Annotated in this window: 51 protein-coding genes (1 of these 51 only partly in view); 14 read left to right on the top strand and 37 right to left on the bottom strand. The window is 44.8% G+C overall.

Translation table 11 applies throughout. The features are described 5' to 3' along the window. Positions 1-560, bottom strand: partial view of an RNA repair transcriptional activator RtcR gene (gene rtcR, locus ACY3ZI_RS02540; protein WP_487375932.1) — the 5' end (the start) only. The gene continues 1,024 nt to the left of window position 1, outside the view; only the first 560 of its 1,584 coding nucleotides appear in the window; its start codon is at positions 558-560; its stop codon lies beyond the left edge, outside the window. 480 nt (positions 561-1,040) lie between these two features. Here rtcR and ACY3ZI_RS02535 point away from each other — a divergent pair, with 480 nt between their 5' ends. The 3 genes from ACY3ZI_RS02535 (at position 1,041) to ACY3ZI_RS02525 (ending at position 4,227) form a co-directional block, all read left to right on the top strand. Then, the gene (locus tag ACY3ZI_RS02535) at positions 1,041-2,159 is read left to right on the top strand and encodes a slipin family protein (protein ID WP_487375931.1); all 1,119 of its coding nucleotides are present in this window, start codon (positions 1,041-1,043) and stop codon (positions 2,157-2,159) included. Positions 2,160-2,161: 2 nt separating this feature from the next. Continuing rightward, positions 2,162-3,388 (top strand): RtcB family protein, encoded by a 1,227-nt coding sequence (locus ACY3ZI_RS02530; protein WP_211887858.1) that lies wholly within the window; start codon positions 2,162-2,164, stop codon positions 3,386-3,388. An 83-nt stretch (positions 3,389-3,471) separates the two neighbouring features. Further along, entirely contained in the window at positions 3,472-4,227 is a 756-nt protein-coding gene (locus ACY3ZI_RS02525; protein WP_487377433.1) for a nucleotidyltransferase domain-containing protein, read from the top strand. Between the two features lie 61 nt (positions 4,228-4,288). Here the strand turns inward: ACY3ZI_RS02525 and ACY3ZI_RS02520 are convergent, their stop codons facing one another. Beyond that, positions 4,289-4,711 (bottom strand): DoxX family protein, encoded by a 423-nt coding sequence (locus ACY3ZI_RS02520; RefSeq protein ID WP_036955165.1) that lies wholly within the window; start codon positions 4,709-4,711, stop codon positions 4,289-4,291. 647 nt (positions 4,712-5,358) lie between these two features. Here ACY3ZI_RS02520 and ACY3ZI_RS02515 point away from each other — a divergent pair. The 5 genes from ACY3ZI_RS02515 to ACY3ZI_RS02495 are packed head-to-tail and all read left to right on the top strand — an operon-like array spanning position 5,359 to position 11,018. Then, complete coding sequence (locus ACY3ZI_RS02515; protein ID WP_006663314.1) at positions 5,359-5,952, top strand: fimbrial protein; 594 nt, start codon at positions 5,359-5,361, stop codon at positions 5,950-5,952. A 52-nt stretch (positions 5,953-6,004) separates the two neighbouring features. After that, complete coding sequence (locus ACY3ZI_RS02510; RefSeq protein WP_487375930.1) at positions 6,005-6,697, top strand: fimbrial biogenesis chaperone; 693 nt, start codon at positions 6,005-6,007, stop codon at positions 6,695-6,697. Positions 6,698-6,711: 14 nt separating this feature from the next. Continuing rightward, positions 6,712-9,216 carry a fimbria/pilus outer membrane usher protein gene (locus ACY3ZI_RS02505; protein WP_487375929.1) on the top strand — a complete coding sequence of 835 codons (2,505 nt, stop codon included), beginning with the start codon at positions 6,712-6,714 and terminating at the stop codon, positions 9,214-9,216. Positions 9,217-9,227: 11 nt separating this feature from the next. Then, positions 9,228-10,304, top strand: a complete 1,077-nt coding sequence (locus ACY3ZI_RS02500; protein ID WP_132497129.1) for a fimbrial protein — start codon at positions 9,228-9,230, stop codon at positions 10,302-10,304. 12 nt (positions 10,305-10,316) lie between these two features. Next, on the top strand, positions 10,317-11,018 hold the full coding sequence (locus tag ACY3ZI_RS02495) for a fimbrial biogenesis chaperone (RefSeq protein ID WP_211887861.1): 702 nt from the start codon (positions 10,317-10,319) through the stop codon (positions 11,016-11,018). 33 nt (positions 11,019-11,051) lie between these two features. On the opposite strand, the gene ACY3ZI_RS02490 is transcribed toward ACY3ZI_RS02495, so the two are convergent. From ACY3ZI_RS02490 to ACY3ZI_RS02480, 3 genes are read right to left on the bottom strand one after another with little or no spacing between them, the layout of a single operon-like run. Continuing rightward, on the bottom strand, positions 11,052-11,927 hold the full coding sequence (locus ACY3ZI_RS02490) for a dimethyl sulfoxide reductase anchor subunit family protein (RefSeq protein ID WP_487375928.1): 876 nt from the start codon (positions 11,925-11,927) through the stop codon (positions 11,052-11,054). Then, positions 11,924-12,562 carry a DMSO/selenate family reductase complex B subunit gene (locus ACY3ZI_RS02485; RefSeq protein WP_036955182.1) on the bottom strand — a complete coding sequence of 213 codons (639 nt, stop codon included), beginning with the start codon at positions 12,560-12,562 and terminating at the stop codon, positions 11,924-11,926. The genes ACY3ZI_RS02490 and ACY3ZI_RS02485 overlap by 4 nt, the downstream gene beginning before the upstream one ends. Then, positions 12,559-14,970 carry a DMSO/selenate family reductase complex A subunit gene (locus ACY3ZI_RS02480; protein WP_487375927.1) on the bottom strand — a complete coding sequence of 804 codons (2,412 nt, stop codon included), beginning with the start codon at positions 14,968-14,970 and terminating at the stop codon, positions 12,559-12,561. The genes ACY3ZI_RS02485 and ACY3ZI_RS02480 overlap by 4 nt, the downstream gene beginning before the upstream one ends. Before the next feature lie 205 nt (positions 14,971-15,175). Here ACY3ZI_RS02480 and ACY3ZI_RS02475 point away from each other — a divergent pair, with 205 nt between their 5' ends. Further along, positions 15,176-15,949 (top strand): AraC family transcriptional regulator, encoded by a 774-nt coding sequence (locus tag ACY3ZI_RS02475; RefSeq protein WP_211887864.1) that lies wholly within the window; start codon positions 15,176-15,178, stop codon positions 15,947-15,949. Positions 15,950-15,951: 2 nt separating this feature from the next. Here ACY3ZI_RS02475 and ACY3ZI_RS02470 read toward each other — a convergent pair whose 3' ends face one another. The 9 genes from ACY3ZI_RS02470 to ACY3ZI_RS02430 form a co-directional block, all read right to left on the bottom strand. After that, positions 15,952-17,016: an MrpH family fimbial adhesin gene (locus tag ACY3ZI_RS02470; protein WP_211887865.1), complete on the bottom strand. Its 1,065-nt coding sequence runs from the start codon at positions 17,014-17,016 to the stop codon at positions 15,952-15,954. A 13-nt stretch (positions 17,017-17,029) separates the two neighbouring features. Beyond that, complete coding sequence (locus ACY3ZI_RS02465; protein WP_211887866.1) at positions 17,030-17,563, bottom strand: fimbrial protein; 534 nt, start codon at positions 17,561-17,563, stop codon at positions 17,030-17,032. Further along, positions 17,563-18,093, bottom strand: coding sequence for a fimbrial protein (locus ACY3ZI_RS02460; RefSeq protein ID WP_487375926.1), 531 nt, complete (start codon positions 18,091-18,093; stop codon positions 17,563-17,565). The genes ACY3ZI_RS02465 and ACY3ZI_RS02460 overlap by 1 nt, the downstream gene beginning before the upstream one ends. Beyond that, on the bottom strand, positions 18,086-18,478 hold the full coding sequence (locus tag ACY3ZI_RS02455; RefSeq protein ID WP_487375925.1) for a hypothetical protein: 393 nt from the start codon (positions 18,476-18,478) through the stop codon (positions 18,086-18,088). Before ACY3ZI_RS02455 ends, ACY3ZI_RS02460 begins: the two co-directional genes overlap by 8 nt. 31 nt (positions 18,479-18,509) lie before the next feature. Next, positions 18,510-19,199, bottom strand: coding sequence for a fimbria/pilus periplasmic chaperone (locus ACY3ZI_RS02450; RefSeq protein ID WP_442959118.1), 690 nt, complete (start codon positions 19,197-19,199; stop codon positions 18,510-18,512). A gap of 93 nt (positions 19,200-19,292) precedes the next feature. Then, positions 19,293-21,788, bottom strand: a complete 2,496-nt coding sequence (locus ACY3ZI_RS02445) for a fimbria/pilus outer membrane usher protein (protein WP_487375924.1) — start codon at positions 21,786-21,788, stop codon at positions 19,293-19,295. A gap of 88 nt (positions 21,789-21,876) precedes the next feature. Beyond that, positions 21,877-22,467: a fimbrial protein gene (locus ACY3ZI_RS02440; RefSeq protein ID WP_442959119.1), complete on the bottom strand. Its 591-nt coding sequence runs from the start codon at positions 22,465-22,467 to the stop codon at positions 21,877-21,879. 75 nt (positions 22,468-22,542) lie between these two features. Then, on the bottom strand, positions 22,543-23,094 hold the full coding sequence (locus ACY3ZI_RS02435) for a fimbrial protein (protein WP_132497119.1): 552 nt from the start codon (positions 23,092-23,094) through the stop codon (positions 22,543-22,545). Positions 23,095-23,225: 131 nt separating this feature from the next. After that, on the bottom strand, positions 23,226-23,570 hold the full coding sequence (locus ACY3ZI_RS02430; RefSeq protein ID WP_036955222.1) for a helix-turn-helix domain-containing protein: 345 nt from the start codon (positions 23,568-23,570) through the stop codon (positions 23,226-23,228). A 680-nt stretch (positions 23,571-24,250) separates the two neighbouring features. Between ACY3ZI_RS02430 and ACY3ZI_RS02425 the strand changes: the two genes are divergently transcribed. Further along, the gene (locus ACY3ZI_RS02425) at positions 24,251-24,871 is read left to right on the top strand and encodes a flavin reductase family protein (RefSeq protein ID WP_211887871.1); all 621 of its coding nucleotides are present in this window, start codon (positions 24,251-24,253) and stop codon (positions 24,869-24,871) included. Positions 24,872-24,917: 46 nt separating this feature from the next. Here ACY3ZI_RS02425 and ACY3ZI_RS02420 read toward each other — a convergent pair whose 3' ends face one another. The 13 genes from ACY3ZI_RS02420 to ACY3ZI_RS02360 all read right to left on the bottom strand — a co-directional run bounded on the left by ACY3ZI_RS02420 (position 24,918) and on the right by ACY3ZI_RS02360 (position 39,561). After that, positions 24,918-25,475: a class I SAM-dependent methyltransferase gene (locus ACY3ZI_RS02420; protein WP_211887872.1), complete on the bottom strand. Its 558-nt coding sequence runs from the start codon at positions 25,473-25,475 to the stop codon at positions 24,918-24,920. Between the two features lie 36 nt (positions 25,476-25,511). After that, complete coding sequence (locus ACY3ZI_RS02415; protein WP_211887873.1) at positions 25,512-25,781, bottom strand: zinc ribbon domain-containing protein; 270 nt, start codon at positions 25,779-25,781, stop codon at positions 25,512-25,514. A gap of 163 nt (positions 25,782-25,944) precedes the next feature. Further along, positions 25,945-26,361, bottom strand: coding sequence for a YybH family protein (locus ACY3ZI_RS02410; RefSeq protein WP_211887874.1), 417 nt, complete (start codon positions 26,359-26,361; stop codon positions 25,945-25,947). Positions 26,362-26,606: 245 nt separating this feature from the next. Further along, positions 26,607-28,253 (bottom strand): Na+/H+ antiporter, encoded by a 1,647-nt coding sequence (locus tag ACY3ZI_RS02405; protein WP_211887875.1) that lies wholly within the window; start codon positions 28,251-28,253, stop codon positions 26,607-26,609. A 274-nt stretch (positions 28,254-28,527) separates the two neighbouring features. Next, a complete protein-coding gene (locus ACY3ZI_RS02400) occupies positions 28,528-28,980 on the bottom strand; it encodes a MarR family winged helix-turn-helix transcriptional regulator (RefSeq protein WP_036955244.1) in 453 nt (150 codons plus the stop codon). Positions 28,981-29,065: 85 nt separating this feature from the next. After that, the gene (locus tag ACY3ZI_RS02395) at positions 29,066-29,821 is read right to left on the bottom strand and encodes a maleate cis-trans isomerase family protein (RefSeq protein WP_282560735.1); all 756 of its coding nucleotides are present in this window, start codon (positions 29,819-29,821) and stop codon (positions 29,066-29,068) included. Further along, positions 29,818-30,849, bottom strand: coding sequence for a carbon-nitrogen hydrolase family protein (locus tag ACY3ZI_RS02390; protein WP_487375923.1), 1,032 nt, complete (start codon positions 30,847-30,849; stop codon positions 29,818-29,820). Before ACY3ZI_RS02390 ends, ACY3ZI_RS02395 begins: the two co-directional genes overlap by 4 nt. Positions 30,850-30,867: 18 nt before the next feature. Beyond that, positions 30,868-31,779, bottom strand: coding sequence for a fumarylacetoacetate hydrolase family protein (locus ACY3ZI_RS02385; protein ID WP_211887877.1), 912 nt, complete (start codon positions 31,777-31,779; stop codon positions 30,868-30,870). 97 nt (positions 31,780-31,876) lie between these two features. After that, on the bottom strand, positions 31,877-33,004 hold the full coding sequence (locus ACY3ZI_RS02380) for a cupin domain-containing protein (protein ID WP_211887878.1): 1,128 nt from the start codon (positions 33,002-33,004) through the stop codon (positions 31,877-31,879). Between the two features lie 28 nt (positions 33,005-33,032). Beyond that, positions 33,033-35,348: a bifunctional salicylyl-CoA 5-hydroxylase/oxidoreductase gene (locus ACY3ZI_RS02375; protein WP_487375922.1), complete on the bottom strand. Its 2,316-nt coding sequence runs from the start codon at positions 35,346-35,348 to the stop codon at positions 33,033-33,035. A 28-nt stretch (positions 35,349-35,376) separates the two neighbouring features. After that, positions 35,377-35,799 carry an acyl-CoA thioesterase gene (locus tag ACY3ZI_RS02370; protein ID WP_132497110.1) on the bottom strand — a complete coding sequence of 141 codons (423 nt, stop codon included), beginning with the start codon at positions 35,797-35,799 and terminating at the stop codon, positions 35,377-35,379. 10 nt (positions 35,800-35,809) lie between these two features. After that, on the bottom strand, positions 35,810-37,354 hold the full coding sequence (locus ACY3ZI_RS02365) for an indolepyruvate oxidoreductase subunit beta family protein (protein WP_230083159.1): 1,545 nt from the start codon (positions 37,352-37,354) through the stop codon (positions 35,810-35,812). An 8-nt stretch (positions 37,355-37,362) separates the two neighbouring features. Next, entirely contained in the window at positions 37,363-39,561 is a 2,199-nt protein-coding gene (locus ACY3ZI_RS02360; protein ID WP_211887927.1) for a thiamine pyrophosphate-dependent enzyme, read from the bottom strand. Between the two features lie 716 nt (positions 39,562-40,277). Between ACY3ZI_RS02360 and ACY3ZI_RS02355 the strand changes: the two genes are divergently transcribed. Continuing rightward, positions 40,278-41,285 carry an AraC family transcriptional regulator gene (locus ACY3ZI_RS02355; RefSeq protein WP_036955273.1) on the top strand — a complete coding sequence of 336 codons (1,008 nt, stop codon included), beginning with the start codon at positions 40,278-40,280 and terminating at the stop codon, positions 41,283-41,285. A gap of 175 nt (positions 41,286-41,460) precedes the next feature. Here ACY3ZI_RS02355 and ACY3ZI_RS02350 read toward each other — a convergent pair whose 3' ends face one another. The 7 genes from ACY3ZI_RS02350 to soxR form a co-directional block, all read right to left on the bottom strand. Next, positions 41,461-42,357, bottom strand: a complete 897-nt coding sequence (locus tag ACY3ZI_RS02350; protein ID WP_487375921.1) for a SphA family protein — start codon at positions 42,355-42,357, stop codon at positions 41,461-41,463. Between the two features lie 110 nt (positions 42,358-42,467). Then, complete coding sequence (locus ACY3ZI_RS02345; protein ID WP_487375920.1) at positions 42,468-44,081, bottom strand: phytoene desaturase family protein; 1,614 nt, start codon at positions 44,079-44,081, stop codon at positions 42,468-42,470. Between the two features lie 3 nt (positions 44,082-44,084). Further along, entirely contained in the window at positions 44,085-44,867 is a 783-nt protein-coding gene (locus ACY3ZI_RS02340) for a cyclase family protein (protein ID WP_036955285.1), read from the bottom strand. 14 nt (positions 44,868-44,881) lie between these two features. Further along, on the bottom strand, positions 44,882-45,418 hold the full coding sequence (locus tag ACY3ZI_RS02335) for a flavin reductase family protein (protein WP_487375919.1): 537 nt from the start codon (positions 45,416-45,418) through the stop codon (positions 44,882-44,884). 11 nt (positions 45,419-45,429) lie between these two features. Then, complete coding sequence (locus ACY3ZI_RS02330; protein ID WP_108479303.1) at positions 45,430-46,677, bottom strand: styrene monooxygenase/indole monooxygenase family protein; 1,248 nt, start codon at positions 46,675-46,677, stop codon at positions 45,430-45,432. A gap of 35 nt (positions 46,678-46,712) precedes the next feature. Further along, positions 46,713-47,498, bottom strand: a complete 786-nt coding sequence (locus ACY3ZI_RS02325; protein WP_036955294.1) for an SDR family oxidoreductase — start codon at positions 47,496-47,498, stop codon at positions 46,713-46,715. A gap of 194 nt (positions 47,499-47,692) precedes the next feature. Further along, entirely contained in the window at positions 47,693-48,175 is a 483-nt protein-coding gene (gene soxR / locus ACY3ZI_RS02320) for a redox-sensitive transcriptional activator SoxR (RefSeq protein ID WP_187128693.1), read from the bottom strand. Between the two features lie 101 nt (positions 48,176-48,276). On the opposite strand from soxR, the gene ACY3ZI_RS02315 reads away from it, so the two are divergent. Genes ACY3ZI_RS02315 through ACY3ZI_RS02305 form a run of 3 tightly spaced genes read left to right on the top strand, consistent with a single transcriptional unit; the run spans position 48,277 to position 52,692 of the window. Continuing rightward, positions 48,277-49,374, top strand: coding sequence for an efflux RND transporter periplasmic adaptor subunit (locus ACY3ZI_RS02315; RefSeq protein ID WP_211887883.1), 1,098 nt, complete (start codon positions 48,277-48,279; stop codon positions 49,372-49,374). Between the two features lie 10 nt (positions 49,375-49,384). Next, positions 49,385-52,489: a MexW/MexI family multidrug efflux RND transporter permease subunit gene (locus tag ACY3ZI_RS02310; RefSeq protein WP_211887884.1), complete on the top strand. Its 3,105-nt coding sequence runs from the start codon at positions 49,385-49,387 to the stop codon at positions 52,487-52,489. Continuing rightward, positions 52,486-52,692 carry a hypothetical protein gene (locus tag ACY3ZI_RS02305; RefSeq protein ID WP_487375918.1) on the top strand — a complete coding sequence of 69 codons (207 nt, stop codon included), beginning with the start codon at positions 52,486-52,488 and terminating at the stop codon, positions 52,690-52,692. The genes ACY3ZI_RS02310 and ACY3ZI_RS02305 overlap by 4 nt, the downstream gene beginning before the upstream one ends. Before the next feature lie 100 nt (positions 52,693-52,792). Here the strand turns inward: ACY3ZI_RS02305 and arnT are convergent, their stop codons facing one another. From arnT to ACY3ZI_RS02290, 3 genes are all read right to left on the bottom strand, one after another. Then, a complete protein-coding gene (arnT, locus tag ACY3ZI_RS02300) occupies positions 52,793-54,439 on the bottom strand; it encodes a lipid IV(A) 4-amino-4-deoxy-L-arabinosyltransferase (RefSeq protein WP_036955307.1) in 1,647 nt (548 codons plus the stop codon). Between the two features lie 434 nt (positions 54,440-54,873). Continuing rightward, positions 54,874-56,148, bottom strand: coding sequence for a bifunctional O-acetylhomoserine aminocarboxypropyltransferase/cysteine synthase (locus tag ACY3ZI_RS02295; RefSeq protein WP_154599654.1), 1,275 nt, complete (start codon positions 56,146-56,148; stop codon positions 54,874-54,876). Positions 56,149-56,382: 234 nt separating this feature from the next. Continuing rightward, positions 56,383-57,642, bottom strand: a complete 1,260-nt coding sequence (locus tag ACY3ZI_RS02290; protein WP_036955312.1) for an aromatic amino acid transport family protein — start codon at positions 57,640-57,642, stop codon at positions 56,383-56,385. Between the last annotated feature and the right edge of the window lie 29 nt (positions 57,643-57,671).

Here is a 57,671-nt window from a genome sequence, read left to right as displayed (position 1 = left end):
CCCGCTTTTAAGAATGCCAACTGAGTTTGCTGCTGGCTATCAAAGCGGCTGGTGATTTGCGCATAACGGCTTAAATCAAGATCAATTTCCGCATACATACCCACAGGATCGGTTTCCCGTTCCCCGCGAATCGGTGAAGTTTGGATCAATTTTGCGGGCAAATAGTGTGCTTCCGTCAGTAAGAACCAACAGATTTGTACCACGTGGGTGCCTGTCGTGATATGCACCAAATACTCTTCGTTTTCTGTATCGAAAGGGTAGTTCGCAGAAAAATCCAGCAGTGAAGTGTAGACCTCTTCAAAGTCCCACGGGTCCGCAATATCCACTTCACGTAGCACCACCTCCGTTGTCGGCGATGCTTGCTCAATATCCTCTTTCACGCGGCACGCGAGCGAGTAGTCGTTCACCTGATGAATTAGCTCAAAACGGTGAATATCTAAATCTGCTTGCTGGCACAGTCCCACAGTAGGACGCCATTTTTTCCAGCGATTGACTTTTTTACCGCGTCTATCAAGCACAGTACCCAATACTCCAATAACCACTTTTCTTTTTTGATTCATATTTATAAATATTTATAAGTTACGATATAAAAATATATAAATAAGCATAAGTCATTCTGATAAACAATGGCACCGGAAAAATCAAAGAAATAATTAAATGTTAATTATCAATTAATTAAAAATATTTAATGGCATTTTTAGAAAGTTGGCACGCATCTGGCAATAGTCTGACTGTCCACTACCGGAATTTGTCAGAACTTCAGTTCTACCGGTGCAGACATGGTGGCTAACCCCACTTCATGGTCTGTATTCCGCCGTTGGTAAGACCTATCTGGTAATAGCATGCGCTATCGGGTTCGAGTCCCGACATTCAAAACCAAATGAATAAAACGTGGTTGCCGTTTCGCCACACAGTGTTATCCGAGTCATCGCACCGGGCATTGAGCAAAACAGTAGACAGCCGTATGGCGCTCGATTGTTTCCCTCCTCGCTTCGTCGATGATTTCGATAACATCTCAATAAATAAAAAGGAAAATAACAATGACAAAAATTAACGTGGCACAGGGATACATTGCACTGACTTCAAACAAAGGCGACTTCAAGCAACTGTTCGTGGCTGGCGAACATCGCCTCTATGATTTATTTAATAAACTGACAGTGACTCAATTTGAACTGAATAATGACCCAATTGAAGAGAAACTTGCTGAGCATTTACGCCAGTTTCACCCTGATTGGGTTGAAGAATACTGCGTAGATATCACTCTTGCAGATGATGAAATGGGCTTTGTGTATTTGCATAACAGCCTGACGGAAATTTTAGCACCCGCGACGCGCCGACTGTACTGGAAAACGGGCAATACGTTGCGAATCGAAACCCAATCGACGGATGATGTGGTTATCAACCCAACACTACTGACGCGTTTGGCGGGTAAAAAACGCATCAAAGGTACCGATCTGGCGTTAATCAGCCAAGTCCCTGCATGGCATGTAGGTATCTTCAAATTGGATGGTGAAATTCAATCCATTTTGCAACCCGGCACTTACGGCTACTGGAAGATTTTCCGTAAGCCTGAAGTGGACGTGATTGATACACGGTTACAGGCATTGGAAGTCAGCGGTCAGGAGATTTTGACCAAAGATAAAGTCACTTTGCGTGTTAACTTATCGGCAAACTGGCGCTATGCCGACATTTTGTTGGTGTTATCCAAATTAAGCCAACCTGTGGATTATTTATATCGCGAGCTGCAATTTGCCCTGCGTGAAATTATCGGCACACGCACCTTAGATGAACTTTTGGAAAACAAGCAGTTAATCGACCAGCTGATGATGGAGCATGTGGTACAAACCGCCCTCACCTTCGGTTTAGAAATCGATAGCATTGGCGTGAAAGATATTATTTTACCGGGAGACATGCGCACCATCTTGTCTCAGGTAGTAGAAGCCGAAAAATCAGCGCAAGCCAACGTGATCCGTCGCCGCGAAGAAACCGCCGCCACCCGTTCACTGTTGAATACCGCCAAAGTGATGGAAAACAACCCTATTGCCTTGCGTTTGAAAGAGCTCGAAACCTTAGAAAATATTGCACATCGAATCGACCAAATTTCCGTTTATGGTGGATTGGATCAAGTATTAAACGGATTGGTAAAAATTAAGGAATAACAATGAATAACAATAACTTTAACCAAATTATGCAGCCAAATAGTGCGCCAGTAAAAATGTGGACTCACGGAGTCCCTGTTGACCCTGCGGCAGTGACCCAATTGCAAAACACCGCAAAAATGCCGTTTATCTTTAAACACCTCGCAGTGATGCCGGATGTGCATGTGGGTAAAGGTTCCACTATCGGGAGCGTGATCCCAACCAAAGGGGCGATTATCCCTGCGGCGGTTGGAGTGGATATTGGGTGTGGAATGATTGCGGTGCGTACATCGCTAACCGCATCGGATTTGCCAGATAGCCTGCAAAATATTCGTTTTGCCATTGAAGCGGCAGTACCTCATGGACGAACCACTCATCGACACGGTCGAGATAAAGGTGCTTGGTATCGAGCCCCTGATATTGTGGATACCCACTGGGCGCAACTGGATGAAGAGTTCAAACGTATCTGCGATAAATACCCAAAACTGCGTGGAACGAATCACTATAAACACTTAGGAACGTTGGGAACGGGAAACCACTTTATTGAGCTGTGTTTGGATGAGCAAGACCGTGTTTGGGTGATGCTACACAGCGGATCTCGCGGTGTGGGAAATGCGATTGGTAACTTGTTTATTACCTTGGCGCAAAAAGATATGCAGCAGCATATCGCCAACTTACCCGATCGCGATTTGGCGTACTTCCAAGAAGGAAGTCAATACTTCAACGACTATATGGAAGCCGTAGGTTGGGCGCAGGATTTTGCCCGTCATAACCGTGAAGTGATGATGCACCGCGTACTGGAAGCGCTGTCAAAAGAAATCACCAAACCGTTTATAACCCAGCAAGAAGCCGTAAACTGCCACCATAACTATGTGCAAAAAGAGCAACATTTTGGTGAAGAAATTTTGGTGACTCGAAAAGGGGCTGTATCTGCCCAAAAAGGGCAAATGGGGATCATTCCAGGCTCAATGGGAGCTAAAAGCTTTATTGTTCGCGGTCTAGGAAACGAAGAGAGTTTTTGCTCATGTAGCCACGGCGCAGGGCGCGTAATGAGCCGAACAGAAGCTAAAAAACGTTTTTCCGTGAGCGACCAAAAGATAGCGACCGCCCATGTTGAGTGCCGAAAAGATAGCGATGTGATTGATGAAATTCCAATGGCGTATAAAGACATTGATGCAGTGATGGCAGCCCAATCATCGCTGGTAGAAATTGTACATACGCTACGCCAAGTAGTGTGTGTGAAGGGATAATACCCCCTGTTAGGAGCAAAAAGATGAAAAGTAGCAGCATGGAAAAAATGAGTGATGGTGTATCCATGCTTATGTAAGAAAGGATACGTGAAACATTAAGCGAGATAGAACGCACTCACCAAGTCAAAATATTATTTGCCTGTGAATCCGGTAGTCGTGGTTGGGGATTTGCCTCACAAGACAGTGATTATGATGTACGCTTTATCTATGTGCATTCCCTCGATTGGTATCTGACACTCGATAGAAAGCGTGATGTGATAGAAAAGCCGATTGACGACGAGCTAGATGTGTCTGGTTGGGAATTATCAAAAGCCTTAAAACTGATGCGTAATTCTAACCCCGCATTAATTGAATGGTTACAGTCGCCGATTGTTTATCATAAAGATGAGGACTTTTTTGCTCAGTTAGAATCATTGGCTAAACAATTCTACTCACCGTTAAAAGCGCGTTACCACTATCTTTCTATCAGTAAAAGGAACTTACACACTGATTTTAAGGGCGAAGAAGTGAGATTAAAAAAATACTTTTATATCTTACGGTCAGTATTAGCTTTGCGATGGATAGAGAACCATAAAAATATGCCACCGATGGCTTTTCGTGATTTAGTCGCGGCATGTGTCAGACAAAAGGATGTATTAACGGAAATTAATACGCTGCTAGAGATAAAAGGTCGAGGCAAAGAAAGCCTATATGGCGCGCGCAGACCCGCTATTGACGCCTTAATCCAAGAAACCATAGACCGCATGGAAAGCTACCAATTTCCAGAGCCGTCTTGTAGAGATAGTCGCCTGTTAGATGCGTTCTTACAGAAAACCATCTTAGAATTTAGTGCTAAATAGCGTTTCTCGTTATCAAACAAAGGGCATCGATTTCGATGCCCTTTTCACTATTTCACGCTATTTATCGCCAATTCTCACTTTTTACCACAGAGAATTTCCCTGCCCCCAGTAACGCAATCGCCAGCGCACTCACAAAGAAATAAACGATGCTCTCAATCGCCCATGCCCCTGTTTTATCCAGTAAGAACGTTTTATCTAACCCCACCATTAACCATGCAACAATCATCGTGAACGCCACTAACAATGCAGATGGTCGAGTCAAAATACCCAACACAATGAAAATAGGAGCAACCACTTCACCCAAAATTGTGCCGTAAGCAATAAATTCAGGTAAACCATAAGAGGCTAACAACCCTTTGATGCCACTCGCACCTGTTAGCAACTTGCTCATTCCGTGAAATAGCATTAACCCACCCACAGCTAAGCGCAACAGCAATTTTCCTGCGTCTTCATGTGACAAACAACGATTGAAAAGTCCGACCATTTTGCACCCCATCTCTCTACGTTATGTTACTTATCATTATGGTTCAAAAATCAGAAATGAGAATTGTTTTAATTTTCATTTTGTTCATCTATATCAAGGTAATTCTAGTTATTTTTAATCCACTATTTCTTATTCAAAAATAGCGTTTATGCTCTCTTTTTTTGAACTAATTTTTTGAACCCCACAACTCAATGTGCAGTTAAATTGAAAAACACTCCATAAAAAATTAACCACACAATTAACAAGACTAATCACTCAATAAATTTTTAATTAATTAAACAAAAATATTAAAAAGCATAATACTCTTTTTACTTGTTTAAATATTGAAGATAAATAAAAACAAAAAATTCCAGAATAAAAATAAAATAGAAATAAAATCACAAAATAAAATATTCCTTATATTATCTATACTTAACTAAGTAACATCACTCATTAAAAGCAAAAATTCAGCACATTAAATAACGAAAAACAAAAAATACAATATTTTAATCTGAAAATTTGAAATCATTGGATTTATAAACCCATTAATTCCACTTTACATATCTTGAAGATCTTTAAACCTTGTCTAAGCTTAAAAAGCTAGTTAATTCTGACTCGCAAAAAAAATCACTTATTTTAATTAATCGAGAACCTCGATGGGGTTAATTATGCCTAGACATATACTTTCTCTATCAATACTGTCCTTATCCGTGTTATCTGGCTCAGTAATTGCTGCCACAAATAGCCCTGGAGGTATTATTTCTTTCTCCGGTGCAATTAGTGATACTACCTGTACGATTAATGGTAATAACAGCGCTGATATGTCGATTGCTTTAGATCCGATTATATCTTCTGATGCAGGGACAACGGCAAGTACAGTTATTACAAAAAACCAAAAAGCCTTTGGGCTTACCTTTTCAAACTGTGCAATTGTTGGTGGAGGTACGCCAGCAGGGACATTAAAACTTCACTTCTCTTCAAGTAATATTTCGCCTTCAGGCCTGTATTTAATGAATACAACAGTGAACGAAAATGATCCGGCCGTTGCTCGTAACGTGGGCTTTAGCTTGTCACAGACTGGATCACCAACCGTTGCTATTCCATTAAATACGACCTTTGATACTCAGTTAACCGCAGCCAATACCACTTCAGCTGCTGGTGCAACATTGAACTTAATTGCTAGCTACTACAAAACAAATGCGACTGCCGCATCTGTCGGTGCGCTGCAATCAAACGTTGTTTATACCGTTTCATATCTATAACAATAAACTCAAGCTAGGTTCCTCTGAACCTAGCTTTTAGTGAGAATTTATTATGAAAATAAAATTATTATTCTTACTTCTTTTATTATTTTCTAAAGAAACATTTTCAAACGTTATTATTACAGGAACAAGGATTATATATCCAGAAGCTGCACAAAGCATGTCTGTTCAATTAACTAATAACAGTAACACACCGTCATTAGTTCAATCTTGGATTGATGATGGTAATATAAATTCAACACCTGAGAATTCAGATGCACCTTTTTATCTTTACCCTCCTATTATCAAAATAGAGGGTTTACAAGGTCAACAATTAAAAATCAAAAAAACAGATAGAAAACTTCCAAATAATGTTGAAAGTGTTTTTTATTTAAATGTCCTAGATATTCCTAAAGCGCCAGATTCAATGAAAGGGAAAAATGTCATTCAATTAGCGGCACGTTCAAGAATAAAACTATTTTATCGACCTACGGGATTAACTGAATCACCTGAAAATATCACGGACAATATTAGTTACCAGCTAAATAATAACGGTATTGTCGTGAATAATAACTCCCAATACCACTTTACTATTGCTGCTATTACAACGCCTGAAGATAAAAAAACAGCGCTTGTTGATTCAGAGATGGTTCCACCACACACATCCAAAACACTGCCTTTAAAAAAGCAGTTAAAGGGTAACAATCTTATTCTGACTTATGTTGATGATTATGGTGTTTTCAAATCTAAAAACCTTCAGCTTTAACAGAAGAAACCATCATGAAAAAAGAAAATTATCTCTACATCCTTATTTTAATAGGGCTACAGACTTATCTAAAAAATGCATTTGCAGATGAATTCGATACCTCCCTTTTGGTGGGTGAATCTGCGAAAGGAGATATTTCTCGTTTCTATTCTGATGGACAAATTCCAGCGGGCAAGCAGCTTGCGGATATCTATGTTAATCAGGTTTGGAAAGGGCAGTTTGACATCAATGTTGAAGACAATGGTAAGCAGATCAGCCTTGCGCAAAGTGATGTCCCTAAGCTCGGTTTAAAAACCACACCTAACCAAGTAGATCAGCCTGAGAATAACGCATATGTTCAGCTCAGCTCACTGGCACCCAACCTACATTACCAATTTAAAATCAGTGAATTGCGACTAAACATTACCGTTCCACAAGTGTCGATTAAACAATCTGAATCTGGCTATGTCGATCCCAGCTTGTGGCAACATGGCGTACCCGCCATTATTTTTGCTTATAATACAAACTATTACACTTATAAAGAGAAGAAACACGAAAAGAGAAATAATGAGAATTTCTATGCCACCCTCAACTCGGGTGTCAATTTAGGTGCATGGCAATTTCGTGATGAATCAAGTTATCGCTATTCATCCCATGGCTCGCAAAAATGGCGCAATAACACCCGCTATGCATACCGCCCAATCAGCCAGATTAATTCAGGGCTAAAGGCTGGCGATTTTTATACACCAACAGCGCTATTTAATAGCATTCGTATGCGAGGCATTATGCTCGCCACGGAAGTCGGCATGTTGCCAAACTCAAGCCAAAACTTTGTCCCTATTATTCGGGGCGTCGCACAAACCAACGCCTTAGTCACCGTTTATCAAAATGGGTATTTGGTCTATCAAGAAAACGTGCCGCCAGGAGAGTTCGCATTTAACGATATTCAGCCTAGCGCGGGAAGCGGTGATTTATTGGTGGTCATACAAGAAGCTGATGGTCGCAAAGAGTCATTTTCTGTTCCCTACTCCGCCGTACCCGACATGCTTAAAGAGGGTGTTTCCAACTATAACATTCTTGCTGGGCAAGCAAAAATCGACAATACCTCATACCAACCTAAATTTATTCAAGGTGAATATCATTACGGCTTGAATAACTTAGTGACACTCTACTCAGGCGCTCTACTCAGTGAGAAATATTATTCCGCCGTCATTGGAAGTGGTTGGAACTTTCGCTTTGGTGCTATCTCCGCGGACGTCACTCACGCCAAAACTAAATTAGATAGTGGAGATAAAAGTGGTCAAAGCTATCGTTTAACCTACAGTAAATTTATTGATGCCACTTCGACCAGTTTAACTCTCGCCACATACCGCTATTCCACTAGCGGCTACTATAGCTTTGTTGATTCAATCTACTCCCATGATAACTACAAAGCATGGCAGCGATATCAAGACGAAAATGCCAACCAAATTGGCAATAATAACAATTCAGATCTCTCGTTAAGCAACTTCGATGCCTTACGTGGCTCACGGGCGAAAAACACCTTCACCCTTAATTTGAATCAGCAGCTTGGCGACGGTTATGGCTCTGTTTTTGTTTCTGGTACCCATCGTGATTACTGGAACACTCACGGCAGTAGCCGAGAATATCAAGTCGGTTATGCCAACAACTACAACGACATTTCCTACAACGTATCCGTATCACGGGTGCGTAATTATGATAATAAAGAAGAAACTCGCGTTTATATGAATATCAGCGTTCCCATTAGCCTATTCGAAAAACGCGCTAACGTTAGCTTAGGTAGCTATTTTACTGATTCTCACTATGAACAAACGGCCTTGAGTGTCAGTGGCATCGCGGGGAAAGATAATCAAGTTAATTACACCGTAACAGGCACAAATCAGTCTGGGGGCAACAATGTCCTCGGTGGAAATATTACCTATAAACACCCTTACACCACATTATCCGGTTCTTATACCGAAGCGAATGATTATCGCCAGGCAGGATTAGGTGCCCGAGGTACCTTGGTCGCTATCCCTAACCATATCGCCTTATCGGGTGATACTGGAGATACCTACACCATCATTGATGCCCCAATGGCCAATAATATGATGGTAAATGACGATAAAACCACGCTAACCAATCAGCGAGGTGTGGTACTAGTGACCAACAGTACCCCTTATCGCGCTAACTCATATACCCTCTCTGATACCGAAAACACGGCAGGCGCTGAAGTGCTCGGAAATATGGCAAACATCAGCCCGTATCAAGGTGCAGTTAACTACATCAAGTTAGAAACTGACACTCGACAAACCTTTATTTTACGCGGTGAGTTAGCCAATGGTCACAGCCTGCCATTCGGTACTGAAGTCGTCGATCCACAACAGCAAAATATAGGATATGTAGGGCAATCTGGCGTGCTGTACCTTAAGAGTGAACAGCTACCTTCAGCCTTGCACATCAAGCTGAAAGGGGAGAAAGAGTGCGTGATCCATCAACCGGTTAACACGATGGATAAAGGTAAAAACCGCTGTCAATAAAGGAAACTCCAATGAAAAAAACCACATTGGCACTATTATTTTCAAGTTTACTTGCCGTCAGCCAGTATGCTTCCGCTAACTGCCGACAAGCGTCAACCGTCACGGCATCCCCTATTGCTTTTAATTTATCAAACGATTTAACCAGCTCATCGACTGTCGTGACCAAAGACTCTCGAACCATATTTTCCGGTACATTTACTTGTACCAATAATGGATTACTCCCCAATGTCGTAGGTATTGCCTCACCATTTCAAGGTCGAAAAGCGACCGTAGGATTTAATGGGGGTAAGCAATTAGTCGAAGTCACCGTCACCCAATTAGAAAAAAATAATGTGTCAAACTTGTCCCCCGGTCCCCACAATGCCAATGAACTCAATGTAAATTTCACCATGCAATTTACCCTAGTGACCGTCAAACCAAGCTCGAACTATATTGAAATTGCAGGAAGCACCGCAACCATTAACCCCGTTGTTTTTGCTTCGGATGCATCCACTTTAGGTCTTGTACAATGGCTTCTTGATGTGGTGGCTAGGCTCTTAGCATTTTTACTGGGATTTGTATGGACAACTCAGCCTGATGATATCTATTTACAACCCGTTCAAGTGACTTATAGCCCTATTACCACCACCTGTAACTTTTCAAACCAAGGTTTAGTGGTGACTCTGCCTCCCGTCAGCATCAGTACCGTCAAATCAGCAACGCGCGCAGGTTACACCCCCTTTAATCTCAACTTCACTTGCAGTGATTTTCTTGCGGGAGGCAACGCATCAAGGGATATCAGTATTTTCTTATCCAGCAGCAGCTTACTCCCAGCAGATAAAACCACCATGAATAACACTGCCAGCCAAGGCGCTGCCGGTGTAGGTTTTAGACTCGTGATGGCGAGTAATCCTAATACGCCTATCACTCTATCCAATAGCGTGTCAGCACAAAGTACTGCAACGTCTATATTCACTGTGGCAAAAGGAAGTCCCATTTCCCCATCATTTACCCTCAACATGGGCGCTTACTATTACCCTTATACCCCTGCCATCGTGACGCAAGGCCCTGTATCCAGCACCGCAACTGTGGTCATGTCTTATAATTAGAAGGATGAAAAAATGCGGCATATTCAAGGGATTATTTACGGTTTAATGTTGCTCCTTCTCAGCTCACAGACGCACGCGAGCTTAATACTCAAAAAAACGCGTTTGATTTACTTAAGCGACCAAAAATCTGCCAATATTCAAACCGTTAATGACAGTGAACACGCAAGCTTAGTACAGAGTTGGATTGATGAGGGCAATATCCATTCCACCCCTGAAACAACAGAGGCGCCGTTTATTGTGACGCCTCCTGTGACCAAAATCGCCGCTCATGATGGCGCGCAATTACGGATTCGATTTATTGGTGGGGATTTACCGCAAGATAGAGAATCCGTTTTTTACCTGAATGTACTTGATATTTCACCAAAACCTCAAAATAAAGAAGGAATGAATATTATCCAGCTGGCGCTACAAATTCGTATTAAAGTTTTTTATCGACCCGCTGCGCTTGCCAATGGCGTAGAGTCGTTTATCAATAACGTGAGTGCGTTACATTCCGAGAATCAGCTTTCGATTAAAAACCCCACCCCTTATTTTTTGAATATTTCACAGCTCTATTATGAAAATAACCAAAATACCCCCATCGCGAAAAGCATTATGATCCCACCCTATTCAACCGAAAAGCTCGAAGGAAATCATCGGCAAAATGGCAAACTTATTGCGGTGTATATCAATGATCAAGGTAGCTTAGTCACCCATGCGTTAAGCGTAAATTAGATAACCGAACCTATCTGGCTCGGTTATTCATTTTTAAATATGGATTGTATAAAAACAGTAACGCAGCATGAATTCAGCAATCAAAGCACAAACGCAACCCACCACAAGAACATATTGGCTACGCCCAATCAGAACGCCCTGTGCCTCGTCTTTAATTCGGTAAAATGCCCCTATGCCGATAGCAACAATGGCAATGAACCCAACCACCCAACTGGCTAAACGCAGTGACCAAATTTGTTGATAAGCATTAATTGAATCAATGGGAAAAGTGACGGATTCATTGGTGTAAACGGTTTCCAGCAAATAGTTTTCGTAGAATGGTTGATAAATCAAACGAACCACTAAGCTCACGCCCACCACCATCAATAATGCGAGCGCCCTATTTTGACCTTTATCTTTCAGGAAGAAGCTAACCAATAAATAGTACCCTGCCGCCCCTAGGGTCAACATCGCCCCATAAAACATCAGGTAGGTATTGTCATTCATCCACACTAACATGGAGGTATAACGGTAAATTGATCCCATCGCATACACATCACACAGCCCCGCGATAATCGCCAGCCCCAGTAACCCGTAGGAGAGTCGTTTTTTAAACCACATCCACAAAAAAGTAAGGCCCAAGAACGTAAAGTAAGTTGCCGTAAAAACCACTTCACGACTGAGCCAAGAGGAGAAAATATTTAATAACGAATTAGGCGCATTAAGTGGCACTCCCAAGTGTGTAATGGAGGAGAGCAACCCCACTCCCGCTAGCACACAAGCGATAAATAAATAGCGCAGCAGAAAGCTCGAAGGAATATTTCCACCCAGAGTCGTCGCCAATCTTTTTGCACAAATGCCCAGCATCACGCTTAGCCCAATAGAGGCTTGCATCAACAAGGTAAATATTAGTAGTGGCCATTCATTCATTTTTTCGCTCCTTGGATCACAGTATGACGCCCCGCGCCTTGGTGCGGGTGGATCACTAAATTGGGGTGAGTAATGGATGAGTCTGGCAGCCCTTTCACATCCGCTTGCGAACCAAAGCGTTCGCGCAGTTCATCAATGGGACCAAACTGAATCGCACCGAGTGGACACGTCGCCACACACACGGGAGTCTGCCCTTGCAGTTGTAAATCAATACAGAAATCGCACTTGGACATTTGTTTGGTTTCAGGATTCATCTGCGGTGCACCATATGGGCACGACCACGCGCAAGTTCCGCACCCCACGCATTTATCCGTATTCACCATCACGATGCCATCCCCTTCACGCTTATGCATTGCCGTGGTTGGGCAGTTTTTCACGCACATTGGGTCAGCACAATGGTTACACGAAATAGACAGGGTGTAGGCGAACACATTGTTCTCCCAGCTACCGCAACCATTTTCGATAAATTCTCCGCCAGTGATTTCATAAACCCGACGAAATTTACGTCCTACCTCAAGATTGTTTTTATCTTTGCAGGACACCTGACACGCTTTACATCCTGAGCAGCGCGCCGAATCAATATAAAACCCGAGTTGTTTGTCGCTCACTGCGGGATAAACGTGGAATTTACTCATGCTTTTGCTACCTCCACCAATAAGGTTTGATGGGCATTACCGTGCGCCATTGCCGTACTGCGTGCTGACGTTAAAACGTTGGCACATCCCCCTTGATCGACACCATTTTCATCTGGCTGCCACCAGGCTCCCGCTTGTAGTGCCACCACCCCCGGCATGATCCGCGAGGTAATTTTAACTGGTACCATCGTGACGCCTCGATCGTTATGCACTTTCACGCGATCGTCTTCCGTAATCTGGCGGCGTTTCGCGTCGATCGGGTTGATCCACAACTCTTGGCGCTGCACTTCTTGCAACCACGGGTTCGCAAATTGAGTGGAATTCGCGCGGTTCCGCCCTTTCCATGTAATCAATTGCAGCGGGTATTGCTGAATCAACGTGTCTTCAGGACCTTCAATCGCAGGCACATAATGAGAGAGTGCGGGAATATCGCGGTCATTACGGTCATATAGACGTTTCGAAAAAATCTCGATTTTGCCCGATGGGGTTTCAAACGGGTTATTGGCTAAATCTTTAATATTTTTCTCAAATGCCACATGCCCCGTATGGGGTTTATGTTTCAAAAGATGGCGGCGTTTAACCAGCAATTCATCAAAGGTGGGAATTCCATCTTCAGGACGTTTTTCATGAGCATCATTGACCAGATGTTCAATCCACTGCTTTTCCGTGCGCCCTTCACTGAATTTTTCACCCACACCCAATTTGTTTGCCACATCACAGAGCCATTCATAATCACTGCGGCGCTCAAATTCAGGTTCCACGACCTTTTCAGACAGAATAATGTAGTTCCCTGTACCCCATGTCCCGCCGACATTCCAGCGTTCTAAAAAGCTGGTTTCAGGCAGTAAGATGTCAGCATATTTGGCACTTGGGGTCATATACAGGTCGCTGTAGACGATAAACTCAACTTTGTTTTCATCTTCTAGCACTTTGGCGGCATGGCGAATATCGGGGTTCTGGTTGGTCATGTAATTTCCCGCAAGGGAGAAAATCATTTTGATTTCAGTATCCAGTTTCTCTGCATTTTTTAAGCCGTTATCTGGCGTGACGAGGTTGGCATCCTCACAGGCTTGTACCCAGTTGGTAATATTAATTTTTGCTTTAACGGGGTTTTCAAAGAGGCTGGGACCCGCCAGTGTTTTACGAAGATCAGGCGTCACAGCCATGCCATAACCGGCAGCCCAACCCCCTTTCACACCGACGTTTCCCGTAATGGTTGCCAGCAATGTGGCACCGCGCGCAGAGCGCTCCCCACAAATATGGCGTTGTGGCCCCCACCCCTGCATCAAAGCAGCGGGTTTGGTTGTGGCATACTCACGAGCGAGTTGGCGAATGGTTTGCGCAGGCACTTTGGTAATCGGCTCCGCCCACTCAGGGGTTTTCACCACGCCATCTTTTTTCCCCATCAAATAGGCGACTAAGGATTCATTCTCCGGTACTCCGTCAGGCATTTGGTGCTCATCAAAGCCAACGGTGTAGGTATCGATAAATGCCTGATCATGCAGACCTTCGCTAATAATCACGTACATCATGGCATCCATCATGGCGTTATCGGTGGTAGGCAAAATCGGGATCCACTGATCCGCTAACGAAGACGCGGTATCGGAATAGCGTGGATCCACCACAATAAACTTGGTGCCATTTTTCTTCATTTTTTGGAAGTAATGGTTGGTATGCCCGAAAATAGTCTCATTCGGATTATGTCCCCATAGAATGACTAATGGAGTCTCTTCCAACGTATCCAAAGTGCTACCGCTGGCCGAAGTACCGTAAGTGTAGGGCGTTACCGCCATAGTGTTACCGTTACTGACAGAGTGGTAATTTTCCAGAAATCCCCCCGTCAAATTAAACAGACGGCGTAACATATTCGCCCCTGAAAAAATACCGCCCGTCACCCCAGTACTTAAGCTAACAAAGCGCGATGCAGGGCCGTATTGCTGGTTAATGCGTTGCATATTTTCAGCAATCAGCGTGGTGGCTTCTTCCCAGCTAATTCGTTCAAAATGCCCTTCACCCCGCTTGCCTACGCGCTTCATTGGGTATTTTAAGCGGTTCGGATGATAAACAAATTTGCGATAACTGCGTCCGCGCACACAAGCACGCATAATCGGCATCTCTTCATCAAGATCCCCGTCAGGACGTGTGCTAATGCGCGTAACGACGCCCTGTTTAACGTGGGCGCGAATATCACATTTTCCGCCGCAGTCAAAACTGCTGCATGTGGAAACCACTCGCTCACCGTCATTCGGTAAGGTGGTCGTAGGGATAATATTGGAGTTTTCTGGTGTTGAAGCGACCGTGTTCGTGGCAATAAATGGGACAGCCATGAGTGCAGAGCTGCCTTGAATAAACCGACGACGGGTCAATGGTTCAATCAGATGTTCACTCTGATCATTATAATTTTTCATGATAACTCTACCTCTGGCATACATTAGGTTGCCGCGATAGCGTAAACATTTCCCACTGAGCCAACTTTTGAAAAACCGCCAAAGGCATTGGAATTTCAGCCAACCGCGTGAAACATGTGGTTATATCAATAAATTTTGCCTATATTCAGAAAATAATTCGTTATGTTTGAATTTCAGCCAATAAACGACGGTAACCAAAATTACAATGAGAAATATTCCACTGAGTACCATTGATAGTGTCGCTCGGGATGTTATCGCACTCGCGACAGATTACTTACCCAACGTGCTGTTGGATTCTCACAAGCACCGCCGCGCTCAATTCTTATATGGTGCTACGGGGCTAATTGAGGTGAGCACTGAAGATGGTGAATGGGTTATTCCCCCCGACAGCGGCGTGTGGATCCCGGAAAATACGGCCCATGAAACACGGATGCTGAATGTCAGCACCCGCAGTTTATATATCGAACCTACGGCAGCACCCCGCCAAGGCAATCAATGCGAAGTGTTGCGCGTCACGCCTTTACTTCGCCAATTGCTATTAGACGCGGTTGATGTGCCGCTGGAATATGATCTTAACGGACGCGATGGCACCTTGATGCAGTTGATCCTTCATGAAGTGGCGCGCGCTGAACCACTACCATTCTTTGCGCCGATCCCGCGGGATCAAAGCCTCGCGGCTCTGTGCCGAGAATTTTTGAAATCACCACAAATTACCTCGATCCCCCAAGAGTGGGCGGCTAAATTGCATAAAAGCGACCGATCATTTAGCCGCTTTTTTGGAGCTCAAACGGGTTTGTCCTTTTCAGATTGGCGACAACAAGCCTGCTTGCTTAGCGCCATTAGCCAGATCTCAGCCGGCAAGTCGATCACCGAAGTGGCGTTTGATCTTGGCTACAGCAGTGTGGGCTCGTTCTCTACCATGTTTAAAAAATGGCTTGGGCAAACTCCGTCGAGTTTTATTCAGCGCATAGAGTCCTAGCCTTAATCCAGTGTGGCAATCAGCCATGCAGAACCGCGATAGTCACCCGCTTGGGCATTTTCCCCTTGCAGGTGGCTACTGATTTCGAACTCTTTCAGGCTGTGAATTTCTGCGTTTATCTCTTTACCCGATTGCCCCGTTTCAAGATCCGTAATGACCAGTGAGCTGTAGATCGTATCGTTCGCCTCATTTTTCATGGGTAAGCGCTTTTGAGGGTCATCATCCTGCGTGTAATCCAAGCGTAACCGTACTTTAGTTGCCGATTGGAAGAGGCAACTATAGGTGACTTGACCGCTAGCACGGTTGTCATAGTACAAGCTGTTTAACTGCCCATGGCGTAAATTTAATATCCCTTGCTCCCCGCTGCTGGTACTGGATGTGCATTTTGCACCGATATTAATTTGCGAAGCCGCCAAGCGTAATGGCACAGAAGATTCGTGAAGCGGCCAGCTATCATAAGGTGGCGCCACTTTTGGGTTGGTAAATGCACGCACGTAACCCGCTAATGGCATTTCACTAATAATCAACTGCCCATCGATAATTTGCTCTTTGATATAAAACGTCATGGTGATAGGAAAATGGTTATTAAATCGAGGAACCTCAAATTGTGTATCTGCATAAGACATTGAGCACACACCGGAGCTGCGGTTCGTCCATTCCATCATGTCGGATTGCACCGTCATCACTAGGTTGGCGTTCAACCGATACGCTTTGAGTCCTGCAATCGAAAACCCCGTTTCAGGCACATACATAAATAATCGATGAAACGCATTTGCTGGCAAAATTTGCGTGTTCGTACTTCCCCAGCGACGCCCGATACACTTCACCATACCGGTCGGTTCCGCAAGGTTACTATCCACCACAAAAGGCTCCCCAACTTGATAGTAATTTTGACCGTCCGATCCCCTATCAGGATGATCCGCCAGCGTGCTGCTGTTATTCACGCGTATGGTATAGCCCGTATTAGGATCGATAATTTGTGCCGCATAATCTGCATGAGCCATCATCGCTGACAGTATTCCTCCGACTAAACAAGCTGCCCGCGCTATGGATTTAATTTTCAACATATTGCTGTTCCCATTAGTGATAAGTGACTGAGATCATCATGGCCGACGTAAATCTTCCTGCGGGTAATTGACTGAGTGGCAGTGTGTTCACCAACTTTGCTTGAAGATTAATACGGTGCTCCGTCGCGCTGATAGGCTGTGGCGTGATAGTTTGTAATTGATTGAGTTCTAAAGGAAATATTAGCCCATCCGTGATATCAGAAAAATCGATTCCCAGCCCTTTTGCGCTAGTGGATAAAATTTGCCGACCTTGGTACTCTTCCGTTCCATAACCTTTTGGGTTGAGTAGCACCGACAACGTTTTTCTCCCTGAGCACCCACTGATATACACCGGAAAATCTTTGGTCAACGAAATTCCCGGCGCCCCATTAATTTCAACCACCCCAAAATTAATTTGCAGTGGTGAATCGTTATTTTCACTGCGTACGTGGCAAGCAGGGTCGACCATTGTCGCCACGACATCTACAAACACATCCCCATAAACCACCGGTGAGATAAATAACAGTAAACCCCACCAATACTTTCTGATTTTATTGATTTGCTTCACTATTTATACTCCACGGAAAACGTAGCCCAACCGGAGAAATTCCCTGTATCAACGTAACCATAAGGGGGCTTTCGCGCTACCACACCAAAGGACAAAGATTGCTCATCATTCACCACGGCAACGCTGCCTACATCAATCGGCTCATCCCAAGCAATAGGTTTATCTTTACTATCCATAATCCCCAGTACCACGCCGCTATCACCTTGAGTGATAAGGTAGCTGTCCCCATCAATATTCACTAGCTGCGTTCCATGCCACGTTACCTTGATAAGTTTTCCCAGCTCTGCACGCTGGCAATGGTCAATTTCAATGGAAAATGGCGTGATAACGCTGGTCTCCCCCAGATTAAGAGACTCCATACGTAAATTTTCTAATTGAATCTCTTTTTTGACGGAACCGGCACTCACTTTGCAGGATAAATGCACTAACTCTCCGCTAAATTCCACATCCAGAAATTGCGCATTAGCTTGAGTCGAAAAGCTCCAGAAAAGGGGTGCTAGCAGCCACCAAAACAGGGTTAGCTTACTCATAACTCACCTCCAGTCGCAGTGGATGCGCGCTCTCAATCACAGAAGGAAGCTGAACGGGGTTATTTCCATCAATAAGTGCCATGGGATAACGCACCGTTTCTTTCCCCGTTAAGGCATCTACCACCCGCAAAATTGCCGGTGTTTTTGCTCCACTCTTATTTTCACTAAATGCTAAACCCGCGCCGCAATGGGTCAATTTCAATATTTTTCCCACTTCTAAACTGCATGGCGCATTGAATAACGTGGCATTCACCAAAAACCAGCCCGAATGTGAAGATTCATAATGGGATTCAGTAGGTGGCACGCTGCCTAGAAATTTCTCTCCTTGCCCCCAAGCACTTACGGTCATTGTGATAATCCCGATAGCTAACCGGATAATATTCATCCACATTCTCCCCTTTTATGTCTTGGCTCCATTACTGTTCCCCAGAGACTGTGCAAGTGTCTCCTTGGCAACGAAATACCAGTGTTGGCTTGCCACCATAGTCATTGATGTAAGTGAGATAGGGGGTGGTCAGCGTGTGGCTGTTAATCTCGAATGTCGATTTAGGGGCGACCATCACAACCTCGAAGCTGCTCTCTTCCGACTGTTTCTTGCTATTTCCCACCCCAATCACCGTTAAGTTAAACGGCGTGGTGTTATTCAAACGGTAGCCTTTGGCCGTTTTTTGCAACGTAATGTTGTGCGCCCATTTGGTTTGAGAAGCTTCGAGGATTTTTTCAGGGCGATAGAACAATTTGACGCGGGATTGCAACGCAATTTGTAGTGTATTTTCTTCCGTGGATTTCGGCGGAACTTCACGCAAATTGAAATAGAAAACGGACTCTCTATCATCGGGTAATTGGCTTAATAATGGCGTTTTGCTCAAGCGCACTAGGCTGTGGCTATTGGCTTCTATCCGCTGTAATGGTGGCGTGGCAAGGATAGCGCCTTGAGTGAGTTTTTTACCTTGAAGGTCTTCAATCCAACTTTGCGCTAAATAGGCTTCTTCGGGATTATCATTCGCGATGCGCACATTAATAGAGTTTTCATTACCCGGAAAAACAATTCTCGTTCTATCCAGAGTTACCGCGCCATAAGAGGCTTGTGGCATTCCAATAAGCATGCTTATCAATGCTGCGGAAATAGGTTTAAAGTTCAACATAATCAACCTCATAGGTTAAAGATAATAAAAATTCCGTTATTTTTGACATGCCAGTTATTTTTGACATGGCAGTAACAGCATTGAAGAGGATGTGGTTAACCTATCTGGCAACGTTATCTGACACTGTTTTTGATTGCGCCAATAGACCCACAACGCGGCATTCTTCTCGATACCCACCAGCCAGGTCACCCCTTCTTCTCCAACTATCCCAATCTCTTGATTTGCCTCATTACGCACACTGGCACCAAACGGTGGTTTTTTACCATCCGGTAAGGTGATCACCGAGAAGAGTTTTTCCCCTTTCATCACAGGGAAACTTCGATAGCCAATCGCGCCTTTTGTAAGCGTGATGTCGCTGGTGGCACTGAGCGCTTCAATGTTTTCAGGTAATTTGCTGGTGTTAATGGAAGCCGAGGATTTACGGTAACTATTCACATTTGGGATCACCGCTAAACCGAAGCGGTTGGTTTTTGTAACGCCATGATTCAGTGGTACGCCGCCAATATCTGAAGTTTCCACCATTAAGCGAGTATCACCGTGGGCAGAGCGATGCAGCGCGGCTCCCTTGGTCGTTATTGTGATCCCGCTATTAATCGATGCCCCAATACTGCGGTATTGATGAGGGACATAGCTACCATTAATGGACACACTGGCATCCGAGAGGTCACGGGAATAAAAACCGCTCAAGCTTGTTTGGCTATCCACATCTTGTCCGTGGTTATACCCCATCGTTAGGCTGTAATTATCCCTCTCCCCATAACCGCTATATCCCACATTATGGTTATATTGATTCTTTTTATTGGAACGAGAGTACAACTCAGAAAACGTCAAGCTATGTCCGCTGTACAGCGGGATCGTCAAATAAAGGTTAATGGCATCATCTTCATAACCGTTACTTCGCTCCGTTCGCGTCGCGGAGATAGCAATATTGCCGCTATATTGGGAAAGGGAAGCAAAATTCAGGCTCGTATTGGCGTATAAACCGTACTGGGTTTGTGGGTCATCCTGCCAATAGGTGCTGTACTGGTAATTTAACGAGAGGTTAAAATCATCAAAATATTTATTTAAGTAGACTTGGTAATTTTCCTTGGTGGCTCGCGGTGAATGCCCTGTTCTGTCCTCATCCATATATTGCATGAGCGTTCGATACTCTTTATCGGCAAAACGGTAGCCCGCAAAAGTAATATCGGTACGAAGATCCTCGAATGACTTCGCATAATTAAAACGGTACGAGCGCCCCTGTAAGTGACCTTTATCATCATCAGAATAATCAGCAAAAGATTGGGTAATATCCACCGCGACTGCCCCGAAAGAAAATAGGTCACGCCCAATCCCTAACGCGGCGCTTTGGTAATAAGCATTAAGCTGCGTTCCTCCGTACAGCGACCACGCATTTGATACACCGTATGACAATTCACCACTAATGACGGGATCTCCCGTTAAATGTCGATTGTCATAACGTGTTTTCCCTACCGCTGCTTTATAATTTACCCGACCTGGGCGGGTTAAATAGGGCAGCGATGCAGTACTGAGGCTAAATTTATTCTCTTCCCCATTTTCCTCGCGCACTGTCACATCCAGTACACCACGGATCCCGCTATCAATGGTTTGAATGCGAAAAGGTCCCGGTGGCACCGAGGTTTCTGAAATAATCCGATCCTGGCTGCGAACTATCACTATGGCGTTAGTCTTTGCCACACCGATAATTTCAGGGGCGTATCCCACCAATTTTGGCGGCAACATGCGATCATCACTTTCAATCGAAATACCCGTATATTGCCAAGAATCAAACACGTCCGAGTAAAAATTATTTTCCCCGAGCGTGAGCAAAGCAGCGCTTTCTTTCAATGATCGAAAAGCATATAACCGACTGAAATCAAAATTGTGTTTTTCTTGCGAATAACTGCCCCCATGTTGCTTTTGATAAGTCCCATTGAAATCACCACGCAGCCGCCAAGCCCCAATGTTAATGCCCGATGTACCATTGCCCGACACATAAACTCGCTTGTCGCCATCGGTTTCTTTTGTCGCTGAAATGTTCGCGCTGTAATCCACAAACAGCCCATTAATCCCCTCTTCCCATAATTTTGGGGGAACCCAATAAGGATCACGATATTCCATCCACATTTGAGGAATGGTCATTTTTAAGGACATTGAAGGCAAATCTACTTTAGTTTGCACTCCAGCCAGAGCTGAAAAATTCAAACATCTTTCATCATGAAATAGAGAGACTTTTTCCTCCGCGGATTTTTTTAGCCCCATAAATTCAAGCAACGGAGGTGCAAGGCACACTTGTTGAGAAGCTGCACTTTTATCATCAAAAACAGCGATATCTCGCGGCTCACCTAAACGCTGACCATTAACAAAAACAGTCAAAACATAGTCTCCAGGTGGAACATACCCCGCAACAGAGAATTGGCTCATATCAATGTTATTCATATCTTCGGCATCTAACACATCGGTATTAAATTCAGCAGCATAGCTATTGCCAATCCCCATACTTAGCGCCAATAAAATCGTCTGTCTTAGTTTGCTATGTTTGAACATCATGCTCTATACCATCCCAAATGCGACGAGTGTGCCCCTCTCGAAAATGATTTCGAGATCATGTTTATCTGCAATTTATTGATAATCGATGCTATTGATAATCGATAAAAAAACGGATTAACCCTTGATAGTTACCCGCTTGAATAGGTTGCCCTGTAAGCTCTAGACGTAAAAAGTACTGTAGATAGAGCGCTTTCCCGGATTTATCTTGCCGTAATACATTATTTGCCAAAGGGTAATATTGCCCTGGAATCAATGTATTAAAACGGCTATCAAGGACAGAAACCCCGAGACCTTGTGATGCGCCTCTTAGTACAAATGCATCAATATGTTCCGCTGTTTCCCCTGCAAATCGAATAGACCATGTTTTACTGTCGAGTAAAGAGTAAAGGCTTCCGCAGTCTCGTAACTCAATAATAAAAGGTTGGTTATGCTGCTCACGCTGCAACTTTGTACCAAGCAGGGGGATTGCCAAAGGTGAAAAATCAATCGTTTGAAATCTATTTTCCATTACAACCGAACACGGTGTAGCGATAACAATACCTTTCAATGTTGCGCTGCCATTAAGCTCTATTTTTTTATTCGCCGCCGCCCCCGAAACCATCAGGCACATCAGGCACATCAGAATGGTCATCTTCATCAGTTGAGCTAATTGGCGAGTTACCCGTTGATAAACAATCACAATTGTCTCCCTCAACTTTCTCCTTCAACTCCGTATTGATACCGCCAGTTATTCACTGGCGGTAGACTCAGATGCTTACTGATAGGTAATTCGGAAGTTAGTTACGGCGCTAAACTTACCTTCAGCGACATCTTTTGTGGTATCAATCGCTTTAGCTAATGCTTTGAAGGTTAAGGTGTTATCCCCCTTCTTATTGATAATTCTCGATAAAATATCCTTAGCTTTGCCAAATTCAAAGCCATCAATACCAATACCTACGTTGTTTGCATTACCCGGAGAAGTTGAAAGCAAAGTGTTACCCGCATCGGCGTAATTTTGCCCTGTAAAGACTAACTCCATGCTTTTCACCGCTGCTGACGCCCCTGTACCATCTTTGGTGTAATCTGAAAAATCACACCCTGTTAATTCAATATTAAAATTCACTTCAGCCGTTCTGCCATTCTCTAAACCACGGCGAGAAAGCTGACCAAAATCAATAGTTTGTTTTAACGATGGTTGTGCAATATTGCAGGGTGAAGTCACCACTGTACCGATAAAATTTACCGTACCTGTATTCTCTGCCATTACACTAAAAGAAGTCGCTGATGTTGCCAGCAGTGTAATGATTGCTAACTGATTAAGTTTCATATAATGACTTTCCTTTCGTTTAAAAATAGGAGAAACGCAATACACCATTAAATAATTAATGGAACAGAAAAACATTAAATAACAATTAGTTATATAATAACCAAAGAACATGTTAATTTAATTAATCATGATTAAAGATCATGTAAGGCTTTGAATTTTAATTTATCGTAATAGGAATATTTTGATTTTTTATCTTGAAATAAAAAATTATCTTGTAATTTTATCTCTGCTATTTCATCTGAATAGTTAGCAATAACTTTGAAAAAGAATTCAGACCAATCCTTACCTAATTTCTTTAATATGGCATCAAGCGTTTCTATATTTACACTCGTAATACCACGTTCATAGCGAGATATTTGCTGTTGACTAATATGAAGCATACGCCCTAATTCCTCACCTGTTAATGAGCAATTAAGCCGTGCTTCCCGAATAAATAAACCAACTTCTTCACGTAATCGATATTTGTTTTTCATCATATTAAAACCAGTTTAAATAGCTTTAATTTTATTTACTCAAAGATAGCCAATTCATTGAGCAAATAGCGTAATAAAAAATGGATATATCCAAAGTGCAGGAAATTTAATTTATTAAAATATAGATACAGTAAATAAATCTGTAAATACGTTTATATCGATCGAAAATATATAATTTAATAGTTAATACCTATCAAATTAACTTTATTGATCGTTTTAATATCTGAATTTGATTTATATAAAATTAAATATCAATAAGTTACACAAATAAGACTATATAATATAATTAGCTAGTAATTTAAATATTCACTTATCTTAATCATGATAACCCTTAAAAAAAACATTATTTCAATTTAAATAAAAGAAAATTATCCAATTATAAATACCGCATATAATAACTTATTTAAATTTATTAAAAATAAAAAATCAAGAATATCAAACATAAAAACTTAATATTTTAATGAGAAATAAAAACATACTTAAATAACTCATATTTTGTGTTTTATAAATTCATTCAATAAAACTTTAAATATAATTTAAACTCATCAAAATAAGTCATATTAATCATGATAAATTTTCCATTATCCATATCATGCTTAAACTATGCATATCGTGCACTTTTCATTTTCTAATATTAACTAGAATAAATTAATCCGTTAGGATAACAAAAAAAGGAGCCAATAATGACAACTCAGTTTTACAGCTACCAACCGCAACAAGGTCATGGGCTTCCCCATGATCCGATACCCTCATTAATTGGTCCACGCCCTATTGGCTGGATCTCCACATGCGATAAGCAAGGTAACACCAATCTTGCGCCCTATAGCTTCTTCAATATCTTTAATTATTCACCGCCCATTTTGGTCTTCTCGAGCGTTGGGAAAAAAGATTCCGTCACCAATGCAATCGAAACAGGTGAGTTCGTTTATAATCTTGCAACTCTTGAGCTTGGGCAGCAGGTCAATTCAAGCAGTGCAATGTTACCTCGTGGAGAAAGTGAGTTTGACCTTACTGGGCTTTCCACTTTACCGTCCACATTGATTACGCCTCCGCGCATCGCCCAAACGCCTGTTTCCATGGAGTGTGTAGTCACTGAATATCAGCAATTAAAACGCGCTGACGGTAGCCTATTGGATACGTGGATGGTCATGGGAGAAGTGGTAATGGTGCATATCGATGAAGCTACCTTAGAGCAAGGCTTATATAACAGTGCTCGCCAAAAACCTTTGATGCGAGCAGGCGGACCTGCGGATTATTATTGGATTGAAGAGCAACAAAAACTCGAAATGCATCGCCCTAAATAACGTAAAAAGTCTTAGGCCAGTTTCTATCACACCGGCCTAAGATTCATTATTTGGGGACACAGCTATACACCCATGCAGGTGGAAAATTGCGATACACACGTTCTTTTGTGAATGAAAAATAACGCGAAAATAGCGGTTCACAACCTTGGGTATACTGAAATAACACCAATTTACCCTGATTCTTTAATAGGCTCTGACGCACCTGTTTTAATATTCGCATACTGGTTTTTTTATTCAGGGACAGAAAAGGAATTCCTGAAATAATCAAATCATAATCACCCAATAAATATTCTGCTGAACATGGATTAACTGCCACTCTCGGGTCATCAATCTGATTTAAAATATCGATAAAATCACGATTAATTTCATAGAGATCTAAACGTGTTTGCGTCGTAATTTTGTTCACAATATAGCGAGTCATGACGCCGTTACCCGCACCAATCTCTGCAATTTGATGACATTGAGCCCAGTCAATATTGTCAATCATGGTATTGCATAACCAACGAGATGATGGGAATACCGTTCCCATTGAAGACGGTGATGCAATGAAATTCTTAACGTAGAGCTGGTAATGATTTTTATGAGAAAAAAACGATTCCGCCATGCTTCCTCCTGAATCAAAAATACCTTTTCTATTTCCTTAAATTGATGCTCCACATTCACCGCAAAAATTGGCATTTGGGTCTACGGCATTTTTGCATTGTCGGCATCTTACTTTTTGGATGTTTTGTCCGTGTGAAAAATAGTTGTCTTCGCCTCGACCATCATTGTGCTGATAACTCCCGCCATGCTTACCTCGAGAACCATGCTTGGAACTGCTGCCATGCCCTGAATGACCCCGATATTGGTTATCGCGTTTCGAGTTATATCGATTTCTGCCGAGGTTAAATAACCAGCTGAAAATTGACATAATAAATATCCTCCACTGTTATTCTTGTCCCGAGTATAAACCTTAGACTTAACTCCAGAGACAACAGTAAAACTGAATAATTACAATAAAAAACCATTTATTACGTAAACTGAATATCGCTATTTTTTCATGGCACACGCGGGTAAATGAGACAAAGCTTTCCTTAGGATTTCAGCAATGAAGTTCCATAAGAATTATCAATCACACATAGCCACTTACCGTCGATGAATTTAAATACGTAGGTGGCATCTCTCACAGTATTAAACGGCGTACCATCTTGCATTTTCGCACTCAAAATGGTTTCAGCTAAGACTAAGGCGCAATCTTCGCCAAAAATAACTTTTACCGTACCTTGAGACACTTGCAGGCTGTGATTAAAAAACTCAGCGATAGCAGAAAATGCTTTCTTTAGATTCTCTTTTCCATGGACATGTAAACCGTCTTTCACCACTAACGAACCATTCTCAGAATAAAAATCCATTAAATAGCTGAAATTTTCTTCTGTGATGGCGCGATCTGCGCTGGCAATTAGGGCTTCAAGTTCTTGCGTGTGTTTTTGAGTATTGTCGAAAAGATTCATAGAGGGCTCCTTGTTGAATACTAACCAGACAAGGACAAAAAACCCGCCTTATCTGGCGGGTTGAGGATGTAGCAAACTCCCACCAGTTAAGTGATGGTCATCATAATAATGAGGTGAGCTACATGCTGTGACATAATTTTTTCCTGAATATAATTAGAGATTACATTATCAGCAATAAAATTTTTTTCAATGAGTATATAAAAAGGGCTTAAGTTACCTTAAGCCCTTTAGTCGTAAATTAGAAACTAGTGTTTTGAACTCTTATGGTGATTTAATGTTTCTTCTTTTAAATCAAGCTCATCACGTAAGCGATGGTACACTCGCTCATTGATATTTTTCCCTTTACGCATTTGATATAACGCTTCCCGCTTCGCCTTCAGAGCCGAATCTGACATCGAACGTTCCATCTCGATCATCCGATGTAAATCAAACACATCTGACTCTGTTTCATCCGTATTATCTAAACGACGACCATAAATTTCTAACAGCTGAGCACCCACTTCGGTACGCATCGCAATTTCATCCATATCATCAGAAGGGTGGTTCATCAGCTCACGAATATGTGCCATTGCTGCTTCATTGAGTGCCAGACGAGCGCGAATTTCATCGTTATCATAAGGTAAATCTTGCACTAAACCTTTGGTTAAAATCGGCAAGGCGATGCTGGCAATTAACAGCGAACACAGGATCACCCCCATCGCGAGGAAGATAGCCACATCACGGTTAGGGAATAATGATCCATCGGGCATTAAGAATGGCAACGTTAAAATACCGGCTAACGTAATTGCCCCGCGAACTCCCGCCGTTGCCATCACCGCCATCATGCGAATACGTACTTCATCCGCTTGCTTTCCACGACGACGATTGTGGAAAACTGTCAGGGTCATTGATATCCATACCCAAGCAAAACGCAGTGCACCTAATGCAATGGTGATAACGGCAACATACACAAACAGCATCCAAGGATGGCTAGCACCTGCAGCTTCGGCCACCTGAGGCAAATTGGTCCACATCCCTGGTAGCTGCTCACCCAGTAGAATAAAGATCATGCCGTTCAAACCTGTTTGTACCGTGTCCCAAACTGCCTTACTTTGCATTCGAGTCGCCGCTTGCATGCGCCCTGCGATTTTTTCGTAGTGCATCGCAATACCCGCAACAACGGCAGCAAGGATCCCGGAAACATGTAAATGTTCAGCCAGCAGATACGCAGTAAAAGGCATTAACAGGCTGATCATAATTTGGATAGCCGGCTCTTCACCTGTGCGCTTGACTAAGAATTGGTTTAACCAGCCAATTGCCCATGCGACTAATAAACCAATCACTATCCCACCCAGTGCCACCAGCACAAATTGCCCCGCAGCAGATGTCAGAGAGAATTCCCCTGTCAGCGCAGCCACAACCGCAAAGCTAAAGCATACTAAGCCCGTCGCATCATTGAGTAGAGATTCCCCTTCAAGAATGTGCGCCATACGCGATGGTAGTGGCGAATTCACTGTCATTGCAGATACCGACACAGGGTCAGTTGGGGAAAGGATAGCTGCCAGTGCAAAGGCAACCGCCAGTGAAATCGTTGGGATCAGCCAATGGATAAAGAACCCCATCCCAATAACGGTGACGACCACTAAGCCAATCGCCAATGACATAATTGGCTTAATTTCTTGGAATAAGGCTTCTTTTGGAATTCGCCATCCATCAAGAAATAGCAATGGAGGAATAAATAAAAAGAGAAAAAGATGTGGTTCGAATTCCACTGTAAATCCGTAGAACGATAAGGCAGCCCCTAACGCTATCTGGATAATTGGCAATGGAATGATGTCTTTAAGTAATCGAGAAACAAATACGCTCACGATGACTGCAAGTAAAAAAACGAGTACAAGTGTCACTACTGACATTGAGTGCTCCATAATGGTTTATCTTAGTTATCTGCATTGCAGTAAATAGATAAATCAAATCAATGTAAAGCATCAATTTATTACCAAATAAAAAAACAAAATAAATCAAAAACTACGATAGCAATCATTGTGTTACAGGATATTACTTAATTTCCAATACATTACATATCCATTCAATATACTCGTGTTTTATAAGGATTTAATCTGTTCTTCTGGTATAAACCCTTATCACTCATCAAAAACGGATAATTCCGAGTATTTTAATGCAACTTATCTATTTGATTTCTGGGCTATGTCTATCAATTAATTCTTGTAAAACCTGCTTGAGCATTTTGCTTTTGCGAACACCAAGAGGCGCTAAAACTTGCCTTTCATGTTCTTCCGCAGCAATCAATAACCCTTCGACTAGCTCGACACCACTAGAAGTCACACTCACTAAAGTCACACGGCGGTCACTTCCTGTATGGTTATTGTGACGGATGACATGCCCTTGCTGTTCCAATCGTTGTAATACCCGCGTGATTGTTGGTTGCTTGCTGACTGTTTTTTGCGACAGCTCAGTGATCCCCATCGAACCATTATTGGCCAATGTAGAAAGCACTCGCCACTCCAACACCGATAGCCCATTGGCTTCTACAACCGCATGAAATTCAGATGAAACTAGCATCCATGCCTGCCCCAAAAGAGCAGGCAGGTAATTATCAACGAAGACTTTCGATTCAGGCATCAATTCCTCTTTTCTTGCTTCTGGTTTTATGACATTAGAAGCTAGCAGAGTAGCAGAAGGAAATCGAACTCTTAACATAATTTAACTAAAATCTTCCGCTAAGTAGTGAGCCAAAACCATCCACTCGCGTATCAAGTCCCAATTTTTTTAGCATCATGTAGGTTGTTGCCACAGACGAAGACAATACTGGTAAGCCCACTCTATCTTCGATAAGTTGAATCGACGGTAATGACGGCATTTGCACACAAGCTGATGCTACAATCGCATCCACATTGGTATTTAGCTTTTTGGTGATTTCCACTGGTGCTAATGGGTTTTGTCTCCCCACCTCGAGGTTATCGGGGATCTCCAATGAGATGCTATCAACCACTTCAATGCCTTCATGTTCAATATAGTCGATAACCATTTGCGTTAATGGCTTCATATACGGCGTCAAAATCGACACTTTTTTCGCGCCAATGGCATGTAGCCCTTCGACTAATGCCCCTGCACTAGTGACAACCGGCGCTGGATGCCCATTATCTATGGTGCATTGATGGAGGCGTTTTTGCGAAACTCGGTGATACCCCTTCCCCATGCTCATAATGGCAACCAAGCAGGCATACCCTAATACATCGACATCGGCGTCTGACAGTTCAATAGCACAGCGGTCACTGTCTGAGTCCATTTTGGCAAGCTCATCCTTAGTCACTTTCTGCATACGCATACGGCTAGAGTGGAATGTGAAACGCTCTGCAAACATCGCTTCACGGGCGCGTAATATAGCCGGAATTTCAGTTTCCATGGTGGTATTAGATGAAGGCACAATCTGCCCAATACGAAACGTACGCGCTAAGCTCATAGTCCTTTCTCCACTGAAGAGTCATCCGATTCAGCAAACTGATTAAGTTCATCGACATCTTGCCCACCATGATGGAAACGAGCTGCCGTTAATGGGCGACGATTAACCTGTAAGTCAAAAATATCAAAGCGATTATAGTGCCCTGTAATATCATGCATTTGGCGTGGTTGAATGCAGCGATTCAAATCAATTTCAGCGTAAACAATGCCTTCTTTATCAATCAATGGTTCCCCAATTACTCGTCCATCAGGACCAATAATGCCGGAAAATGCGCTATTTGGACGCGCAAGCAACTCACGGGATTCGGGATGCGACTCCGCCATGGCTTCAACGATTTCTTCAGAGACTGTCGAACAAGAAATGATGGTAAATACTTTGCCTTCAAAGCAATGAGCAGAAGCACGTAAACGAATCGCATCTGCCATGTCATAGTCTTTTGGTGCCACTGGCAGTGCAATATAACTTGCAATATGAACCAACTCACCTTGAGCCAATAGCGAGAAACGTGCCAATGTATTGGTGTTTTCGCCACATGCCAACGCCCCTAAAGGACCAATGCTGGTTTGGTGAACTTTCAGCGAGGAGGCATCCCCATTTGCCCACGTCAATTTTTCCGCCCACGTTGGGACTAATTTACGGTGACGTCCTAAAATTTTACCTTCATCAGAAATCGTCACTAACGTGTTGTATAACGTGGCAATTCCGTTCGGATTGCGCTCATTCACCCCCACAACCACGTTGATATGGTGACGAGCTGCAGCTTGGGCGATTCGTTTAATTTCAGGTCCAGGGACTTCAATGGCAGATTTGCACAGTTTTTCAAACCAAGGGCTGCCATCAATCGGGTTCATTACCCAACTCCAATACGGGTAGCCAGAGACAAACACTTCAGGAAATGCCACTAATTTGGCACCATTGTCCGCGGCTTCTTCAATCAACCGACACACTTTATCAACGGTAGCATCGGTATCGAGGAATACAGGGGCGGCCTGTACAGCCGCTGCCTTAAATTGAGGTAGATTCAACATGTTAGTATCTCCCTTGAGTTATACCGCAACCACTGGGTGGCGTAACTCACCGATTTTTTCGACATACGCTTCAATTACATCACCCGGCCATACCCACTCTTGTGGGGAACGACCCGCACCAACCCCTTCAGGTGTGCCCGTTGCGATAATATCCCCCGGTTCCAACGTAATGCCTTTACTGATATCAGCAATCAACGCATTCACATTGAACAGCATATGGCGAGTATTGGAGTCTTGCTTGGTTACACCGTTAACTTTCAAACTCAGGTTTAGTGAGTGAGGATCAGGAATTTCATCGGCAGTCACAATACAAGGACCGAATGGGGCGTAGGTATCCTGCCCTTTAGAGTAAATCCATTGACCTGCACGGCGACAATCACGTGCACTCATATCAATCATTAAGCTATAACCGAACACATAGTTCAGGGCATCTGCTTCAGAAACCCCTTTAGCACGCGTCCCCATGATCACCGCCAACTCCACTTCCCAATCTAATTGCTGAGTAATTTGGCTGTTATGTTCAATCGCATCACCCGGTCCAATCACCGTTGTTGGCGGCTTAGAAAAGATAACCGGCTCTTTTGGTAGATCTTTAGAGGTATCCAGAGTACGGCTAGATTCCGCAACGTGTTCAACATAGTTCAAGCCAATCCCAAAGATATTTTTTCTTGGGCGCGGAATTGGCGCTAAAATTTTTACGTTTTGTACTGGCCATGCAGTTCCCGCAGGAAATTGCCCTTTATGTGCGTTTAATAATTCAGTACCTGCACGGATCCCTTGTGGACCTAAATCAATAAAATCCAACATATTATCAGGGAGATATTGACCATTCTGTTCCGCTAATCTTGCTAAATCCACGACTTGCTCGTTAACAATCGCCCCTAAACGTGCTGCTGCGGTAACATCTGAACGGTAAGTAATAAGACGCATAATTTTTCTCCTTGAGTCAGGTCTCAGACCTAACTAAAATCTTCACGTAAACAATTAAAATAAGTAATCGGAATAAAAAGTTATAAAAAATAAATAGTTAGCTAATCACTTTTTGGTGCCCGTCATTGTCCACAAGCGCCTCTTCATAATAGAGGCCAAGGGAGTGCATCACTGGCAAGTCGTTAAAACAGAACAGACACGCGTCTTCGCTCTGGGATGTATTCACATGTTCGTGGAACATCCATGATGGTACACAAAAAATATCTCGCTCTTGCCAGTCAAAGCGCTGCCCATTAATAATCGAATACCCTTTACCTTTCGCCACTTGGTAGATAAAACTGCCCGTATGACGATGAGCTTTGCCGACAAATCCAGGGCGTAATAACTGCATACTAGCCCCAATCGTTGGCATCACTGGCCCGCCGGTTAATGGGTTGGTGTAATTCATTAATACATCATCAAATACTGAGCCATCCGCTACTTTTGCGGCGCGTTGCAGCGCTTCATAAGTGGGTCCCCACTGGTATTTGAATAATGGCGAATAGGGCTTATCCCATCCCACATGGTGCGGACGTAACGCAGTCGCTCCCCACATGCCAACGGGATAATCAATTGGACGAGTTTGTGCTTGATGCAAATCGGGGTGAACTTTGTAGAAACCCGCTTCCATTGCATTGACTAATGGAATATCTAAACCATCTTGCCAAATACACGGTAATCCACCTTCTTCCACACCATGTTCATGCCAAGTACCATTTGGTGTCAGCACAAAATCATTAGCTTCTAAAATCATTTTTTGCCCTTCCACAATGGTGTAGGCGCCGCGCCCTTCCATGATGAAACGCAATGCTGATGATGAATGTGCGTGAGCCGAAGCGGCTTCTCCCGGATGCATCACCTGTAAACCGGAATACAACCAACCCACTGCCGCTGCCACATCTTGACGACCAGGGTTGTTTAAGTAGATAACACGGCGACCTGCTTTTTCCGGAGTCACCAAATCCACCGAACGCAAAACATGCTCACGTAAATCTTGGTAACGCCATAACACAGGCACAGATTGAGATTTTGGCTGCCACGGCTCAATTTTGTTGGCAACCGTCCACAATGCGCCCGTTTTGAGTTCATCTAACTGTTTGTAATACGCCAACAATTCTGGTGTATCTTCCACATCTGCGCGTCCTGCGACATTTTCTCTGTATTGGTCATGGGACTGAATCGTCATGGTGTTTCCCCCTCTCGCATTTACGCCATTAACGGCTTTTCGATTGTTGGATTAATTGTTGGCGACCATACTCATAAGGTGCTGGCCATGTGACTGAATTCCACCCAAAGCGAGCACACTCATGGAGTAACCAAGCAGGGTCGGCAAGAAGTGGTCGAGAGAGCGCACAAAGATCCGCACGCCCTGATGCGATAATGCTATTCACTTGATCCGCATCAGTGATCGCACCAACGGCAATGACCGGAACCGATCCTTCATTGCGAATACGATCCGCCATTGGGGTTTGATACATACGCCCATAAACTGGCTGCTGAAGAGGAGAAACTTCACCCGATGAGCAGTCGATAATATCTGCGCCCGCTTGATGAAGTGCCTGCCCAATGAATACCGCCTCATCGACTGTTGTGCCGCCGTCAACCCAATCTGTCGCAGAGATACGCACAGACAGTGGCTTATCCTCAGACCATACTTTTCTGACCGCGCTCACTACCGCTAGCGGGAAACGCAGACGATTTTCTAAAGACCCACCAAACCCATCTGTACGCTGGTTAGTTAACGGAGAAATAAAGCTCGATAGCAGATAACCATGTCCCGCTTGCAACTCTAACCAATCAAAACCGGCTTGATCTGCGCGTTTTGCTGCCGCCACAAACTGGTCGATAATCGTCGCCATTTGGGCTTCGGTTAGCTCAGTGGGTGTCTGTGAAATTGAAGGTAAATACGGTAATGGTGATGCGGAAACTAATGGCCAGTTACCTTGTTTCATTGGGTGGTTTTCTTGCTCCCAGCCGCGCTGTGTTGAACCACGACGCCCTGCATGCCCCAATTGAATGCCAATTTTTGCATCCGTTTTTTGATGCACAAATTGCGTCACATTTTTCCATGCCGCCACTTGCACATCATTCCAAATTCCCGGGCAGCCTGTCGTGACTCGTGCTTCAGGAGAAATCGCCGTCATTTCCGTCATAATCAGGCTAGCACCGCCTAATGCGCGGCTACCAATATGTACCAGATGAAAATCACTGACTAACCCATCCGTTGCGCAATACAGCAGCGTTGGAGACGCTATCACACGGTTTTTCAATTCCACATTACGCAAGCGAAATGGCGTCAACATCGGGGCGACTTTTTGATTAGCCACCTGCGCTGGTAAACCCGATTTTTCGGCAAACCAGTTTTCATAGTGAGTTAACCAGTTACCATCACGCACACGTAAATTTTCATGAGAAATGCGCTGAGAGCGAGTTAATAAAGAGTAAGCAAACTGCTCAGGATCGAGGTTTTCATAGCGCTGCACATTTTCAAACCACTCGGTTGAGTTACGCGCCGCATTCTGGATTTTTAGCACTTCGACACTGCGAACTTTTTGGTAGTGCTCAAGTCCTTTGCGCAAATCTCCTTGAGTCGCTTTCAAGCTTTCGCACAGCTCAATCGCATCTTCTAGAGCCAATTTAGTTCCTGAACCAATAGAGAAGTGGGCGGTATGAGCGGCATCCCCCATCAGCACCACAGGAACCTCCTTGCGGCTTGTTGGTTGTGTCCAGTGCACCCAGCTATCACAAATCACGCGAGGGAAACGAATCCAAATCGCGGCACCACGTAAGTGTGCTGCATTGGCAATCAGTTTTTCACCATCCAGCCATGGGGCAAATAACTTTTCACAGTAAGCAATCCCATCTTCCTGAGACATTTGGTCGATACCTGCCTTCAACCAAGTTTCTTCCGTGGTTTCTACGATAAATGTGGATAACCCTTCTTGGAATTGATACGCGTGAACTTGGAACCAACCGTGTTCATTTTCTGCGAACAAGAAGGTAAATGCGTCGAAAATCTTTTTCGTACCTAGCCAAACAAAACGGCAACGGCGTTGGTCGATATCGGGTTTGAAGATATTTTCATAGCGAGTACGTACTGCGCTATTGATCCCGTCCGATGCAATCACTAGATCCGCATCATATTGGCGTGCAATTTCTTGGTCATCCGCCACTTGGGTTTCAAATACCAATTCCACCCCCACTTCAAGGCAGCGATCTTGCAAGATATTGAGGAGCTTTTTACGCCCAATACCGATGAATCCATGCCCGCCACTGCGGTTACAGCTACCTTTAAAATGAATGTCGATATCATCCCAATGGCTAAATTCAGCACTGATCGTTTCTGCTGAGACTGGATCTGCTTTGCGCAAGTTACTTAATGTAGCATCCGAAAATACCACGCCCCAACCGAAGGTGTCATAAGGGCGGTTACGTTCAACGACCACCACACGGTTGCTTGGGTTTTGCAGTTTCATCAGCAACCCGAAATAAAGCCCAGCGGGACCGCCGCCGATACAAACGATATTCATGGAGTTTCTCCTTTATTACGTTGTGCCATTACACCGGTTGCTGCTGGGTTAAGGCGATATACAGTGCTTCAGGGATAGGAATAGCCTGATGCGTAATCAATGATGTAGTGACATAGGTTTGCGTCACTTCCATGCGCAACTCGCCATCAAGGCTGGTACAGCGTTGACGTAAAGTCAGTGATTTACCGCCAATGCGTTCGACATGCAGCTCAAGCTGAACATCATCCCCCATACGGCTAATCGCTTTAAAATCCGCCTCTAAATGTACTGTGGGCAAACCAAAACGTTGATCGAGGATGTACCCTGCAAATCCTTCAGGGAGTAATTCATCAAACCAACGCTCAATGAGATTGTTAAACATCACGAAATATTGTGGGTAAAACACGATCCCCGCAGGATCACATTCTGAAAAATTGATCCGATGGTTTCGAGAAAATGTCAGTAAACTCATGATGCTATCCTTATTCCATCGCCAAACGCTGACGGCATTTTTTCAACTCATTACCATGTTCATCCGCCAGCGCCGCTTCACGTAATTCACGTAAATTTATCGGTGCTAGCTGGCTACCATGACGTTCAACAATCTCCATCAAAACTTGGAAATTGCGCAATCCACGAGCATGGGTGTCGCTATACCCCTTAACCACTCTCTGACATTGCGCAATTTCGGTTGCCAAAGCAGGGTTACTGCTTGCGGCTTGCGCCACAGTGGCTAGCCATTTTTCAATACGATTATTTTCAAGCTGATAACGCAGCGTTGAGCGGCGCCCTCTGCGCCATGCAGCTAGCACGTATAACTGTAAGAATCCCCATAAGGAACTGGTAGTAATTGTTCGTCCCCTTTGCGTCAATTTGCGAACGGCTTTGTGTACCCAATGTGGTTTCATCAACCAATTGCCTAAATTTTTGGGAAGCGTTTCGCAAATCTCTTCGATTCTTGGATGCATAAATTCATTGATATCGAGTAATTGGTTATCTTTCGCTTGGACTTCACTGCGTACTCGGGCAAAACGGCTATCACGAATTTTTAAGTCCGCAACGCGAATGGTGTCTTCATAGGACATCCATAGCGCTAAGTGGCGTACTAACGCACGCTGTAAACGCGGGTCATCACCGCCTTTTTGCGCAAACAGCCCTTGTAGTCGATTGAGGTACGTTTCGGCATATGCAGGGTCTTGATAATCAACCAGCCGACGAACACCTTCGGTCGCAAGGTAGTGAACATGGTCAGGAAACTGACTTTCAATCCGAGAAAGGAGAGCTGCTACATGTTTGTTTTTTGGTGTTTTTTCTACCGCTTTTGCAGATTCTGCTTGATAAGCCTCTTCAGGCTGAGCCGCTTTTTCAGCACCCAATGCAAATGCTCGCAAACTCGGTTTCACGCCAACGCCACCACGAACGATGGTTTCTTCAAATTGTTCACGGCTAAAGGGCAGAACCCCCGAACCAAACAGCGCACCGAACAACACGGCGCTGATCACGCTGCCACTCTCTTGCGCAGCTTGTGCCATATCAAAATGCACAAACTGGCGGGCGGCTTGCCCCGCATGGCGGATCAACGCTTGGCTATCCACTCGCCCATCCCCCATTGCCGATTTTTCTGCGATGGAATAAACCCGATGGGTCGAACTAATCAGCGTGGTACGCTCCGCGGTCACAAAACCACGTTGTACTGCACGCCCAGCCTCCATCAGCTCTGAAGCCAACACCACATCCACATCACCGGGCATTGGCATTAACGCTAAAACAGGTGAAGGGGTCTGCGGGTTATCAGCACCAGGGAATAATTCAACATAATAAATTGTTGCCCCTGTACGCTGCGCCACTCCTGGCACAGAAGTGGTTTGCGCAAAATAACCGTTATCTTCGCCAAGATTGACAATCCAGTCAGCGAGAACGCCACCACCTTCTCCGCCCATCGCAAGGATGGCGATTTTGATCGGCTGTAAGGCCATTAGCGATTGAGAGGTCATTAACGGTTGAGAAGTCATTAAAGATTGAGCCATGTACCCCCCTAGAAACTCAGTTGTTCACGGCGGCGTGCATCACGACGCTGCAAGAAACCAATAAACCAACCGCGAACACGGTGGCGCAATTTGTCCCAGCCATTTGGGTTGGTAATAATCTGAGCTTTAAAGAATGAAGGGCACAGCACTGCGGCATGGGAAACCTCACCGCACAGTCCACAGCCTACGCAGCTATCCATCACTGTCGCGACAGGGTCTGTACGTAAAGGATCTGGGTTAGGTTTGATTGATAACGATGGACAACCCGATAAACGAATACAAGAGTGGTCTCCCGTGCAAGTGTCTGAATCGACACCAAAACGTTCACGGACAACTCGCTTGCCTGCTGAAACGTCTTCACGGACTTTTTTCTTTTCGCGGCGTTGTTTGTTCAACATACATTCGCTTTGCGCAATTAACACTTTAGGACCGCTTTCTGTCGTCGTCAGTGCCTCACGCAGTGTATTCGTCATGGCTTTTAAATCGTAGGTACGTTTGATGGTTTTTACCCAATTCACCCCAACGCCTTTAACTGCTTTTTCAATCTCATGCCCAGTGCTGCGGGTAGAATTTAGCGCCGTTGACGATAAAATATCTTGCCCACCGGTTGCAGAGGTATAACTGTTATCAACAACAATGGTTAAGTTATCGCTACGGTTAAATACACTGTTAGCAATACCGCTGGTTAACCCGTTGTGCCAAAAACCGCCATCGCCCATCACAGAAATCGCTCGTTTACCCGCTTTGGCATTTAACGCAGCAGCACCCGCGCCACCAAGCCCGTATCCCATCGTCGTGTTACCAAGGTTAAAAGGCGGCAGAATAGAGAATAAATGGCAGCCAATATCCGCGCTCACATGGTGTTCACCCAGTTCACGCTCAATTAGCTTCATTGCAGTAAAAATGGGACGTTCAGGGCAGCCCGTACAAAATCCAGGTGGGCGTGCATGCACCGTTTCATTCAGAGTCGGTTCCGCCGCATTCACATATTCAGGTAGGTCATCATCGGCTTTGACAGCCGCGACATTAATAGTTGGAATACGAATCTGATTTGCAGCCGCTTTCACTTGTGGCTCAATTTTGCCATAACGTTCGAAGAATGAGCGCAGCCCTGCTAATACCGTTGCGGTGTTATATTCTCCCGCCATCGGCAGCATATCTTTACCGTGTAGCGCCACATCAATACTGCGTTGACGTAAAATATTCGCCACGTTTTGCTCAACGAAATTCGGTTGCCCTTCTTCTAAAACTAAAATAGCTTTTTTATTGCGACAAAAACGTTCAAATTCATCATCAATCAACGGGTACGCCACATTCATGACATACAACGGGATTTTGCTATTACCAAAAACGTCGGCTAGACCAATTTGGTTTAATGCGCGGATCAGCGTGTTGTAGTTACCACCTTGTAAGGCGATCCCCACATCTTCGGCATCTTCCGCAAAAAATTCGTTGAGTTCACGTTCTTGAATAAATTTGATGGCAGCAGGCCAGCGAGCCTCAATTTTTTCTTTTTCATGTAAAAAACTGGCTGGCGGTAACACGATGCGGCTCACGTCGCGAGTTGGGTTCTCTAGCGCGTCTTTGACCGTAAATTTTGGATATTGGTTATCAGAGCATGTGAACTGCCCATGAACATGGCAAGAGCGAATACGCATTTGCAGCATAACTGGGGTATTACTGGCTTCGGAAAGATCAAAACCATCTTTAACTGCTTGAACGATGCAAGGTAAATTAGGGCGTGGGTCGAGTAGCCACATTTGGGATTTCATGGCAAATGCGTGGCTACGTTCCTGCATGATGGAGGAGCCTTCGCCGTAATCTTCACCGACGATGATCAACGCACCACCCAGTACACCTCCAGAGGCTAAGTTTGCTAATGCATCTGAAGCCACGTTAGTACCTACGGTTGCTTTGAATGTCACTGCACCACGTAAAGGATAATTAACCGATGCGGCCAGAGTCGCGGCAGCAGTGGCTTCACTGGCGCTATTTTCGAAACGAATACCGTATTCCGATAGGATATCCTGCGCATCTGCCAGCACATCCATTAAATGGGAGATGGGAGCGCCTTGATAGCCTGCCACATAGGAAACCCCTGATTCGAGTAACGCTTTCGTAACGGCAAGTATCCCTTCACCGCTGAAGACTTCGCCTTCACCCTGCCGTAATTTTTGAACTTCTTGAACAAACGAGCGCTCAGCCATTTTAACCTCACCAGTCAACGTCAGCACGTTGTTATCTTTTTTGTGTTTCTTTCTTGTATCCCATTTGTTAATAAATGGTCAATCCATGATTAATCATGCATATTAGATTTTTGCAGAGAGTGGATAAGAGGTGCATAGAGCGGACAAAATCATTGTAAAACAATGAAAAAATGTCATAGAAATGGACAATGGATAAGAATCTTCGCCAAAGAAAGCTGTGGCTAACTTTCCTAATGAATCAACGAATAATCCTAATTATCACTTACAAATAGAAGGGTATTAGAGTATTCCTCTAATAAAAAATGAAATACCACCATAGATAACTTTTTGCTTAATCAATAGGTAGGTGAATATACAAAACAATATGAATAATCATATATTTATAACTAAAAATTAATAAGAATAACTTTATTTTTTAGTTTGTTATAGAAATCACATTCAGTGAATTCTCTCTATTTTTTTGCAGTATCTGGATAGTTTTTGCACAAATATGGCTAGGTAAGCAAATTCCTTTATGCTATGTTCGAAGCGTAATTGGTTAAAATTTGTTTAATAAAATGTTAATAAAATCGACCTGTGTGATAAGTCGAAGATAATAAAAAAATAACAATGAGATATCGAAATATCCCATAGTGACCCTCGAGGATCCTAGCTTATCGCGACACTCGCTAGGCAACCTATCAAGGGCACAGTGTTTACTTTGGAGGCACCTCCTTATGTTGAGCAATTCATGGCCTTACGCACCTGCACCTCAGATAGAGAACCAACTCTGTTCTTCTGAGCGATTATTATTCAGTTCTGCTGATCCTGAAGAGATTAAATCTATGGTGGGGCGTGTGATGAAGCCTCATCAATTTCAGTTACTTAACCAGCATCAGCGTCTTGATGCTCGCATGCATTACATTCCAATGGGGGATATTTCTCTCAGCCGGCTACGCTATGGGGCAGATGTCGCTATCACCCCTGGACAACTGGAAGATTTTTTCCTGGTGCAAATGCCATTATCAGGTAGTGCAATTATCGAAAGTGGCGGGAAAACTTTAGAATCCACACCACAAATGGCTTCTTTGCTTAGCCCAGAAGAGTCTACGGTGATGCGTTGGAACAGTGACAATGACCAATTTATGCTACGAATTTCTCGTTCTTTATTAGAACGTACGTTGGTTGGGCAGCTTGGGCATACCTTAGAGAAACCGTTAGTTTTTGAATTAGGGTTTGCTTGGCAGTCTTGTATTGCATGGCGTACATTGATGAATTATTTGGTTGAATGCGCTACACGTACACCTGATTTACTGCAGCATAAACTGATCACCACCCAAGTCGAGCAATTGGTTTCTGTCACCCTACTTTCCACCCACCAGCATAATTATTTAGAAGATTCGGGTATGCGCCGAGCCACCATTCGCCCACGTCATGTGCGCCGCGTCCAAGAGTACCTCGAAGCTCACGCCCACGAGCCGATTACCGTTGAACAACTCGCCCATATTGCTGGTGTCAGTTTGCGCAGCTTATATGCCGGTTTTAAAGAGTTTTTAGATATTAGCCCAATGCAATATTTACGTGATTTGCGTATGGAGCGAGTTAGAGCCGAATTGATGTCAGGGGAAGCCACCAGCGTAACTGGCGTGGCACTACGCTGGGGATTCGCACATATGGGACGGTTTAGCGCAGAATATAAGCAACGCTATGGAGAGAGCCCAAGCCAAAGTATGAAAAAAGCGTAAATTCACGTATTAAAACCTATCTAGGTTGAAGTGACCGTATGGCTGATTAGCAAGCTGTACGGTCATTTTTCATATATGGAAGGCTCAACTATCACCTGAAAATGAAAATAGGTAATAAGAATTATGTACTTCAATATCAGCAGCCTTTCGGCTGCCAATATTGAGGAGGAAGGAATTAAAACGGAATAGACGCTTTGAGGTAAATTTGTGAACCTTCAGGACGGTTTTTCACAGAAAAATCCTTCTCCCACTTCGCCGTAAATAGCCAACCTTGTGGGTTTGCATAACGGACTGAAGGACCGACTGCGAAAGCTTGAGCCTTACCTTGCGCTGAGTTTGGACCACTGTCATTGGTGGTTTGCATAAATCCATAACCCCCAACACCCGCGACCCAGCCATTACCAAAGCCCCAGCCTAATGCATAATCGGCGTGGAATGCTTGCCCTGAACGCGTGTCCGTATCATTGTTACGGAAGTTAAAGTCATACATCATTTTTAAATCCGCATTCACCCCGACAGGAGGAATGTAGCTGATTGCCCACACCGGCTGTAATACCCAGTAATTTTTCCCTAAACTTGATGGGTCGGTTTTACTGTATTTTCCGGTTGGCGCGTAAGCATCCAGCCCTAAGACATAATGCAAGTCAGCGGAAGGATGGAAACCGAGTGCGGGACCAAAAGTAATATCCCCGAGTCCACGACTGGTTTCTTTATTCCCCGCCGCCTTCGCCGTCACATCCAACAAAGGAAGGATGGTATGAAACGCTAAATCGCCACCAAACACTTTTTGGTCTGTTACCCAGATAAAACGTGGTGCGAGTACGTTCACATTCACACTAAACCCGGGGATTGGAATTTTATCGCCTTTGTTGTCGCGAACACTGTCATAGTGGGCATTTCCACCATAGACCAACACATGGACACCTTGCGGTGGCAGTGCGCCAGACATAAAGTTTTCTAGCCCATCAGGGTAGATCCCAAGACCGCCCCCTTCTGTTGCGACAGCACCAAATGACAGTGCACCCAAGCACGAGCCGACGAGCAGCTTATTCACCATTTCTTTATTCATCATTTACCTGCCGCTGTAGTGGTTTTATGATATTTTTTATATGTTTACTTTGATGTTTACTTGTATGTTTGCTGTGTTTGTCTTGCCTTGAATTGATTCAGGCCCATTCTCTATTACCGCTTTTTCTTCGCTGCTAATTTCTCAGCAACTAAATACCCAGAGCCCCCGCCAAGACCGGGGCCCGGATGGGTTGATGCCCCAATATGGAACAGATTTTTGACTGCTGTTTGATGCGCTTTGGTCTGCCCTGAAGCGGCAAACGGTCGCAACCAAAAGAATTGATCTGGCGAACAGGTTCCTGAGTAAGGATCCCCCCCCACCAGATTGCAGTTATAACGCTCAAGATCGGCTGGGGAAATTGCTTTACGACCGACTATCAAATCAGACACCCCCGGCATCACCATTTCTAAACGCTGCTGAATGCGATCGGCAACTGCTTCACGCACCGCATCATTCCAACGGCCATCTTCAGGGATCGCAATTTCTCCCGCTGCATCCCCTTTAAGATGGCGAGGCAGTTCCTGCATTTGTATCCACAAGATCCACCCGCCTTCAGGGGCACGACTTGGGTCTAATGTGGTCGGTTGACCGATCCCAAACGTCGGGCGATCAGGTAGATAGCCATTATTGGCTTGCGTGACAGATAAGCACACTTGTTCCATGCTCTCTGTGAAATGAACCAACGGCACATTCAGTAATTCAGGGTTACACCAAGGTGGCGGCGCGCTTAGCGCAAAATGGATTTGCATCCCACCGCGACCATAACGATAACCTTTCGCCCGCTGCTTCACTTGTGGTGAAACCTCATCAAGCAAGCCGCCATATAACTGGGTTGGCGTTACGTTGCACACCACACTTTCACTCGCAGGGATAAACTGCCCATTCACACGAACCCCTGTGGCGCGGCTATTTTTACCGCTGCCTTGTGTGATGATCTTCTCCACATGAGCGTTGGTACGTAACTCACCACCATGTTGCTCAATCACTTTGGCAAACGCATCGACAATCCGATAGCTGCCACCTTTGACAACGGGCATTCCACCCGCCACAACCGCGGCAAACGTCAGTTTACCAATCAGCGCCGAGCTGGCTTCATCAGGCCCTAACCCTGTATGCAACACCCACGGCGCCATCAACGCTCGGCTAAAGTCATGCTGTAATTCCCGCTCAGACCAGCGACGAAAACTTTCCACGCCAGATTTAGCGAAATCCAGCAAGCCATCAACCCCGCGTTTGCGCCACTCGGAAAACAGCAGCTTGAACATGCCGCCGCTGTAAGGGTTTTGCCCTAATAAACCAAATGTCAGTGCGGCATCTTCGCTAAACAGTTTTTCTGCCATTTGACGAAACGCTAAGCCATCTCCGGGGGCGATAGCATCTAGCTGCTTAGCAGCCTGCGCAATATCCCGCTTTAATGCCACAGATTTGCCATCAGGTTGCACCAATCCAGTGGAATAATCGCATTGCGCGAACTCCAAACCCTGTTGTTGAAGCAATGACGCTAACTCTTGGTAGCCTGGGCTACCAACGAACAGTGAATACCAGCATGAAAGTAAGTCGTGAGTGTAGCCTTCAAATAACGCTTCGGTACGAATACAACCGCCAAAGCGATCGTTACGTTCTAGAACCAAAACCGATTTCCCACGCACCGCCAATAAGGCGGCGCACATCAGCGAATTCATCCCGCTGCCGACCACGATCACTTGGGGATTGGATAAGGTCGCCATACCTCACCCCACCAGCGCAAGCACGCGTAATGGGCTGCCCGAACCGCCTTCAATTTTCAGGGGCGCAGCGACGATCACCACTCCAGTAGCCGGTAGTTGGTCGAGGTTTTTCAAGCATTGCAGACCGTATTTATTGTTGCCGTGCATTAGCGTGTGGCATGGGTACGGCACAGGCCAGCTGTAAGATTGCCCCGCATCCGTATTGATAGTTTCAACCCCAAAACCTTTGACATCACGCTGGTGGATAAGCCATTCAACCGCTTCTTGAGAAGGACCCGGTGTGTGAGCGCCATCTTCGCGCATATTCACATACGCTTCTGGGTTATCGGACTTTTTCGACCAATCCGTACGCAGTAAAACCCATGCCGCTTTTGGAATTTTGCCGTGTTTCTCTTCCCACTTTTGTAGAAAATCCACAGTTAAGACCCAATCGGGGTTTTGCGCGACTTCTTTACTGGCATCAACCACGACCGCTGGTGCAATAAAGTGGTGGAGCGGGATGGTATCAACAGTGTTTTTTGGCTGATCTTTACCACTAATCCAATGAATTGGCGCATCAAAGTGGGTACCGGTGTGCTCACCGCAGCTAAAATTGTTCCAATACCAAGCGGGACCATTCTCATCATAACGGGAAATTTGCTCCATTTTGAATGACCACACTTGCCCAAACTCAGCAGGCAGTTGCAATGCTGGAAATGAAGGCGATAAGGTTTGTGTCAGGTCGATAATCTGAATATTGCCTTTTTGTAACTCGCTGGCGAATGACATCAAAGTTTGCTGTTCCATACTATCTCCTGCGCCTATTGCGCTTCATGTAGGGCGGTAAATATGCCGCCATGGAAAACTAAAGGCTTGCCCGTTTCACTACCGATACGGCGCACATGTCCCACCATCAATAAGTGATCGCCAATATGATCTTGCTTGTGGTTTTCACACACTAAGGTGGCGATCGCGCCGTGTAAGGCGGGGATCCCTTCTGGCGTGATGTGTACGGCGACATCTTCGAATTTGTTTTCGATTCGGGGATTAGCAAAACGCATCGCTAACTCTTGGTGATCTTTGCCTAAGATATTGATCGTGAAATGTTGGCAATCACGAAATACCGCGAGATTGGGCGAATGGTTAACTAAACTCCATAGCACCAAAGGCGGGTCGAGCGACAGTGACGCAAATGAGTTGATGGTCAATCCAACGTCACGTCCATCAGGGGTGCGAGTGGTCACAACCGCTACCCCTGTGGGGTAGCAGCCTAGTAAATTGCGTAAGGTTTTCGATTCAAACTCGGTATGACCCCATTCGCTTTCGCACATAAGCGTGTCCTCTGCAATCATCGACATACTGATTTCTCCTACGAAGCGCGAACTTCTTCTTGCATCAGCGATTGAATATAGGCATCGCAGGCATGGGCATCATGCCACCATGGTGCAAGAACTGGCGGATAGTTAAAGGCGTTCGCGATGGTGTGCGCTAAGGTTGGCAGTTGTTGCGCTGCGCCTAATGCATTAAGAACATGCGGCTGTGGCGGCGCCAATAGAGCATTCGTCCACTCCACCACATGGCGACCGTATTTCCAGAATTGCTCAAACGTGTCGTTCATCCACTCCGCCGTATACGGCTTGTCACCACGAGCTAAAATAGCGTCATAGTAGACTTTGCTGGCTTTCGTGGCGTTATTCGATCCTTGTCCAGTCAGTGGATCGTTGGTCACTAATGCATCCCCTAAACCAAAGACAATTTTGCCTGATGGCAGCGTGAGAACTGGCTTACGGACTGTTGGGGCAAAGCGCCCTGCCAGAATGCCATTTTCGTCAGTTAACTCCACATGGCGGCAGCGCTCTGCTTCCCACGGTAAATAGGTATCGATGATTTTTTTGCTGTAGGCCAAATGTTCTTGTGGTGTACGTGCTTCTCCCCACTGATCCATCGGCCCACCCGGTACACCTTCAAAAACCATGATGTGGCAGTCGCCGCTATTGGTTAGAGATGGGAACACAAAATATTCCCCCACACCCGGTATCAGGTTGAATGAAACTTGTGAAAATTCAGGAGTTGGCAGCATGCCGTGAACGTACGTGAGCGCTAACGCACGCTGAGGTTTATCATACGGAGAACGGATAGGGTCACGTTCTAGCAGCTTAACGATTTCCCCTTTTCCTCCCGCTAAAATCACTAAATCGTGAGTTTCGGCGAGTTTCTCTAACTCGGCAACGCCCACATCCTCAATCATCAAGTTGCCACCGCGAGCGGCAAATAACTCCAGCCAGTAAGGCATTTTGATCCGCTGATCAACGGCTTGAGCATAATTATCGATACGTGAGCGCCAGCTAATGGCTTTTTCACCTGCCTTTTCAGGATGCGGGACAGTAAAACCAATACCTTCTACTGGCGGACATTTGTCTTCCCAGAAGTTGATCCCTAAATCGCGCTCAAATTGCAGCGAAATATCGAACATACATTGGCTGGACATCACGCGACCATTTTTCACATCATCTGGAGTACGATTGGTGGCAACCGTCACGTCATAACCTTTGTCCAGCAGCCCTAATGCCAATGGCATACCCGCCTGACCACCACCTACGATTGCAATACGACGCATAGTGAATTCCTCGATAAAATTAAAATCAGGGTGTCTTATTCAGCAAGACGGGGAATGGCGGGTTTCGCCTGTTCAGGTCCCATGGCTGAGTATCCACCATCGACCGCGTAATCTGCGCCAGTGACAAAACTCGCTAGCTCAGACAGTAGGAATGCCACAACTTGAGCCACCTCTTCAGGGTCGCCAACACGTTGTAAAAGATGATAATCCGCCGCGACACGGTCGGTTTTTTGGCGATCGCCACCCGTCAATTCGTCCATCACCCGAGACCATGTCCAACCGGGGGAAACAGAATTGACGCGAATACCGTCGGGGGCATAATCCATCGCTTGGCTACGCGTCACTTCTAGCATGGCGGCTTTCGATGCGGGATAGAGCCAGCGACCCGTTTGCGCCACCGAAGAGGAGATACTGGTGAAGTTTACAATTGCACCTTTGCCCGCTTTGGCTAGATGGGGCTTGGCAAATTGCGCTGCCATCACAGCGCTCACCACATTGATATTTAATGCCGTTAGCCAGTCTTGACGTGAAGAGGCTTGACCGTCATCCAGATAGGTGGCGGCCAGATTAACCAAAAAATCGAGTTGACCATATTTTTGAGCAACGCGGTCAATACCTTGCTTTAACTGTTGGTCATCAGTGATATCTACGGGTAGAAAATCAATGTTGGGCTCCGATTGCGCCACAATTTCCCCATTGGTTTTGTCGATATCAAAAATGGTGACTTTGACCCCATAGGAACATAAGATTTTTGCCACGGTTGCGCCGATTTTGGTTGCACCACCCGTCACGATGGCAATTTTATTATTCAGACCTTTCATCACTGTGCCCTCTTTGCTCTCATTCGTTCACAAAAAATTAACATGACGAATCATTACGCAAAAAAGGCAAAAGCCTGTAGCCCATATGCGCAAAGATTATCCACACAGCGCGGCTATTTATTTAATAACATGATGATAATACAGAACAAATAGCCACATCTTGCCGTGGCTATCCAGATAGTGAAAAGTGTGATTTAAGGACGTTCGAGGATTTGGGCGCCCGAACCCTGATGACCTAAGATATCTTCAGGGTTGCGCAATGGGCAATCTTTGAGAGACAAACAACCACAACCAATACAGTGATCCAACTCATTGCGCAATCGAGTTAACTGTTTGATTCGTCTATCTAATGAACTTTTCCATTCCGTTGACATCCCTTTCCACTCTTCCGCGGTCAACTTGCTGTTTGCCGGAAACTGACCCAGTGCATCTTGGATCTCTTTGAGGGGAATACCTGTGCTTTGTGCCACTTTGATAATGGCAATGTAGCGTAAAACCACAGGTGGAAAACGCCGTTGATTCCCTTGTGTTCGGGTACTTTGAATCAGCCCTTTCGCCTCATAGAAATGTACGGTAGAAACCGGAACGCCTGCGCGCTTAGCCACTTCTCCTACCGTCAGTGCCCGTGAAAAATCCACCTTTTCAGCGGCAATTTTTCGCGTTTTTATCGTATTCATGGTTTTACCCACCATTTCTTCTTTCCCCCTATTGACCTCAACTTAACTTAAGGTTTTATAGTGCCAGCCTCTTTAATTGTCAATTTAAGATGCCAATGATAATGAATAAAAAAACGCTAACTTTGCTATGTGCAGGGCTTCTCTCCGTAGGTGGGGGAGCCGCCATTTACTCGACTTACGCCAGCTCAGACGATAAGCCACAAGCGGCTTATCAGTATCCTCCAGTGAAAGTGGCTCTTGCTCCCGTCACCTTGGCTAATGCTCCACGCACTTTTTACGGTGTGGGGGAATTAGAAGCGGGTAGTCAGGTGTTTGTAGCCGCAGAAACCAGTGGGCGCATCACCAAAATTGGTTTTGAATCCGGTCAACAGGTCAAAAAAGGGCAATTATTAGTGCAGCTCAATGATGCGGTGGAACGTGCAGATTTAGCTCGCTATCAAGCACAATACCGCAATGCCGCCCGCCTATATGACAGAACCCGTTCTCTGTCTGCGCAACATTTAGTGGCAGAAGCGCAGGTGGATAGTACCCGTGCCGAGCGCGATATGGCACAAGGGCTGATTCAGCAGACCCAAGCGCTGATTGCGCAAAAAGCCATTCATGCCCCATTCGATGGCACTATTGGTATTCGCCAAGTCCATGAAGGGCAATACCTTAGCCCTGGTGAAGCGATAGCCAGCCTTGTGGATACCCAAACGTTGAAGCTGAATTTTTCATTGGATGAGCAAGCCTCCCCGGAATTGCATCAAGGACAAGTGGTAGATATCACCGTCGATGCTTACCCCGAAACCCCATTCCCTGCCAAAGTGACGGCTATTGATCCGTTGATTGGCAAATCCCGAACAATTGCGTTGCAAGCTACGCTGGATAACAGCAATGGCAAGCTAAAAGCAGGTATGTACGCCAATGTCACCGTGGTGCGACAAGCCAACAATGCGGTGTTGACCATTCCTGAAACGGCGGTCACCTACACTGCTTACGGAGATACGGTATTTATCGCTGAAGGGACTGGGGACGCCATGACGGTCAAACGCGTTTCCGTGAAAACGGGGCAACGTTTTGATGGCAATATCGAAATTGAACATGGACTTGCGGAGGGCGACCAAGTGGTCAGTTCTGGGCAGCTACGCCTGAATAATGGCTCTGCTATTACCCCTGTCGCTCAAAATACATTATCTGAAACCCCGCAAGGTTCCTAAGGACAGTACTATGAAATTTACGGACTTGTTTGTGCGCCGACCGGTATTGGCTTTAGTCGTCAGTGCCTTGATTGTATTGATCGGGCTGTTTGCGCTGAGCAAATTACCCATTCGCCAATATCCTCAATTAGAAAGTTCAACCATCACTATTACCACGCAATATCCAGGTGCATCGGCAAAATTGATGCAGGGGTTTGTGACTCAGCCGATTGCCCAGGCGGTCTCTTCCGTTGAAGGGGTTGATTACCTATCCTCATCATCCGTTCAAGGCAGCAGCCTTGTGACGGTTCGCATGGAGCTAAACCGCGATTCAACCCAAGCTCTCACCCAAGTGATGGCGAAGGTGAACCAAGTACGTTATAAGTTACCGAAAGAGGCCTATGACCCTGTGATTGAGCTCTCTTCAGGAGAGTCCACTGCCGTCGCTTATATTGGTTTTTCCAGTACCGAACTTTCGATTCCCGCACTAACCGATTACCTTTCCCGCGTGGTAGAACCAATGTATTCCGCCATTGATGGCGTAGCGAAAGTGCAAGTATTTGGCGGGCAACAACTGGCGATGCGTTTATGGCTGGATGCGGATAAGCTCGCTGGTCGCGGCATTTCAGCGGCTGAGGTCGCCCAAGCGGTGCGCCAAAATAACTATCAAGCAGCTCCCGGTAAGGTAAAGGGTGAGTTTGTCATTTCTAACGTGTATGTGAACACCGATTTAACCAATGTGGATGAATTTCGCGATTTGGTGATCCGCAATGATGGTAACGGATTGGTGCGCTTAAAGGATGTGGGTACCATTGAGCTGGGGGCAGCATCTACAGAAACCAGTGGCTTAATGAATGGGGAACCTGCCATTTACTTAGGTTTGTTTGCCACGCCAACCGGTAACCCGCTGGTGATTGTAGATGGCATGAATAAGTTAATGCCAGATATCATCAAAACCCTGCCGCCGGGGGTAAAAGTGGAAATGGCCTTTGAAACTTCACGGTTTATTAAAGCCTCCATCGACCAAGTGATCCATACCCTTGTTGAAGCCCTACTAATTGTTATCGCCGTGATTTATTTGTGCCTTGGTTCGATTCGCAGCGTGATTATTCCCATTCTTGCCATTCCGCTGTCCATGCTAGGTGCGGCGGCATTGATGATGGCGTTCGGCTTTAGTATTAACTTGCTGACCTTACTGGCGATGGTGCTGGCGATTGGGTTGGTGGTGGATGATGCCATTGTGGTGGTAGAAAACGTGCATCGCCATATTGAAGAGGGGAAATCCCCTGTTTTGGCAGCCTTGATCGGCGCCCGTGAGGTAGCAGGTCCCGTTATCGCGATGACCATTACCCTCGCTGCGGTGTATGCACCGATTGGCTTAATGTCTGGATTAACAGGAGCATTATTTAAAGAGTTTGCGCTCACATTAGCGGGTGCGGTGATTGTATCTGGCATCGTGGCGTTAACCCTTTCTCCGGTGATGAGTTCGTTTATGTTGAACTCAAAACAGAATGAAGGGCGCATGGCGCGAATGGCAGAAACCTTCTTCGAGACCCTTGCCCATTACTATACGGCGGTGCTGAATTTCTCATTGAAGAACCGCTGGATCACCGGAATTTTAGCTGTCGGTGTCGTGATCAGCCTGCCAATGTTGTATCAATCCGCGCCACGAGAGCTGGCACCTGTTGAAGACCAATCAAGCGTCTTAACGGCGATTAAATCTCCGCAATATGCCAACCTTGAGTATGTGGAGCGTTTCTCCCGTAAATTACACGATGTGTTTATGGAGCTACCCGAAACCGAAAGTACGTGGATTATTAACGGTACCGATGGCCCATCAGCCAGTTTCGGAGGAACAAACTTAACCTCTTGGGAGCAGCGAGAGCGACCTGCGTCGGCGATCCAATCGGATTTACAAAATCGTGTTGGCGATGTGGAAGGTAACAGTATCTTTGTATTCCAGTTACCTGCATTACCGGGTTCGACGGGCGGTTTGCCTATTCAGATGGTGCTAAAAAGCCCGCAAGATTATCCGGTACTGTATCGCACTATGGAAGAGATTAAACAGCAAGCGCGTGAAAGTGGTCTGTTTATGGTGGTCGATAGCGATCTCGACTATAACAACCCTGTGGTTGAGGTGCGGATTAATCGTTCGAAAGCCAACAGTTTAGGCATTCGCATGCAGGATATTGGTGAGTCCTTAACGTTGCTGGTGGGTGAGAATTATATCAACCGCTTTGGCATGGATGGGCGCTCTTATGATGTGATCCCGCAAAGCCTACGCAGCCAGCGACTGACGCCTGAAGCGTTATCCCGCCATTATGTTAAGTCCGAAGATGGCAGCATGATCCCGCTGTCGACGGTGGTGGATATTTCAACGCAAGTAGAGCCTAATAAACTGTCTCAGTTTAATCAGCAAAATGCGGCCATTTTCCAAGGGATCCCTGCACCGGGCGTTACCATAGGGCAAGCAGTGGCGTATCTCGATGAGATAGCCAGCGAACTACCCGCTGGTTTTAGCCATGATTGGCAATCTGATTCGCGCCAATATAAACAAGAAGGAAACACCCTCGCCTTCGCGTTTATGGCGGCGCTGCTCATTATCTATTTAGTGCTCGCAGCGCAGTATGAAAGTTTAGTAGATCCGTTGATTATCTTAATTACCGTTCCGCTTTCTATCTGTGGTGCCTTGATTCCGCTGGCATTGGGTTATGCCACCCTCAATATTTATACCCAAATTGGCTTAGTTACCTTGATCGGGCTAATCAGTAAACACGGGATCTTGATGGTGGAGTTTGCCAATGAGCTGCAAGCTAACGAAGGGTTAGATAAACGCCATGCCATTTTAAAAGCAGCACAAATCCGTTTACGCCCAATTTTGATGACGACGGCAGCAATGGTTATCGGTTTAGTTCCTCTTCTGTTCGCGACTGGCGCTGGAGCAAATAGCCGTTTTGGGCTGGGTTTGGTGATTGTCACAGGCATGTTGGTGGGGACGCTATTTACCCTGTTTGTGTTGCCAACTATCTATTCCGTGCTCGCACGTAATCACAGCGCAACAGCGTTAACCCCAAGACGTTATGAGCTGGCTGAAGCTAACCGTTTAATTAAACACTCTGAGGAGACGGCACCATGAATTTATCATCGTTAAACCATCTTTCACTTGTTCCCGCTCGCAAGGAAAAGCGAAGCGTTCATGATAAACGGTCAGTTCATGACAGCAAATCAGTAGGTTCTGTGGCTAATCCTATGAGCAACAGTGTGGCAATGATGATGATTTATCATCCTTATCCGGTATGGAAAACGCGCTCCGACCCAACTAACCGATGGCGTAAATAGTGTTCTCAGCGATGTTTGAATTAATACTCTAATCAACAGAAAGAAGAGCCTCATACTTTCGTAGTGCGGCTCTTCTTCAAGCTATTATCAGGCTGTTAATTTACTGACCTTCATAGAAAGCCATCACTAACTTACCTTCTTTAATAATAATTGGCGTACCCGGTAAAGCATCAATGACTTCATTTTGCGAAGCATCAACCACCACCGCAACGTTGCGGTTATTTTGGCTCGCCAACAAGCTTGGTAGCTGCTCTAAACGGTAAAAACGATTTTCCGCATCTGGGTAATTCAGCCCGTAGCCTAGCTCACCCGTTTGATACAGCATGGTAATGTCATCGCGTTTGAGTACCCAAGCCAATGCAGTGCCTAATCCCACATTGTTGGTTAAAAGTACCGCGCGGTTTTGTAGCTGATCTTGGTATTTTGTTAACACGCCTTGCGGGGTGTTATTGCTCTCAATATATTTAGGGATCACATGCCCAATACTGAGGCTGAGTACTAACGTACAGGCGGCTGCCCATGACCAGAATTTGCGGTTAAATGACACTACACCCATCACAGCCCAAAACAGAAATGCCCCTGCGGCAATCCACATTTTGTAGCTTTCATCCCCTTGATATAAATTCATTTTAGGGAAATAAGGTGATGCAATAAATGCCCCTGCCGCCGCGATACCCAACGTGATGTTTATCAGTGCATTCAGGCGAATGGTAGCCACTTTATTCTGAGTTAAAACCTGCTGCAAATAGGATGCCATCAAAATCGCGATGGGTGCGATGCACGGCAGAATATAGGTGAGAAGCTTCCCTTTTGTCACACTAAAAAACAGGAAAGGTAGCGCCGCCCACAATAAGAAATAGAGGTTCATGCCTCTCGCGCGAACTGCGTGTGCAATGGATGAGAAGAGGTAACCTAACCACGGAAGCACCGCCGCCAACAAAATCGGCATATAGAACCAGAACGGAGATTTGTTTTGTGCGTTATCCGCCATAAAACGCTGAATATGCTCAACCCAGAAAAAGTAACTCCAATAATCTGGCTCTAGGCTTGCAATAGTAAGCGCCCACGGTAAGCAAACTAACACGGCAACAAGAATCGAAATTAATGCGTACAGGCAGACGTCTTTGAACTTTTTAAAGTAAATTGCGCTAACGGAACACACTAAAACGGGAAGCACTAAAACTAAAAAGCCTTTTGTCATAACGCCTAAACCGCATGCCACGCCAATCAGAATATAGGCATACAATTTATGAGCGCGTTGTGTCGTGGTTATCCCCCATTGGAAAAAGAAGATAATCATCGTAATAAAGGCGGTCACAATTGGGTCAAGGATGTTATAAGTCCCAATGGTCAAAATCATAAACATGGAAAGATAAATAAGCACCGCATTAAACGCGAGATCTTTATTTTTCCATGCCATCTTTGCACTAAGATAAACAAATAACCCGCTGATAAGGGTGCTAAACACCACACCTAACCGAACCGAGACATTGTTTTCACCAAATAACATTTGGAAGAAAGAACCGACCCAATAACCAAAAATCGGCTTTTCAAAATAGCGGATACCAAGCAGCTCAGGCACGCTCCAATGGCTACTTAATATCAGCTCACGGCTGATTTCTGCATAGCGTAGCTCATCGGGCTGCCATAGCATGCGCCCATTGAGAGGAAGAAAATAGGTTATGAGTACAAAACCGAATAATAGGCACCACTTAAAGTAGGCAACTTTATTATTTGCCATCATCATTTAATCTCAACCATTATTGTCATAAATATTTAATAATTATTATTTGCGCCGAAGCTTCAGGCACTTTTGATTGATAAAATCAGGGTTCTATTATCATTAGTTCGACTAAACCCAGTATAAACCAATAAACATTTTCGTATTTCATACATCCATATGAGATAAACAATCAATAAATGAATCTTTTATTTCAACATTAAGATAACAGGATGAGCTGCTTGTTAAGACTCGATTAAAAAACAATAGTTCAGCGATTTCCATTTATTTTTAACAGAATGAAAAATAAATTAAAAAACGATGCCGCTTGCGAATAGTTATTAATTCTAGGAAGAAGAATAAAACCCAACAGTTAATCACGCAGGTAACAATAAAGGCGGTTATTGCAATATATTCTTCACAATAACCGCCTTTATTTATCGGTAGCTACTTAACAAGATTTACTTGGCTGCATCCAAGGCTTGGATTAAGTCAGCAAGAATGTCATCGATATGTTCAATACCAATGGATAAACGGATCATATCGCGCGATACTCCTGCACGAGCTAGCTCTGCATCATTTAATTGACGATGGGTGGTCGATGCTGGGTGGCAAGCTAATGATTTTGCATCGCCAATATTGACCAAGCGAACAATCAGGTTCAGTGCATCAATAAAACGCGCCCCCGCTTCTTGCCCCCCTTTGATCCCAAAAGACATAATACTAGCAGGTTTACCTTGCATATATTTTTGCGCAAGTGCGTGCTCAGGGTTGCTTGGTAGCCCCGCATATTTTACCCATGCCACTTGCGGATGGTTTTCGAGGAATTGTGCCACTTTCACTGCGTTTTCAGTATGGCGCTCCATTCTTAACGCGAGCGTTTCCAGACCTTGTAAGATCAAGAAGGCGTTAAATGGCGATAATGCTGCTCCCGTTCCACGCAGCGGTGCCACGCGGCAACGCGCAATAAACGCCGCCGCACCGAAGTGCTCTGTATAGCTGACACCGTGATAAGCGATATCCGGCTCAACCAGCAGAGAAAAACGCTCTGCGTGCTCTGCCCATGGGAATTTACCTGAATCAATCACCATTCCGCCGATTGAGGTGCCATGACCACCGATATATTTGGTTAACGAGTGCACCACAATATCCGCACCGTGTTCGAATGGGCGGCATAAATACGGAGTCGCTACGGTATTATCGACAATCAGAGGTACGCCATGGCGATGAGCGACCTCCGCCAGCGCGGCAAGGTCAACAATGAAGCCCGCAGGGTTAGAGATAGATTCGCAGAAAACGGCTTTTGTTTTCTCGTCAATCAGGGCTTCTAGTGCGGCTAAATCATCGTGTTCAGCAAACCGGGTTTCGATACCAAGGCGCGGTAGAGTATGCGCCAGTAAGTTGTACGTACCGCCATACAGTTTTGCCACCGAAACAATGTTATCGCCGACTTGGGCAATGGTTTGAATTGCATAGGTGATAGCTGCCATGCCCGAAGCCACAGCCAGCCCAGCAATTCCCCCTTCAAGGGCAGCAACGCGCTTTTCTAGCACATCGTTGGTCGGGTTCATAATGCGGGTATAGATATTACCTGCAACTTTTAAGTCGAACAGATCTGCGCCATGCTGTGTATCGTCAAATGCATAAGAGGTGGTTTGATAAATAGGCACCGCGACAGACTTGGTTGTAGGGTCTGGAGAATAGCCTGCGTGGATTGATAATGTTTCTAATTTCATTGAGTTATCCTTGTTATACCCGCACTGCCAATTGAATGGGTTCTTGTTTTTATTTCACGGTACTTATTATTTCACGGCAGTCCTTTCCAATATCCCCCAAGTAAATTCCTCGCACAACCATCTAGACTTGAAATAATTTCATCTAAAGTTATTCATAAAATAAATAAGACCGCATTAGAAACAAAAAAACCCATATTGCCGAAGCAATATGGGTTTCGGTACAACTGAATTTAATTACGCGAACGCGCCATAAATCACAGAGGTAATTGATGCTAAGCCGCATAGCAGCGTAAAGATTTGCGCTGGCTTAGAGGTACTAAACGGTTTCATTGCAGGCACGATACGCATCGCCACAACTGGCAGGATAAACAGGATTGCCGCAATCATTGGGGCACCCATGGTTTCAATCATACCTAAGATACTTGGGTTGATAATCGCGACGATCCAAGTGGTGATTACAATGAACAGTAAAGAGATTAACTCAATTTTCTTCACAGAAACTGAAGAGCGCGATTTGACTAATCCAACCAGACCTTCGTGCGCACCTAAGAAGTGACCAAAGTAGCTAGAAACGATAGCTGCGAATGCCACGATAGGACCTAAGTAAGACAGGATTGGTGATGGGTTAATGTTCGCAATGTGGGATAACACGCTGATATTTTCTTTCTTCGCGATTTCTAACTCAGCAGGACTCAGTGACAGAACCACAGAGAATACGAAAAACATCACGAAGCCAGTTAGCATAAATGCTGCGCCGCCAGTGATCATGTCAGTTTTAATCACAGCTTGGTCGCCAAATTGCTGACGTTGGTCTTTTGCAAACTGGCTGATGATTGGGCTGTGATTAAAAGAGAATACGATGATAGGAATCGCCATCCAGACAACAATCGGCATTGCGCTCCAATCTGGTGCGACTTCTAACATCGACGTATTCCACTCAGGGATCAGGTACAGAGACAGTGCTAATAAGATGAAGACTAATGGATAAACCATCATAGAAGTGAGCTTCAGCATTAAGTCACGACCGAATACGACACCTGCGGTCATTGCTGCAATTAACACACCAGACAGCAACCAACGTGGCAGTGGGTCCATACCAATTTGGTTCACTAAGAATGAGTCTACTGTGTTAGTGATACCCACGCCGTAAATTAATACGATTGGGTAAATCGCAAAGAAATAAGCAAAAGTAATGATATTCGCACCTGTTTTACCGAAATGTTCTTCCACAGTATCGGTAATATCAGCATCGTGTTTCTTAGCCGATAAAACAAAACGCGCTAACCCTTTATGAGCTAACCAAATCATTGGCGTTGCAATTAAAGCTAATACAACTAATGGCCAGAAACCACCCGCGCCAGCTTTAATTGGCAGAAAAAGAACACCCGCACCAACGGCGGTACCAAAAAGAGATAATACCCAAGTGAAGTCTTTATAAGTCCACTTACTGGCAGGTTTGTCTGTCGTGTTTACTGCGGTTTTTATTGTGCTCATACCGTCACTTCATCGTTTTAAAATGGATA

This window comes from Providencia sp. LY12, assembly GCF_057621555.1.
The sequence above is the reverse complement of the archived record's forward strand: the minus strand, read 5'-3'. Positions and strand labels throughout refer to the sequence as shown.

Excerpts from the sequence above, each read along its gene's own strand:
- ACY3ZI_RS02315 (WP_211887883.1), top strand. The coding sequence starts at position 48,277 with ATGAATAAAAAAACGCTAACTTTGCTATGTGCAGGGCTTCTCTCCGTA.
- ACY3ZI_RS02520 (WP_036955165.1), bottom strand. The coding sequence starts at position 4,711 with ATGGTCGGACTTTTCAATCGTTGTTTGTCACATGAAGACGCAGGAAAA.
- ACY3ZI_RS02305 (WP_487375918.1), top strand. The coding sequence starts at position 52,486 with ATGAATTTATCATCGTTAAACCATCTTTCACTTGTTCCCGCTCGCAAG.
- ACY3ZI_RS02415 (WP_211887873.1), bottom strand. The coding sequence starts at position 25,781 with ATGTCAATTTTCAGCTGGTTATTTAACCTCGGCAGAAATCGATATAAC.
- ACY3ZI_RS02325 (WP_036955294.1), bottom strand. The coding sequence starts at position 47,498 with ATGAAAGGTCTGAATAATAAAATTGCCATCGTGACGGGTGGTGCAACC.
- ACY3ZI_RS02505 (WP_487375929.1), top strand. The coding sequence starts at position 6,712 with ATGAAAAAAGAAAATTATCTCTACATCCTTATTTTAATAGGGCTACAG.
- ACY3ZI_RS02335 (WP_487375919.1), bottom strand. The coding sequence starts at position 45,418 with ATGTCGATGATTGCAGAGGACACGCTTATGTGCGAAAGCGAATGGGGT.
- arnT (WP_036955307.1), bottom strand. The coding sequence starts at position 54,439 with ATGATGATGGCAAATAATAAAGTTGCCTACTTTAAGTGGTGCCTATTA.
- ACY3ZI_RS02385 (WP_211887877.1), bottom strand. The coding sequence starts at position 31,779 with ATGCGTCTTATTACTTACCGTTCAGATGTTACCGCAGCAGCACGTTTA.
- ACY3ZI_RS02400 (WP_036955244.1), bottom strand. The coding sequence starts at position 28,980 with ATGCCTGAATCGAAAGTCTTCGTTGATAATTACCTGCCTGCTCTTTTG.
- ACY3ZI_RS02455 (WP_487375925.1), bottom strand. The coding sequence starts at position 18,478 with ATGAATATTATCCGGTTAGCTATCGGGATTATCACAATGACCGTAAGT.
- ACY3ZI_RS02380 (WP_211887878.1), bottom strand. The coding sequence starts at position 33,004 with ATGACGATTCAGTCCCATGACCAATACAGAGAAAATGTCGCAGGACGC.
- ACY3ZI_RS02355 (WP_036955273.1), top strand. The coding sequence starts at position 40,278 with ATGTTGAGCAATTCATGGCCTTACGCACCTGCACCTCAGATAGAGAAC.
- ACY3ZI_RS02470 (WP_211887865.1), bottom strand. The coding sequence starts at position 17,016 with ATGTTGAAAATTAAATCCATAGCGCGGGCAGCTTGTTTAGTCGGAGGA.
- ACY3ZI_RS02500 (WP_132497129.1), top strand. The coding sequence starts at position 9,228 with ATGAAAAAAACCACATTGGCACTATTATTTTCAAGTTTACTTGCCGTC.
- ACY3ZI_RS02460 (WP_487375926.1), bottom strand. The coding sequence starts at position 18,093 with ATGAGTAAGCTAACCCTGTTTTGGTGGCTGCTAGCACCCCTTTTCTGG.
- ACY3ZI_RS02395 (WP_282560735.1), bottom strand. The coding sequence starts at position 29,821 with ATGAGCTTAGCGCGTACGTTTCGTATTGGGCAGATTGTGCCTTCATCT.
- ACY3ZI_RS02290 (WP_036955312.1), bottom strand. The coding sequence starts at position 57,642 with ATGAGCACAATAAAAACCGCAGTAAACACGACAGACAAACCTGCCAGT.
- ACY3ZI_RS02345 (WP_487375920.1), bottom strand. The coding sequence starts at position 44,081 with ATGGCGACCTTATCCAATCCCCAAGTGATCGTGGTCGGCAGCGGGATG.
- ACY3ZI_RS02450 (WP_442959118.1), bottom strand. The coding sequence starts at position 19,199 with ATGCTTATTGGAATGCCACAAGCCTCTTATGGCGCGGTAACTCTGGAT.
- ACY3ZI_RS02445 (WP_487375924.1), bottom strand. The coding sequence starts at position 21,788 with ATGATGTTCAAACATAGCAAACTAAGACAGACGATTTTATTGGCGCTA.
- ACY3ZI_RS02350 (WP_487375921.1), bottom strand. The coding sequence starts at position 42,357 with ATGATGAATAAAGAAATGGTGAATAAGCTGCTCGTCGGCTCGTGCTTG.
- ACY3ZI_RS02485 (WP_036955182.1), bottom strand. The coding sequence starts at position 12,562 with ATGAGTAAATTCCACGTTTATCCCGCAGTGAGCGACAAACAACTCGGG.
- ACY3ZI_RS02295 (WP_154599654.1), bottom strand. The coding sequence starts at position 56,148 with ATGAAATTAGAAACATTATCAATCCACGCAGGCTATTCTCCAGACCCT.
- soxR (WP_187128693.1), bottom strand. The coding sequence starts at position 48,175 with ATGAATACGATAAAAACGCGAAAAATTGCCGCTGAAAAGGTGGATTTT.
- ACY3ZI_RS02420 (WP_211887872.1), bottom strand. The coding sequence starts at position 25,475 with ATGGCGGAATCGTTTTTTTCTCATAAAAATCATTACCAGCTCTACGTT.
- ACY3ZI_RS02365 (WP_230083159.1), bottom strand. The coding sequence starts at position 37,354 with ATGGCTCAATCTTTAATGACTTCTCAACCGTTAATGACCTCTCAATCG.
- ACY3ZI_RS02360 (WP_211887927.1), bottom strand. The coding sequence starts at position 39,561 with ATGGCTGAGCGCTCGTTTGTTCAAGAAGTTCAAAAATTACGGCAGGGT.
- ACY3ZI_RS02425 (WP_211887871.1), top strand. The coding sequence starts at position 24,251 with ATGACAACTCAGTTTTACAGCTACCAACCGCAACAAGGTCATGGGCTT.
- ACY3ZI_RS02510 (WP_487375930.1), top strand. The coding sequence starts at position 6,005 with ATGAAAATAAAATTATTATTCTTACTTCTTTTATTATTTTCTAAAGAA.
- ACY3ZI_RS02430 (WP_036955222.1), bottom strand. The coding sequence starts at position 23,570 with ATGATGAAAAACAAATATCGATTACGTGAAGAAGTTGGTTTATTTATT.
- ACY3ZI_RS02530 (WP_211887858.1), top strand. The coding sequence starts at position 2,162 with ATGAATAACAATAACTTTAACCAAATTATGCAGCCAAATAGTGCGCCA.
- ACY3ZI_RS02340 (WP_036955285.1), bottom strand. The coding sequence starts at position 44,867 with ATGGAACAGCAAACTTTGATGTCATTCGCCAGCGAGTTACAAAAAGGC.
- ACY3ZI_RS02495 (WP_211887861.1), top strand. The coding sequence starts at position 10,317 with ATGCGGCATATTCAAGGGATTATTTACGGTTTAATGTTGCTCCTTCTC.
- ACY3ZI_RS02405 (WP_211887875.1), bottom strand. The coding sequence starts at position 28,253 with ATGTCAGTAGTGACACTTGTACTCGTTTTTTTACTTGCAGTCATCGTG.
- ACY3ZI_RS02370 (WP_132497110.1), bottom strand. The coding sequence starts at position 35,799 with ATGAGTTTACTGACATTTTCTCGAAACCATCGGATCAATTTTTCAGAA.
- ACY3ZI_RS02390 (WP_487375923.1), bottom strand. The coding sequence starts at position 30,849 with ATGTTGAATCTACCTCAATTTAAGGCAGCGGCTGTACAGGCCGCCCCT.
- ACY3ZI_RS02490 (WP_487375928.1), bottom strand. The coding sequence starts at position 11,927 with ATGAATGAATGGCCACTACTAATATTTACCTTGTTGATGCAAGCCTCT.
- ACY3ZI_RS02410 (WP_211887874.1), bottom strand. The coding sequence starts at position 26,361 with ATGAATCTTTTCGACAATACTCAAAAACACACGCAAGAACTTGAAGCC.
- ACY3ZI_RS02375 (WP_487375922.1), bottom strand. The coding sequence starts at position 35,348 with ATGAATATCGTTTGTATCGGCGGCGGTCCCGCTGGGCTTTATTTCGGG.
- ACY3ZI_RS02480 (WP_487375927.1), bottom strand. The coding sequence starts at position 14,970 with ATGAAAAATTATAATGATCAGAGTGAACATCTGATTGAACCATTGACC.
- ACY3ZI_RS02310 (WP_211887884.1), top strand. The coding sequence starts at position 49,385 with ATGAAATTTACGGACTTGTTTGTGCGCCGACCGGTATTGGCTTTAGTC.
- ACY3ZI_RS02535 (WP_487375931.1), top strand. The coding sequence starts at position 1,041 with ATGACAAAAATTAACGTGGCACAGGGATACATTGCACTGACTTCAAAC.
- ACY3ZI_RS02475 (WP_211887864.1), top strand. The coding sequence starts at position 15,176 with ATGAGAAATATTCCACTGAGTACCATTGATAGTGTCGCTCGGGATGTT.
- ACY3ZI_RS02435 (WP_132497119.1), bottom strand. The coding sequence starts at position 23,094 with ATGAAACTTAATCAGTTAGCAATCATTACACTGCTGGCAACATCAGCG.
- ACY3ZI_RS02515 (WP_006663314.1), top strand. The coding sequence starts at position 5,359 with ATGCCTAGACATATACTTTCTCTATCAATACTGTCCTTATCCGTGTTA.
- ACY3ZI_RS02330 (WP_108479303.1), bottom strand. The coding sequence starts at position 46,677 with ATGCGTCGTATTGCAATCGTAGGTGGTGGTCAGGCGGGTATGCCATTG.